The following is a 56,487-nucleotide window of genomic DNA, read 5'->3' as shown; positions in this document are numbered from 1 at the left end:
CAGCAGGGTAGGCGGCGGCAACATGGTAACGTCTGGCCGGTACAGCGCCGCAACCCGGCGAGCAGCTGTGGTATCAGGCATGAAGTGATACGGATTGGGCCCGGCGTTTTGGAGGAACAGCGAGTTCATCACGTTCCAGGGAACATTCACGGCCGCGTGATTGGCAAACAGTTGCGGCGCGAAGTATACGTCGCTTTGATTTATCGGAATCTGCTGCACGCCGCCCCGCAGCGGCACGATCAGCAGCAGCATATATAATAGGCCAATCAATGCGGCTCGTCCCCGGCCAACGTGCGGGGGTAGGGGAGCCAGTCGGCCTACCACTCCTTTATATAGGAGCCAGCCCACCATGAGTAGGGCTGCGAATAAGGTCGTCAGTAACAGCAGAGGAGCCGAAGCGGCAGAAGCTGCCATCTCGCCGGGGGTGTCTATATATTGTAGCGGCGTGGCATCAAGCCGAAACCCCCAGGCTTTATATAAGGCCAGATCGGCTACCGATAAGAATGATACGACGACACCCGCCACCGCCGAGAAGCCACGCACAAGGCGCTCCTGCGGAAAGGCAGGTCCTAATAGGCTGCCCAGCGTGAGCAGCGCAAAGGGTAGGAGACACACATACGCCGTGGCTGAGGCATCCAGCCGCAAGCCATAGCCAAAAACCTGGGCAATGGTGCTTAGCGATAGCGAAGTAGTGTCACTCCACTGATAAAGCAGAAAAAGAACCTTGGCAACAACGAAAAAAAGTAGCCAGAACAGAAAGTAACGGGGCTGAAATGCAAAACGGGTAGTATTCACAGCGCAAAAGTAGCGCGCCGAGCGTTGGATGCTTACTACAATAGAAAAGTATGGGCTGTGCTAAGCCTCAAAAGCGAGCTATTGTATTTGCTGGCAATAGCTTGAAGGAAAAATAATGGGAGCCTTTAGAAAATATTTTGCTCAGTGAAATAACCGCAAACGTTTCCGGATATATATAAGAGAAAGCATATGTTGAGTACCACTTTATATTTCAAACGTTTTAGTTGGTAGGTGGGGTGTTTTTTATGGTGCCTGTGGAAATAAGTAAGGATTTTTCTGAAAAAGGGGTGAAAAAATAAGGGGGTATAGGTTTGGTATTTAGAAAAATGCTGCTTTACCTTTGCTAACACCACCCGTCATCAGCCAAACGTATCCTGTTTAACTTCTTACATGGCCATTCTTCGTTTCAAAGCTCTTGAATTAGCTGACACGCGTCAGCCGCTGCCGGTCTTCACTTCCGCCGAGCGCCGTTCCGATAACTTCGGTAAAAACGTCTTTAATCTGGATGCGATGCGGGCAAACATGCCCGGCGAGTATTTCAAGAAGCTTCAGAATGCCATCAAGCAGGGTGCCGCCGTGGAGCGTTCCGTGGCCGATGCGGTAGCAGCGGCTATGAAGACCTGGGCTATGGCCAAGGGTGCTACGCACTACACGCACTGGTTTCAGCCACTCACGGGTTCCACTGCCGAGAAGCACGACTCGTTTTTCGATCTGAACTCCGACGGGCGGCCCATTGAGAATTTCAAAGGCTCGGCGCTGGTACAGCAGGAGCCCGATGCTTCGTCGTTCCCCAACGGCGGCATCCGCAATACCTTCGAGGCCCGCGGCTATACCGCTTGGGACCCTACCTCGCCTGCCTTCATCATCGAAACAGCTGGTGCCAAAACGCTTTGCATTCCCACGATTTTCGTGGCCTACACCGGTGAAGCACTCGACTATAAGGCCCCGCTGCTGAAGTCGCTGGCTGCCCTGGAAAAAGCCGCCGTTGACGTTTGCCAATATTTTGACAAGGATGTGCAGCGCGTAAACACCACGCTGGGCATCGAGCAGGAGTATTTCCTGGTAGACAAGGCGCTGTTCAACGCCCGCCCCGACCTGGTGCTGACCGGCCGCACGCTGTTCGGCCACGCGCCGGCCAAGGGCCAGCAGCTTGAAGACCACTACTTTGGCTCTATCCCGAGCCGGGTGCACGCCTTCATGCTGGACTTTGAGGAGGAAGCCAACAAGCTGGGTATTCCGTTGCGTACCCGTCACAACGAGGTAGCCCCCAACCAGTTTGAGTGCGCGCCTACCTTCGAAGATGCGAACCTCGCCGTCGACCACAACCAGCTCCTGATGGACATCATGGATCGGGTGGCCGAGAAGCACGATCTGAAAGTGCTCCTGCACGAGAAGCCATTTGCTGGTGTAAACGGCTCGGGCAAGCACAACAACTGGGCAATGAGCACCGATACGGGCGTTAACCTGCTCGCACCTGGTCGCAAGCCCAAAGAAAACCTGCAATTCCTGACGTTCTTCGTCAACGTAATTAAGGCTGTACACACCCACGGTGCACTGCTGCGTGCCAGCATCGCCTCGGCCAGCAACGACCACCGCCTGGGTGCCAACGAAGCCCCGCCGGCCATCATGTCGGTATTCGTAGGCTCGATGCTGGACTCGGTGCTCGACGAATTAGAGCGTACGGCCAAAGTGCCACTCGATAAAGGCGACAACATCTACCTGAAACTGGGCATCGACAAGATTCCGGCTATCCTACTCGATAACACCGACCGGAACCGTACGTCGCCCTTCGCCTTCACCGGCAACAAGTTTGAGCTGCGGGCGGTGGGGTCTTCGGCCAACTGCTCGTCGGCCATGACTACCCTAAACGCCGTAGTAGCCGATCAGCTGATCGAGTTCAAGAAATCAGTGGATGAACTGATTGAGCAAGGTAAAAAGAAGGAAGTTGCTATCGTAGACGTACTGCGCGACTACGTGATTTCCTCTAAAGCCATCCGTTTCGAAGGCAACGGTTACTCGCAGGAGTGGGAAGATGAAGCCGCTCGCCGCGGTCTGCCCAACGTGCGCACCACGCCCCAGGCGCTGGACGCCCTGGTAACCGCCGACGCCGAAGCACTGTTTGCCCGCCACGGTATCTTCTCGACGGTAGAGCTGCACGCCCGCCACGAGATTCTGTTGGAGGAGTACATCAAGAAGATTCAGATTGAAGGCCGTACGATGGGTGACCTGGCCATCAACCACATCATCCCGACGGCCGTAGCCTACCAAACCAAGCTCATCGAGAACGTGCGCGGCCTGCGCGAACTGGGCCTCGACGACGAGCACTCGCAGGTGACGGTAGACACCATTAAAGCTATTTCGCGCCACATCAGCACTATCAAAACTGAGGTGGATGCGATGACTAACAGCCGCAAAGTAGCCAACAAGCTGGAAGATACGCACGCACGGGCTATTGCCTACTGCGATACAGTGAAAGCACATTTCGACACCATCCGCCGCTCTACCGATAAGCTAGAGCTGATGGTGGCCGATGAGGACTGGCCGCTGGTGAAGTACCGCGAACTTTTGTTCCGGCACTAATATCAGCAGCACAGAACCAAACCGAAGTTGGGTGGGAATTTTCTTCGGTTTTGGTTTCGAAAAGGGCGTTCCGGGTGGGGCGCCTTTTTTTTTGACCCTGCTATAGGGGATTACACAAAAAAGCCTCATACGTAACGCATGAGGCTTTTTTGTTAACTACGTAAAACTGTGTAAAGTGAGCGATAACACAATTCTGCCCCAAAATCTGCCCCAAAATTAGGCCACCCGACGCGCCGTTTTGCGGTACGCTTCGATCAGCTCCTGCTCGTCAATGCCCAGGTAGCGGTTGAAGCTGCGCTCGGTTTGGTGCCCGGTGGCCAGCATCACCTGCGCCTTGGGCACGCCCTGGTAAATTTTTAGGGTGGCGAAGGTCTTGCGGCCGATGCGGCTGGTGAGCTTGACCCGCTTGAGGCCCGAGAGCCGCTGCAGGTGGGGGAGGTAGCGCTCCAGCTGCCGCACGTAGGGTAGGCACGTGGCCAGGTCCTGGTCGGCATAGCTCTCCACGAGGGAAACGGGCTTGAACACGTCGTCGTCGAAGTAGGGGATGACGCAGAGCACGCCGGTCTTGCTGGCGCGGATACGCGCTACCTCACCGGCCAGGTGCTCGGGGGCCAGGCGGTCGGCGTCTCCCAGGCGCAGCCCGAAGTAGCAGCACTGGAGTAACTTGTCGCGGGTATGCTGCAGGCGCTCTAGGTGCTGGGCATGCGTGAGTAGGTTGCGGCCGCCGCGGTGGTCAGCCGACGCGCGCGGGCGCTCAACCAGGTGCAGGTCTACGTAAGCGTGCACGGCGGGCGTATCCAGGTCCAGCGCGGCCAGCGTCAGCAGCTCGCGCTGGGTGAGAGCGTCGACGCCCTGGTAATTCTCGGGCGACTCAAACTTACGGTAGCGCCGGTTGACGGTAATATCCTGATCCTCGGCCCAGCTCAGAAAGGACTTGAGGCGCTTGATGTGGTCGCCGAAGGTGTTGATGCTGTGGCCCCGCACGTCGAGCACGTAGTCCCGAAACGCGGCGTAGAAGGCCGGCGACATGTCGGCAAACGTGAGCGGGGTGCCCTGGTGCGCGGCCAGGCGTTGCAGTTCGTTGCGGGTGCGGCGCAGGGCCGTTACGGTCTTCTTATTCAGCCGCCGCCCACTGGCCAGAGAAATCTTGCGGGCCTGATGCTCCAGCCACTCGTCCATGGTAGCTAGAAATTCGGGTGCCTGCGGGGCCAGTGGGGGCAAACCGGGGCCTCCCTCCGGCTCGGCGTCGATGCCTGCGGCCAGCAGGGCGTAGCGCCGCAGGATTTCCGCCTTCATCTCGGGCGGTGTGAGCTGCCGGCCGCGGGCCAGCGCGTCCTGATAGGCGCCCTTGCCGGCTTTGGTCCAGTTTTCCAGTACCAGGTTGCGCTGGGTAGCGTAGGCGTTGGGCTTATCCTTTACTTCCTGTTTCTTCTCGTTCCAGTGGGCCTGATGGCACTTCTCACTGGAGGCTAGGCGCAGGCGGTGGCCATTCCAGCAGAAGACTACTCGAATAGAGGCAATGCCATTTTTACCTATTGCGTCGCGCCGAAATTCACGAGTAACTACCATAGCAGGCAAGTATAAGCAGAAGCGCCCGCTACTGTATAATCAGTGCACCATGATACAGGTAAACGAGTACCATTTCTGCGTACTTTCTATATGTGAAATGCCTTACCTTGCTTATAGTTTCATTACTACATTAAGCATTCGTATTTCTCATGCCAGAATATAATTTTGAAAGGCTAAGCGATAAGGAGTTTGAACGATTAGCAACAGCGCTTTGCGCAGAATATATTATTCCAGGTCTTCGGATATATGGTTCCGGTACGGATGGTGGTCGGGAAGCCATCTATGAGGGCAAAATGAATTATCCGTCTGTTGCTTCGCCATGGGATGGGTATCTTGTGGTGCAGTGCAAGCAGAAGCAGTCACGTGGCGCGACGCCAAAAGAGGAGGGGCAATGGGCACTATCTCAGTTGAATGCTGAGATGGAGAAATACAAAACTGCGAAAAAGACTAGGCGTATTCCTGACTACCTACTCTTCATTACAAACGCGCAACTATCAGCACAATTAAAGACGGGCGGCAAGGATAAGTTTGCTAAACAACTCGATATCTGGGCACAGGAACTTGGTATTAAAGGCGTTGATTTCTGGGACCGGGATAAGCTCAGTAATTTGCTTGATAGCCAGCAGAAAATAGCTCAGCGCTTTGGTATGCTACATGATGGTGACCTGCTACACTATGCTGCACAGGCTGCACTGGCAGACCGGGACGAGATAGAAACGACCCTCTCTATGTTCTTACAAGAAGAACTACGAGCAGATCAGTACGTGAACCTAGCGCAGGCAGGGCACACGAATGATGATCGTACACCTCTAGCAAGGGTTTTTGTTGATTTGCACGCCGTTAACCAAAATGATCGAGGACGCAGTTTCTTTGTCGTTAATACAGTTCAAAGTGAGTCTGATCGACCTATTTATCCGACACTTCTTGAACAAGAGCGGCGTGCTATTGAAGAAGAACAACGTAGAATAGAAGAGGCACAAGATGCAGTTAGCGAGACTAAATACGCCATTGATGAAAATGATTTATCGGAAGACGATGACATAGAAGATACAGAAGTTCTAAGCCCAGAAGAAATAGCGGAACTCGAAGAGATGCAGTCACATCTACCTGAGTTTCCTGTTTGGCGTGATAGTTCTCGCTTTGTTATAATTGGTGGGCCAGGTCAAGGCAAGAGTACTCTTGCCCAACAATTAGCACAAAGGCATAGAGCCGCTTTGCTTAGAGCAAATGCTACTAGGAAAATTGATGTAGAAACAGAGCGAATTCTTCGAATTATTGAGGATGCTGCTACTGAGTCAGGTATAGGTCTTCCTAATCATCCACGCTGGCCTTTCCGGGTAATTTTAGAACAGTTCGCAGACAAGCTAGCTACTGGTGAAGTGACTTCTGTACTAGAGTACATCTCGTTTTTGGTTCGCAGAAGAACAAAAAGAGAATTCACTCGGCGAGATGCAGAACAGCTATTAGCTACTACTCCCTGGTTTGTCGCGTTTGATGGATTGGATGAAGTACCAGCAGTAAGCAATCGATTAGATGTTTTAGATGCTGTTAGAAGATTCTTATTAGAAGCACAGGATAAAGATGCTGATCTATTAGTAATAGCGACAACTCGACCACAAGGATATGAGGGCGACTTCGGAGAGTCACGATTTAATCATCTTATCCTAAGAACATTCTCTAGAGAGGAGGCATTAGCTTACGCTAAAAAGTTTGTAGAAACTAAGTACGCTAACGAGCAAGACCGGCAAGAGCGTATTATGCATCGCCTTGAAACGGCTGCACAGGAAGAAGCTATTGTGCGTTTGATGCAAACACCTTTACAGGTGACAATCATGTCTGCATTAGTTGATTTGGTTGGGAATCCCCCACGCGAGCGTTATGTTTTATTTAATCGCTATTACGAAATTATTTACCAACGCGAGCAGGAAAGAGGATTAAAATTATCTGATGTTTTAGCCCGATATAGATCGGGAATTGAGATTTTACACGACCGTATTGGTCTCTTGCTACAGATAGAAGCGGAGTCCGTTGGTAAGTCTCAGAGTAGAATAACTCGTGCCCGTTTGGAGTCGCTGGTTCACAACTATCTTGTGACAGAAGAGTTGGAAGGGGAGGCGTTAATGAGAACAAAGGCAGATTTCATGGATGTGGCGCTGCATCGTCTTGTGTTCATAGTACCATTAGAGGATGAGCGATATGGCTTTGAAGTCCGTTCATTACAAGAGTTTTCTGCTGCACGTGCTTTAATGAGGGGGGAGTATTCTGTTATTAAAAATCGTCTACGTCGTATTGCAACAATACCATACTGGCGTAATACAATGTTATTTGCAGTAGGAAGGGCATTCGCTGAGCAAAATGAACCATTGTGTGATATGATAACACACTTATGCTGGGAATTAAATGATGATACAGAAAATATATTATTTTACCGTACACTAGCAGGTTCGCGTTTAGCAGCTGATATTCTTGAAGATGGCGTAGTAGAGTGGAGACCTCGTTACAGGCGATTATTCTACGAAACATTACTTCGACTTTTACATCTTCCTCAATTACAATCAGCAACTCGGCTAGCCAAGCTTTATACAGTAAATGATGAGAATAGATATAATGAAGCTGTATATGCTACGACTAGTAACAGTATAGGTGTTCCCTATGGAGTACTTATCACTTTAGGAGTTTTAGTGCATAGAGGAAGAGGGCCTGCTTGGTCTAAGCAATTATTTCAAAGATTTTGGCCTACTGACTTAGAGGATGAACAAGCAATTCTCGAACAAGTATACAAGTGGTTATCATGGGATGACTGGACAATTGAAAGAATCACACAGGTAGCACGCGTGAGTGATATAGATTGGGTTATACAAAATTTAGATAAAAATTATACTCCTATTAAATGGATTCGTGATGCACAGATCATTAATCAAATGAGAACAGCAGATATACTATTTTCAGGTAAAAAACCAATACTTGCATATCAAATGAAATCCATGTTTGTTAAGGAAGAAGTATTGGACCGTATACAGAAAGCAGATCCAATACACCCTAGCTGGTTATTGCTGACGGCGGGCCGTAATTTTTTACTCAATCCTACGCCTGAGTCACTCGCTGAAATTATAGAAATAACAGCCGAAAAAGGCCACCTATTAGAAACTAGTAATTTGCCTTGGCAATTAGCTAGTGTGCTTAGCGGCTCAGACACTACAGAAGAATTGTTGCATCATGCTCAACGAGCGCGTAAAGGGGAACTAGGCACAGTTAAGGATTGGAAAGAGGCCGAAAGTAGATTAGAAAGTAAAGGGTTCACCATTGATGATCTATGTGCTATTTCTGATGCGGAGTGGCCATTTACGGCAGATATAGCTCGTGTAGGTATGCAACCAACAGGTAACTTTAGATTGTTCGATAGAGTTGATCCTGGTAACGAAACCCTTCTTTTATTATTAGAAGCATTTAATAAAATGACTTCTAATCGTTATAAGCATTCTATAGCTGGAAATATATTTTTTATAGCTGGCTACACTTACGAGTCAGATATTACCTTGAGGATACCTTTGGATACAATCAAAATATTGTCTATAAATACTAATTGGTATGTACATATAAACTATATACTAAGCATGATCGATTTAGATATAGACTATATAGCCGAGGTAGAAACTCTAGATATAATAGGAAGTCGGATTAGTACGCTTGATAATTTTGAAGATGTACTAAAGCCAATTAGTCATAAACGTCAGGCAGTAGCTGAGAATTTAGTGCCTATCCTTGGTAAAAAGAAAGTTCGAGAAGGTATATTAAGATTTATAGCCTCATTAGTAGTAACTGGCGCAGAGGTAGATATACCTCTTATTGATGTAGATACATTATCTACGTCAGGTCGTGTAGCGTACGCTGCTATCAACTTATATAGTAACAACCCTAAGTTAAATATTGATAGCTTATCACAGCTAGTATTGGATGTGTGGACATACAAAAACCCACAGACAGGATTGGAAGATATGCCACGAATAATGCATAGTTTGCTAGAAACAGCTCCTTTGTCTGGATATGTCATAGAAGTACTTGAAAAAATATATCCGAGCAATATTATAGGTATGAAGATGAAAGCGAAGCTTATGGATGCATTTATAACTCAATTTCAATATCATAATAGTGCTTTAAATAATCCAGCGTTCGAAAAAGAATTATCAATGTCTTGGCTTTTTGAATTAAATAATTAGGAATACTTTTTCAAAAAAAGCTCGCACTAACAATAGTGCGAGCTTTTTTTGAAAAAGTATTTATTAAGGTTATGAAAAAAATGATCAATATATTTGCATTCTATTCTTCATTTGAATCTAACTTACTAAAGCCAGGTCTCCCTTTCTCTACAATAGCTTCAAAAAATAAGTATCGTAAATATTCTTTAGCATCTATATTTTTTTCAGGTACAACAAGATTCAATTTATTTACGAGTCGTAGAAGCTCCTCGATATTTTCTATGGTTTCAGGTAACTTGCTTTGTAATTCTGACTTGTATTTTCCTAAGGTGCTTACATTTTGTAGTGCATCTATTTTATTCGAAATTAGTATTCTTATCATTTCTAAACTTTTTAAATCTGGCGCTACTGATAAATCTGAATAAATTAGTTTCTCTACTCTTTCAACTGCTTCCACGATATCCATTTTGGATAATGCCTTTTTTGGAGTTTCGTTATGTTTAATTGAGCTAATTAGATACTTGAGCCTATTTGGTCTTGGTGTAAGATATATGTCATTAGTTGTGCTTGAGTCATCAGCAGCTTCATCTTCATCAAACTCGTCTTCATATTCCAAAAAATCATCAATTATTTCATCATCATCATTATTATTATTATTGTCTGTATCATTCTCTTTATTATCATATACAATAGCGCATACACCAGAGTATTTTACGGCTCCTTTTCTTATTTCACTATTCCTTAATTCGATTATGAATTTAACATCACCGAGAGGAGTGTGTTCTAACTTACCAATTTTCTCAAAAAAGACTCTAATCTTAGATTCAGTGTGTTCAGCCTTGCTTAAGATATATTCATCGCCAGTGCTAATAGAAAGGCGGTGAATAGCAACTAAAATTGCAAAAACAGAAAGTTTGATATTGTAATCCTTGTATCTATCGGTCGATGTTATCGCTCTATAATAATATTTATTAGTTTCTAAATTTTTTATTATACGATATTTAAATTCGTGCTGATCCTTCTCTGTGTAACTAGCGTTGTATATAGATCTGACCTCCTCTAAGTCAGTATATACCATGTCAATGCGCGAATGTGTAATCAGTTTTTTTGCATACTTACTCATGCTACCTGTTTTCTCCAGGAAGTCAGATTGAGCGTCATATGCAGGAGAAGCAATGAATAAGCCTCTACTGCTTTCAGTATCATCAAACTTTATATCTATATCTTCCTCATGGTATTCACTAGTTCTATCTGGCCGCTCAAATACTAGGTTTTCGTAACGACATCTTAAATCAAATTTTTCATATAAACTATCTGTCATAAGTACAGAATTTACCAACGATGTTGCCCCAGGAATAGCTATAAAAGCACCATCTAGATCTTCTACTTTTAAGGCAGCTAAAATATCTTCTTTATACTCACTGTCTTCAAGTAATACCAACGCATCTGAGATATTTATTCCAGTGTCTTCTGTTGGAATGGTTTTAAAAGAAAGCTTTTTAGGTTTTGGCTTGAAATCACTCATATCCTAACTATGTAATAATGGGTTAGAGGCGAAGGACGTGTCGCCCCATCACGCTGAGAACCGGAATTCAAATAGAAGAATCATCTATACTGTACTGTACAGCTCTCAAAGTACTAAGTAAGAGAGAAATTGGATATGTACTAGTATGACGACTTAATAAGTTAGCGGGATATTTCTATTTTATGAATTTTAATTAGGCCGATTATGCCCACCCCGCAGCAATACCAGCATTTCTTCTTTCGCGGCAACCAGGGCTTGTGCTAACTCTAGCTGCTGGCGGAGGCTGGCCACCTCGGCGCGGGCTACGTCGCGCTCGGCTTTGTAGCCGTCGCGCTCCTTCTCGCAATCTGCGATGCTGTAATTGTTCTGGGTCGCTTTGCCACCGGCAATATTCACGGCGTTCTTTTTCCCAGAAACGCTGGTCTGAGTAGGTGGTGCAGCGCCATCGTCTTTGAACGGTTCACCCTCTCCAAGCAGTAACCATGTTGGATTGACGCGGCTAAAATGACGCAGTATACTTTCTAGGTAGTCAGAATTAGGTTTAGTGCCCTTTGCAAGGTAATTGCGTGTATTAGTATCACTTACACCTAACGTTGCACTGAAAGCCCTAATGCTTAAACCTAGGTTTTCGATAAGAAAATTTAGTCGCTGATTTATAGTCTCTTGCGTCATATTTGTCGCATTCATGCGAATTATCTGCAAATAATGCGCGCCATATTATTCGCACTGTCGTATGTTTGTGCAGTGTACAGTACCAAACGATTGCAAGAAAGCAATTCGTGGGTGAATTGTGCCAAACACGAACATGACTGAGCGTCAGAAATACCTGCGGCTGCTGTCCATTGTCATTGAGGACTTGCCCACCAGCGCCATAGATACGGCCGTGCGGGCGGGCTACGAGGCCCCTACCTCCATGCTGGCCAATGTGCGCATCGGGCGAGTGATGAACCTAGAGCACCTGGTGGCGCTCGTCCGCTATGGCCTACCCGAGTATCAAATTCCTGAGGAACTGCTGCCGGCTACCCCGGCCCGCCTCGGCGCGCCCATGGTGTTCGACCTGTAAGCATCTCTCTTCTCGGTAGCCCGCCTACCCCAAATACCTTTTCCACACACAGTATGCACCTCAATACCGACCCCCAGGCGCCGGCCAAACGCCCTTGCCTACGCGATTTGGCTACCCTCACCGCCACGCTGCTACCCCCGGCGCTGGTGATGCTCGCCCCGCTGCCCGAGCTAGAGCGCCGCTGCCGCGAAATCGACACCACCCACCCGCAGTACCGCGAGGAAACGCCCCTAGTGCTGGCCTACGAGCATCGCCGGCGCGGCCAGCTCAGTGGTCAATTGCGCGTGGCCCACCGTCAGGAAGATGTTGCTTAACCCTTTACCCCATAAGACGATGCCCGAGAACATGACCCGCGCCGAGCACCTACAATGGGCCAAGGACCGCGCCCTGGCCTACCTCGAACCCCCGAAGCCCCGCCACCCGTCGCAGGTGGGGGCATACATCAAGGAGAAGTATCGGATCAGCCGTGCGCCGGTGAATGCCGACCAACTCCGCGACGCCTGGGCCAGCTTCGTGAGCGACCTGGGCAAGCATCCCGAAACGGCCAACCACCGGGCCATTGAGCTGGGTATGGTAGAGGCCCTAATGGGCGGTATGAGCACGGCGGACAAGGTGCGCCATTTCATTAACGGCACCAACTAGCCCACGCCATGGCCCCGAAACCGCTATTTCCGCCCGTTTCGCTCACCGATGCCCGCACCGGCAAGCGCCTGCGCATCCAGCAGTTGCCGGTAGGCGCGGCCCTGGTGCCCGCCCCGCAGCCTATCCTGGGCTATACCTACCAGCGCGGCCACCTCACCGTGTACGTGAACGGCCCCATGCCCCCGGAGCTGCGCACTGCTCACCAGGAAGGTACTACCGACCAGGAGGTACTGCTGGTGGAGCGGCTGCCCGCCGGCATCCAAGAAATTGATTGGACCGACTGCCGGCGCGAGTTCCGCCTGCTCTTACCCGACGCCGCCTAATGGAAGCGCTGCCCGGCCCCCGCGACCTCGGCCCCTCGGTAGGCAAACTCCTGCGCAAGCTGGGCTTTCAGGTGTGGGAGCAGCCCACCTCCGTGCCCAGCCTCTCGCTGGTAACGGGCACCTGGACGGGCCTCACGGGCGAGCAGTTCAGCTTCCAGTACGCTCACCATCACCCCGCCGGCGGCCCCGTGGCCTGGGCCGCGTGCAGCATGGGCGTGCTCGCGCCCGGTGCCCACCAGCCCGCCGTGTGCTTTACCAATACCCAGGTGCGCCGCCTGCGCGAAGTGCGCCTGCTGCTGCTCGGCAACGACCTGTTTGCCGCCGCCCGCCAGCGCCGGGCGGCCGCCATCTCTTGTGTTCCCGCTTCACCCGCTCAGCTATGACCCGCGACGAATTAGCCACTGTAGGATACATCAACGACTGCTTCCAGGCCGTACTGGCCCGCCTCGACCAGCCCGGCGCCGGTGCCGCGAGCCCGGCCGGTGGGCCGCCCCAGCTCTTGAGCATCGAGCAGGTAGCGCAGGAGTGCGGCGTGCACCGCGCCACGGTGCAGCGCTGGATCAAGCAGGGCAAGCCCGGCCGCCACGGCGACACCGTGAAGCTGCGCGCCTACTACTTCTCCTCGGCCGAGCCGCGCATTCCCTGGCCCGCGCTGGCCGCCTTCGGCCAGGGCCTCGACTTCGACTTAACCACGCTCGACCGCGGCGCCCCCAACATGCGCCTGGCGGGCTGATACTGCCAGTTTTACCCCTCAAATACCTTTTCCACTGATGCTTTACGACACGCTCACCCCCGACCAGCTCATGGCTCTCACCAGCGAGCAACTCCGCGCCATCATCCGCCAGATTGGCCAGCGCATGAACCAGCTCCACGACCAGGCGCAGCAACGGCTGCCCGACGAGCAGCGCGAGCTGCTCTCGGCCGAGTGGCGCAGCATTGCGCAGGTGCGCAAGCTGCTCTACGCCCGCCTGCAGGAGCTGGGCGAGGACGCCTTCCTGGCCCAAGCCGCCTAACGCCATGCCTACCCGCGCCATCCCCATTTACGTCGCCGACGCCAAGCTGCCCGAGTTTGCCCCCTTCGTCCGGCTGCTGGCCGAAAACCTGGAGTACCCCGTGCGCCTACTGGGCCTCTCGGAGTTGCCCGTACCTGCCCCCAAACGGCCCCAGCCGGGGCCACCGTCTGCTTCCCATGCCACTCACTAGCCACGTCTATGCCGCCAACGAACTCGAAGACCTCCACTGGCCTGGGCCGCGTCGGCAGCACGCTCGTGCTGCTCACACTCGCGCTGCTGGCCCTGCGCCTGCTCGGCGTGCCACCGTTCCAGTACTGGAGCTGGTGGCGCCTCACGGCTCCGTTGTGGGTGCCCTTTGTCAGCCTATTAGGGTTAGGGACGCTTATCGGATTCTCCCGGCTACGGCGGCCTGACGTGGACTAAGGATGGCGACTATCTACTCTACCCGACCTGAGCGCGGTCCGCCCGCGCCGAGCCCTGGGGCGCGATTCCGCCCGGCCTAGCCGGTGCGCGCCCTTGGGGCCACCACACAACCACTACACCTATACTTCCTGCCTGAATAGGGTGCTGCTTTTTACTCGTGGAAAAGGTATTTGACAGCTGCCGGCTTCGGTGCCGGCCAGGAAGCGGAGGGTCTGCAACCGTGCACGCCCGGCCGGGGTAGGGCCGCGAGTAGGGAATACCCGCCCACCGCGCCCGCCCGGCCACCTTTTCGCTTTCCGCCCAAAGCCCACCGTTCCTTTGCAAGTATCCCTGCAACTATTGCCCCTCGGCGCCTGCCTGCTGCGCTGGCACCACAAAGTCGACGCGCTCTGGCACCAGACGCCGCGCGTCACCTACACCCGCACCATCACCCAGGGCCCGCGCGCGGGTACTGAGGAAACGATCTGCCGCCGCGGCCAGCGCCTGGTGGTGGATGGGGCCAAGGCCACCGGCGAGGTGCTGCTCAAGTGGTACCGCAAGCGCGTGGAGCGCGCCCTCTACTCGTCCTTCCTGTTCGATACCATCGTGACCGATGAGGGCGTAGTGATGCCCTCCATTCTGGTGGACGCGCGTCTGCTCATGCAGCAGCGCAGCCTCACCGAGCGCACCATGCGCAACCACCTGGCCCAATTGTTGAAAATCGGCTTTATCCAGCGCAAGAAGTGGCACGGCCGCAAGCGGCAATTCGAGCTGTGGATAAACCCCGACTTTATTCTACAAACGGATAAAAAGGCGGTGGAAAAGCCCGTAGAGGCTGATTCTGGCGTATATCCAATTGGTGAGGTAATATCCACAAATGGTATAAAATTTCCGCCTAGAGAGCTTCCTGAACTTCAGAAAGATCTGAAATCTGAAATCGGGCAATGTGCAGAAATAGTAACGCCCGACCTCTCCGAAAAACCCTTTCAGGAAGCGGAGGGCCGCAACCAGGGCGTGGCGGCCCGGCAGGCGGCGAAAGCTGAAGCTGGGGGGCACGGCGCGGCCGCGGCGGCTCCGACGCCGCCCGCTCCGACGCCGCCCGCACAGACTGAAAAACAGGCCCAGTACGAGGCCTACGTCGTGTCGGCCTGGCTGCTGGCTAAGGCGCTGCTCTACCCCGAGCACCACTTCACCCCGCACCAGGAGCAGTTGGCGCTGGCGGCCATCCGCACCGGCGTCTACCGCGACTTCCACGACCCTAGCTTCGACTTTGCCCGCTACCACCAGGGCGTACTGCGCCGCCTGGAGCTGGTGGAAAAGCACTTCCAGAAGCACGCCGGCCGCTACTACGCCCCCATGCCCTGGGCCGAAATCGTGAAGGGTAGGGGCTATTTCGACTGGGAAAACGAGAAGGGCTTCCGCGGCACGATGAAGTGGCTGCTGGCCGACCAGCGCGCCGAGCACCTGGCCAAAGTCAACCGCACCATCCGCCAGGCCCTGGGCCAGCTCAAGCTGCGCCGCAAGCTGGATCGGGGCGAGAAAACCACTCGCAAGCCCGCCAAGCACATCCTGGCCACCACGCTCACGGCCCTCTACCAGCACCACGCTCAGGCCATCGAGCAGCTCGGCGGCCTGCCGGCCCTCAACAAGTTCAACCTGCAGGTGCAGACCCTGCTCAAGCGCAAGTAGCTCACCCCCAAAACCTTTTCCACATGCAACCGACCGTTTCTGCCAGTTCCCCCGGCGCGCCCGGCTACGCCACGCTCAAGTACAAGTCGCTAACCAAGGCCCGCGTCTACTTCGCCACGCCCGCGCCCGGCACACCCGGCCAGTGCGACTACTACAGCTTCGATACCAGCGGCCGCTACGAGGTGCAAGACCCGCGCGACTACGGCCTGCGCGGCCTAATGAAGATGATCGACAAGATGGGGGCGAAGGTGGCCCGCGCCATCATCTACGACAACCAGGCCCCCGGCCGGCCCGAAATCCTGCGCAAGGAGCGCGGCAGCTGGAACGGATGAGGCTGCGCGAGGGCGACATCATCCGCACCAGCTACGGCACCGGGCCCTACCGCATCCGCCAGCTTACGGCCGAGGGCCGGCGCCTGCACCTGGTGTGCGAGGATCTGCGGCCGGGCGTCGGCCGGGCCACGGCCTACCTCAACGACTTCGAGCAGCAGCCGGATGGCACCTGGCAACGCGTAGGCTCCACAGACCAACTATTTTTCATCGAGCGCCCGGCCCCGCGGCCCGGCACGCAGTTCGACCTATTCGAGCAATGACTGAGCTAGACGCTGAAACCACCTCGTGGGTCAGGTTCTACACGAGCTTCTTCACCGAGTACGCACTCCGCAACGACCTACAGCAGATGCAGGAGCGCACCCGCTGGTTCTCCTACGGCCGTGAGCAGGAGCGGGAGCCCCGCATGGTGGCCGCGCAGCACATCCTGGAAAACCTCCATGTCTACACGCTACCGATCCCAAGGCCATGATGGAGGCCATGAACCTGCGCCACCTCGACCAGAGAATTGATGTTGAGCGGTATGAGGCGCTGGCGCTGAAACAGTCGCTGGAGCACTACCTCTACCACCTGGCGCAGCAAAGCAGCGCGCGCGGTCTGAGCACCGACGAGGCCCTGCGCCTCAAGCCGGCCACCCGCCTGCTCACGCGCCTAGGCAAGATGTTTACCGGCACCTGGCCCAGGTATGGGATGAAACGCTGCTTCCAGCACAGGCCGCGCACGTGGCAGTTGGAGTTCGATGAGCTGCTACTGCTGCGCACGCTCTATTTGGCCGGTGAATTGCCTGACGAGGGTCCGGGCAGTGCCCAGCGCCTGGCGCTCTGGAACCTGCTGGGCAAAATCGACCAGAAGGCGCAACGTCTCACCTCTTATTTCTCCCTATGATATGATTCTCTACGATACGCAAGTTGTTAAAGGACAGTTTGAAACCATGAGCGCCTTCGATCTGCGTGGCCTGCGCAGCAGTCGGCAGGAGGATGAGCTGCTATGTCGCCTGATTGATCGGGAGCTGGAATTTCGGGCCGATGTCTGCTCGGGTATACTCGATACGGAGTCGATGCAGGAGTACCTGGCCAGAGGCTGATCGGCAGCCAGGGGCCTACCGCGCAGGGGCAAGGACAGAGGTTTGGTATAGCTTTGGTAATTAGCTATATTGTAGAGTATATGATTCCTGTATAATTTCGAGAGCTAGTGCCGCTACCCTTACCCAGTCAATACCCCTTGGCGGTCCCCAGCGCCCGTCCTTTCCCGCTTTTCGCTACCTGGCTAGGTTTGAATCTTTCAAAGACAGACCGATGCTAAAGACACTGGATTTTCCCGTTAAGCCCCACGTGCGCAAGTACCTGCTATTGCACCTGGGCGTGGAGCCCTACGTGCTGAGCCCCAGCGGGCGCTTCGGCAAGATTCTGTTTCACTTGCTACGCCGCCAGGTGAAGGGCAAGCTCTGGCACGCGGGCAGCCGCGAGGGCTGCACCCAGACGCTGCAGGTGGACCTGCGCAACTTCCCCGTGCACCAGTACGGGCTGACGGAGCTGACCGACTACTCCATCTTCCAGTTCAACGACTTCGTGGACGAGACCCTGAAGGAGGAGCTCTACACCTGGATCCGCAACTTCGTGAACCGGCGCACCACCATCCGCGAGGTCATCCTCGACTTCATGGCCGGCTACGACCTGCTGGAGGAGGACATCCAGTTCGAGACTCTGCGCAAGGCCGTGCAGCGCAACGTGAACGTGAAGGAGCTGAAAAATAAGCGCCCGAAATCGGTAGGAAAAATGTCCCGCGAAAAGGTGGTTTTGTCCCAGGAATCGGTGGATTTGTCTCACAAACCGGTGGGTTTGTCCCGCTACGCCGACGTACTGGCTTTGCGTCAGCAACTTATGCAGACGCCGCTCACGCTCTTCGCGCGCTAAATGGCCTTCGCATTCGACCCTTTCGGCCCGCGCAACCTCTACAACGCGGCAGCCGGCGAAGACAACCTCGGTGGCCTGGCCGCGGTGTGGTACACGCCGGCCAGCAACTTCCGCAGCTGGCCTACCCTGGGTGAGTTGCGCATCGCCGCGCTCGATCTGGTGGAGGGCGCCGCCTGGTACCAGCTGCTGAGCACGCGCGGCTCATTGAGCTACGACCAGAAGCCGAAGACCCTGGCCCGGCAGGGCACCGTGCAGACCCAGAAGCTGGCGGGCGCCATTCCGCGCCACGCGGCCGAACTCGCCGCGGGCCTGGAGCCGCTGCCCGCCGGCCAGTACGTGGCGCTCTACCGCGACCTGAACGGCCAGGTGCAGCTAGTGGGCACGCCCACCGAGCCCCTGGAGCTGAGCTACGCGTACTCGGCCGGCACGGAATCCCGCCGCAATGGCTACGACTGGACGCTGCAGGGCGAGACGGTGCGTGTGGCGCGGCCCTACCTGGGCTCCTGGCTCGTATCGGAGCGCGGGCTGGAGCTGGGCGAGTTGCAAGGCACGGGCGACGGGTCGGTGCAGCTGCGCACAGTAGGGGGACAGTTGCTGGCCACGGTGCCAGCCGGCAAGTCCATTATCCTCAAATCGGGCTTTAAGCTCGGCTACGAGATAGTCTAGTCCTTTTTATAGGGTGGGGGAGCGGGCAGCTTTGCGGAAGTTATGGCAAAGCTTACCCTACCTGCTTATAAGCTGAAGTGGCAGACGCGCTTCCGCGACAACGATAACTTCGAGATTGGCGAAGCGGATCTGCGCGAATTCGCGCTTGATACGGCCGACACGTTCGGCCTGGCCGATACCGCCTGGAACTACCGCGGCGCGTTTGTGGTGCTCACGGCGCCCGACACGGTGCTTGTGGCCAAGGGGGACGTGTTCACCTACGGGCGCGGGCTCTGGCAGGCACTAGAGGCTGGCAGCGTAAGTGCCGCACCGGTGGCTGGCTCGCAGTGGCGGCAGCTGCTGGCGTTTCCCGAGCAGGGCTACCAGGACGGCGGCGTGTTCGTGCCTGACACCGCACAAGCTGTGAAGAAGGACTGGGTGTACACCTACGGCGTGCAGCGCTGGCAAGCGCAAAAGGATATGACGGCCAACGCCGCCCCGGTGCAGGGCGCGAACTGGCAGAAAGTGTTCGACGCGACCCCCCTGCCGGCCAGTGTGACCGTGCCCATGCTGGCGGCCGACACCGTCCGCCGGCTGCTGCCGGCGGCGAACGGCGTGCTGGCCTGGTACAACAGCGCCCCACTCGGGTTTTACTCCTCGCTCTCGCAGGCCGCCGACAACGTCGGTCCCGGTAGCAACGGCAAGGTAATGCTCTACCAAGTGTACGGCCGGCTCGGCTCCAGCACCACGCAGCAATACGTTTCGCACTCGGCCACCATCCACCTGATGCCCGGCGCGGTGCTGACGTGTAGCTTCCTGCCCTTGTTCTACGGGCAAGAATCGGAGAGCACGTTGCGCAAAATTCGGCTGACAGGAGAAGGAGAACTAGTAGGTGATCTGTGGAACAACGGGTGTAGCCAGGGCTTGCACCTGGAAGTCGAGTGCGCGAAGTGGACGGGGCAACTCCGGCATACCGGCTACTTCAGCGCAAGTCGTACAAATTATTGGTTTCGCGGCGTGCGCATCAACACGCCCGCCGGGCTCGTGAGCTTTGTCGTGGCGTATCAGTACAGCGGCTTTTACGCGTTGCCGGCCTTTATTTGGCTCGACACGTGTATTCTGACCAATCCTGACCGTGATATTTCGCTTTTTAAAGGCACGCAGTCGGACGGCGCCGGCGCCAACCCCGGCGACACGCAGACGCAAAACATTGTCCGGCTCACGAACACGACGCTCTATAAAGCAGCCGGCGCGCAACTCATCAACCAAGCCCAGGGCGGGGCTACTCTGGAGCAAGATGCGGCCGGTGGCGGTGGCCCAGCGCCCGACCTGAGCAACTACGTCACGCTCACGCAGCTGGAAACGGTACGTAGCACGCTCACGAGCGGCCCCGTCGTAACGGGTTCCTATACACTTCAGCTGGCGGATAAAGGCAGTGTCGTCACGGTAAATTCGAGCAGCGCATGCAGCGTCGTGCTACCCGAAGACGCGGTGGCGTTTCCGGTCGGTACGATCCTGGAAGTGTCGCAGGAAGGCGTCGGGCAAGTATCCATCAGTGGCGTAGCGGGCGTCACTGTGACCGGCTACCCCGGCGTAAAAACGGCCGGGCAGTACGCCATTGTCGGACTGCGCAAGATGGCGGCTAATGCATGGCGCGTAACGGGAGGAGTTGCATAATGGCCGCCGGACACGCACACCGCCGCCCGCTTACCCGTTGGCTGGCCTCCACGCCGCCCGTTGAGCCCGAGCAACCGGCCCAGCCGCTATATCCCTTCCATAACTTGGTACTCCACGTCGATACCAGCATCGGCGCGGCCGGGGTAACGCTCAACGGCAACGGTCAGGTTACCGCCTGGAAAAACCAGGTAGCCGGCGGGGCTCACTTTGTGCCCGATGCCCCACTGGACTACTACCCCGATGGTAGCACCTACGCCGTGGACTGCCGAAAAGGCACCCTACTCGCCACCCTACCCCAAACCTACGCCTCGCCAGCAACCATTTTCCTGTTGCTGAAGGTGCTGCCTAATACCCCTTACTCGGAGTACCAGTTACCCATCGAGCTGAGCAATACCGCCAATGCCGACGTGCTGCGCGGTTTTGTGAAGCAAAGTACCAACGTGCTCGTCTACGACGGCAACAGCTATATGGACCTAAGCGGCCAGTACCCAATCAACAGCTATTGCATCGTTAGCTATACCACGTCCGGCGACGGTGAATATTATACGGGCGGCTTTAACATTAGGAGCCCTGGTATTTCCGGGGGCGGCTACGGCGGGTTTTATTACAACCGCAGCTTCAACCGCATTGCGTGCGCCGTCGGGAATTACCTACTCAAACTCTACCTAGTCTATAACAGACGCTTAACCGAACAAGAAACCGCCGAGGTGGTGGCTACCATGCAACAACGTTTTACCCTCTTTCAGTAAACCCAATGCCCGTAAAACAAATAAATCGGCCCTTTATTGAGGTGCCCGTAAGTGACCGAATCATTGGCGGAACCGTCGTCAAGCAGGTGGCGCGCTACGTGAAAATGACGGACGAGCAGCTACCCAACGGCGAAGTACTGGTAGTCATTGAGTTGAAGGTGTTTTTGTTCTCGGTGGATCCGCACGACCCTACCCAATGCGGCCCGGCGCTGACGGGTCCCGGCTTCGCCTCCTACCCGCGTTTCCTGCACGCCAATAACCAGACGATTGTCGATGGGGAAACGGGCGCCATCCAGGCCATCCGTACCGGCCAGACGGAAGCAGAATGGGCTGAGGTAGTAGCTTCTTTCAGTGAAACAGAGATGTTTCAAGGGGATTTCTTCTTAGAAATGCGCGACAAGCGCAGCGTAGAAATTGGCCCGATGATTCGCCAACACATCCGGGCCGCTGACCTGCTGATGAAAAAGTTTACGGTATTTGAGTGATGCTCGGCCCTGGCTTCATCATTGGTGCCGTGGTCCTGCTCGTGGCCATAGTAGCCGGCGCGGTCTGGAACGCCCGTGCTAAGTAGCACCTGCCGCCTGCTCTATAGAGTGGGCGGCTTTTTTGTGTCCTTTTTGCCGATTCCCGCCGCCGGCAGCTTTGCATCACTATTTACCCAAGGTGATGCGAATCAATACCCTTCTATCTGCTATTCTGCATGGTGCGTTCCTCATGGAAGGAGCGGCCATGCAGACCTTTAATGCCCTGGCCGTGCAGGTGCTGACCGGTCAGCTCCAGGCCTCCAGCTTCGGCGAGGAGGAAAAAAAGGAGCCTGTAGCGGCCTGCTATGCCCTCACGCCGCACGCCGCGGGCCTAGGCATTGTCGGCTACGGTGCCCTCAGTGAGGTGCCCGCCGGCTCGGTGGCCATCCACACGATTGCCGGCGTGATGCTACCCGAGGACTCATGGTTCACCGGGATGGGTACGCGCACTATCGGCCAGCGCATCCAGGCGGCCGACGCGCACGAGAACATCATCGGCCACGTGGGCGTGTGGCGCACGCCCGGCGGCTCCACGAGTGGCCTGGAGTCGTTTGCCAGCATCATTGCCGGCACGCAGAAGCCCTTCGTGAGCTACGCGGAGCAGATGTGCTCGGCCGGTTACTGGGCCGGTTCCAGTGCCAACGGTGGCATCGTCGTGGGCGGCCGCACAGCCATGATCGGCAGCATCGGCACCAAGATCGAGTTCCTGGATTTCAGCGGCTTCTACGAGAAGCTGGGCATCAAGCAGATCGGCGCGAATGCCACTGCCTCGACCAACAAGAATGCCGCTTTCGATCAGCTGATAGCCGGCAACGCCAAACCCATCCAGCAGGAGCTGCTGGACCCGCTCAACGAGGTGTTTCTGAGCACCGTGCGCGCCAACCGCGACGGCAAACTCGCCGCCAAGCAAGAGAAAGAACTGCTTTCTGGCATGGTCTATATCGGCCAGGCCAACGTCGACAACGGCCTGGGCGACGTGCTCGGTACGCTCGACGACGCCGTGAACCTGGTGGCGCAGCTGGCTGAGCAGGCCGGTGACGCCAGTGCCAGTTCGGCCCAATCTGCCACCATTTCAAACTCTAATACCGTGTCGCTTTTCGCTAAGAAAAACTCGGTGACGCTGGGCGCAGCCATGTTCGCCCTCGTTGCCCAAGCAACCGTGACGGCCGCCGCCGCCGCCGCTGCAAATGAAGAACTGGTTGCTGCCGGCATCACCGGCGCCGCCCTCATCACCGAGGCGCAGGAGCAGGCCTACGAGGCCACTGCACAGGAGCTGACTACTGCGCAGGCAGCTCTACAAACAGCCAACCAAGAGCTGACCACGGCACAAGCTGCGCTGAAGGTGCATACCGACGCCCTAGCTGCCGCCGGTGTGGCTGACGTGGCTGCCCTGGTAAAGCAGCGCGACGAGTTCGAGGCCAAGGCCAAGGAGTACGGTGCCATGGATGGTGACACGTCCACGACGGCCGTGCGCAAGAACGGCACCAGCGACGTGGAGACGCCCGACGCCGATGCCAGCCAGAAGCTGATCGACGAGCTGCCCCACAACCAGGCCCTCGACAACAACCCGCTGTTCGCTGCCCGCCAGTAGGCGCGCCAGGCCTCCGCTACAAACGAGTTCAACTACCTCATTTTCACACCTGTATTGCAATGACTATTGCCAATATCATTACCGAGTTCGGGGCGTACTACCTCAACAACGGTCAGAACGCTACTCGCTTAGTGCAGCTGCTGTTCCGCCCGGCCGTGACGTCGCTGCTCTTCACGCCCCGCGTGACCGACGACACCATCTACCAGGCCTCGCAAACGCGCCTGGGCCGCATTTTGCAGCCCTTCCACAAGAACTGGACGCCGCTGGGCGCCTTGGAGGCGCTGCCCATCGTCATTAAGAACTTCCGCCTGAAGGCCGACCTAGAAGAGACGCCGGACGATCTGGAGGCCACGTGGCTGGGTTTCCTGGCTGGTGACGGCCTGGACCGCAAGACCTGGCCCTTCGTGCGCTGGTTCATTGAGGTGCACGCGCTGCCCCAGATCCAGGAAGATTACGAGCTGAACGAAATCTACCTGGGTGTGCGCGCCGAGCCTAACGGCACGACCCCCGGCGCTGCCGGCACAGCCGTAGACGGTATCCGCAAGCAGATCAACGACTTTGCTGGCTCGGGCCGCACGGAGCCGATGATCCTGGGTGCTATCCCAACCGACCCCAAGGCGTTCTGCGAGTACGTGGAGTCGATGGCCCACCAGACGGTGAAGCGCTACCGCAACGTGCCCATGTTCCTAAACATGAACGAGGACCTGGCCCTGCGTTACGCCATCGGCCGCGACGCCAAGTACAACCTCACCACGACCTACACGCAGGGCGCGCCTACCCCGGATGCCGCCAACCTGCTCACGACGGCCGTGCCGATCCAGCACGCTCGCCAGCGCGTGATTGGCCTGCCCTCCATGGGCGACTCGACCAAGATCTGGATGTCGCCCGCCGACAACATGATCCGTCTGGAGAAGAAGACCCAGAACGCGGGGCAGTTCCAGATCGAGAGCGTGGACCGCAAGCTGAAGCTCTTCACCGACTTCCGCAAGGGCACGGGCTTCCTGATGCCAGAGGCCATCTTCACCAACGACCAGGACATCGACTAAGCGTCTACTTGCTGCACCGCCGGCTCCTCGCTAGTAGGGGAGCCGGCTTGCTGTAACATCCTATCATTCATCTTCAAAGCCTTGCAAACGTGGCTGCTACTACCAACAAAGAAGTTAAAAAGGAGGACGTGGTCCTCACACCAGAACAGGAAATTGCTGCCCTAAAGGCTAAGCTGGCCGAAAAAGACGAGCAAATCGCTACGCAGGATGGCATTATTGCCGACCAGACGGAAGCGCTAAAAGCCGCCGAGGCGCAAGGCGCCGGCGCGCTGCCGGTCGTTACCTGCGACGGCAAACAGTACAAGGTGCTGGCCCGCAAGTTCACCCTGGACGGGGAGACGGTGAAAGCCGAGACACTGAAGACCGAAGCCGGCAAGGCCATCGTGGCAAAGCTGATCGAGACAGGCTCGGGCATCCTGAAGCTAGTCAAGTAGGCTGGCCAGGTACTTCAATTAATTCACTAACAGTCTTATCTATCTTACTACTATGGATTTGAGCAATTTGACGAGCCTAGGCGGCCTAGAGGGTGCCGATAACACCCCCGGCTTGCTCAATTACGTACTCTGGGCGCCGATCAGCTGGTTCGCCACCATCTCAAGAGCACCTAAGTACGACCCGACGGCCGCACCGGGCACATCGGCCATCATCGCTACCAAGCACACGTTTAAGCCAGGTTTCGGCTTTATTCGCATTTACCTCACGCTGGACAGCAACGAGTTGAAGGGCAGCGTCGTGGGTGAGCGGGATGGTCGTGGCCAGAAGATCGAGCTGGAAGGTTTTCACCCCGGCAACAAGGCTGCCGCTTTGGAATTCTTCAACATCGTGAAGAACATCGATGGCATCATGCTCGTGCCCGATGCCGATGGTACCTACGTGCAGGTAGGCGCTGATGGGCTGCCCGTAGAATTGGCCCCGGCCTACAACTCAGGTAAAATCTCCGGTGGCCGTCGTGGCATCACGGTGAAAGCCGAGTGCTACGCAGCCGGTATCAAACTCTACAGCGCCGACGTGGAGATGAAGCCGGGTGATCAGAGCCCAACGCAGACGCCTACTACCTAAGATGACCCAGCAATCCTTTCCCCAGCTCCGGCCGGAGGTAGCAGCAAAATACGAGGCGACCATTGTCCCCACCCGGATCGAGATCCAACGGCTGCGGCGTACAATCGATTTATGCACGTTGACGCTGGCCGAGGCCGACGAGCTGGTGAAAGATCCTCAGTTCACCTACCTGGTCGCGAAAAAAGCACGTAAGCGCATCGGCACGGCAAAAGCCGCAACAGCATCCAATTCGTAGGAACCGAATTGGTGAACCGAGGGAAAGGCCTCAGCCGCTTGGCTGAGGCTTTTTTGCGTCCTTTTTCACCGAGGTAGGCGGTGGCAGTTTTGGGATGTGAAACACAGAATCGCCCCCACCAAACTTGCCATCGTGCAAACGCTCACCGGCCATAAAGTCCGGATCCTGAAGACAGACCTAATGCGCGAAAACGTGCAGGTAAAAAGCCTGGTCACTGGCCTGCCTTTCTGGACCACCCCCGACCAGTTGCGGCCCCTATAATGCGATCGGACGTGCAGGCTTGGCTGGCCAACTACGCCGACTACGCCGCCGGCGCCGCGCTGTATGCCGCCCATGGTACGAGCCCGGTGTACCGGCAGCTCTTCGCCCGCGGCGAGACGAGCTACAGCCGGCAGCTGCTCGTGCGTGAGCTGACGGCGCTGGCCACGCGCGAGGAAAGTGTAGTGCCTAAGTCTCCTACTCCTAAAATCGTGCTGCCTGCACTGGAAACTCCTATTTCAGTATCCGAAGCACAAGAGTCGCCTACCCCTAAAGTCCCAGCGTCTGGGGAACACGCGCGCAAAGTGCTCCAGCAACTGAAAGCTCTGCGCGACGAGCGCAGCCACCTGCACGCGCAGCTCACAGCGCCGCGCCTAGCCAGGAAGGACCGGCTGCAGCTGGCCCTGCGCATCCTCGCTATCGGCGACGAGGTGTTGGCTGCTGAGCAGCGCCTGGCTTACGTGCAGCAGCATGGCCACGAGCCGCCCGGCCCGGTGGCCACGGCCGACGTGACCGATGCCGGCGAACTGCGCCGCCGCCTCGATAACCTAGTGGCCCTGCGCAGCAAGGTGCGCAAGCGGCTCGACCGCGCGGCCGAGTTGCCGCAGCTGGAGGCCGATATCCAATTGATCCGCGAAAAACTAAATCCTACTAAAACGTGTCAGAATTAGCACCTCTATCCTGGACTACGCAGCAACGCCGCGTGCGTGAGCTGGTACCACTTGACTATAATCCCCGGATCCTGACGGATGAAGGGCGCGAACGACTCACCCGCAGTATTCGCAAATTTAACCTGGCTGAGATACCCGCCATCAACCTCGATAACGCCGTGCTGGCCGGCCACCAACGCCTGGCCGTGCTCATTGACCTGGGTAGGGGCGAGGAACTAATCGACGTGCGTGTGCCGAATCGGCAGCTCACCAAGGAGGAACTCGACGAGTACAACGTCACCAGCAACGTCGGAGCCGGCCAGTGGGACTACCAGAGCCTGCTGGATAACTTCAGCCACCTCAACCTCGACTCCATCCTGGATACGGCCGCGCTGGAGCAGCTCACGGCGCACGCGGCTATCATACTGCCGCCGGCCGAGGAGCAGGCGTTCGACCCGGCGCCGCCGGCTACGCCCATCACCGTGCTCGGCGACGTGTACGAGTTTCAGAGTGTCGGCCGCGGCCTGGTGCACCGCCTGGTGTGCGGCTCGAGCACGGAGGTCGACGTGGTGGATACGCTGCTGCAGGGAAAGCTGGCGCAGCTGGTGGTAACGGATCCGCCCTACAACGTCGACTACCAGGGCAAGACCAAGCAGGCGCTCAAGATCCAGAACGATAAGATGGACGGCAATGCCTTCTATCAGTTTCTGTACGACTTCTATACCAACGCCTATGCCCACATGGCGCCCGGTGCGCCCATTTACGTATTTCATGCGGATAGCGAAGGCGCCAACTTCCGCCTAGCCCTGAAGGACGCGCAGATCAAATTGGCGCAGTGCCTGGTGTGGGTGAAGCAGGCATTCGTGATGGGTAGGCAAGACTTCCACTGGCAGCACGAGCCGATTTTGTACGGCTGGAAGGAAGGCGCAGCGCACAGCTGGTACTCCGATCGCAAGCAGACCACGGTGCTCAAATTCGACCGTCCTGGGCGCAATGCGGACCACCCGACCATGAAGCCCCTCGACATCCTGGAATACCTGCTGGAGTGCTCCAGCAAGCAGGACGACGTGGTGTTCGATGGCTTTGGTGGCTCCGGCTCGTTGCTGATTGCCTGCGAGAAGCTACAGCGCGGCTGCCACGCGGTCGAACTGGATCCGGCCTATGCCGACGTGCACGTGCGGCGCTACGTGCAGTTTATGCGCGATAACCAGCGCCGCTTTACCATCACCCGCAACGGGGAGGAACTCTCCGAGGCCCAGCTCGACGCGTATGTCAACGCAGTTGGTGCCTAAAGACTTACCTGGTGCGCAGGACGTGATTCTGCACAAGTCGACGGCTGTGGAGCGCATCTACGCGGCCAGCATCCAGGAGGCCAACGGGGAGGGCCCTGGACTGAAGGCGCTGTCGCCGGCCGACCAGCTGGTCAACCAGCAGATCGAGGCGGCCTACGCGCTGCTCTCGAACTACCACACCTTCGACCAGGCGTGGCCGTTGCTGGCCAAGCAGTTCGATATCAGCCGCGCCACGTGCTACCGGCGCCTGGCCGACGCGCAGAACCTGATGGGCGACCTGAAGAAAGTGCGTAAGGAAGGCCGCAAAGCCATCCTGATGGAATTTGCGCGCAAGATCCTGCAGTTGGCCCTCACCCAGCGCCCACCCGATACGCGCGCTGCTCTCGCGGCGATGAAGTTCGAAGCCAACGTAGCCGGCCTGTTGCGGGCCGACTCGGGCCAGGAGGAGGCCGCTGGCGTGGGTGGAGGCAACACCAGCTACGTGATCAATCTGACGGTAGAGGGCCGCAAACCGCGCACCATCAACCTAATGGACCCGGATAGCATCCAGGATGCCGATTACGAGCTGATCCAGAGTGCCGTGCAGCAGAGCGTGTTCGGCGGCGACCAGATGGCCAAGATGATCGAGGAGCGGCGCGAGGAAGGAGGCACCGATGGTAATCGTTGATCAGATCAAGCTCAAGTTCAACCAGCCGCAGCTGCGCTACGTCACGGCCAAGGGCAAGAAGGAGGGCGTCAGCATCTGGGGGAGGGGTACGGGCAAGTCGACGATTATCGCGTGGGACATCCACGAAATCGTGCAGACGATGCCCCGCTCGTGCTGGGTGATTGTGGGCAGCACTTACAAGCAGGTGCTCACACGTACGTTGCCCTCAACGATTGCCGGCCTGGAGGCCCTGGGCTACAAACTGGACCGGGATTTCTACGTTGGCCGGCGCCCACCACCCTCGAAGCTCTTTGACCGGCCCATCCAGGGGCCGCTGAGCTACGACCACTTCATCATTTTCAAGAACGGCACCGGGTTTCACCTGGTGTCGCTCGATGCGGGTGGTTCGGCCTCACGTGGCCTGAACGTGGACGGCTTTATCGGTGACGAGGCCCTGCTGTTCAACAAAGAGAAGCTCGATGCTGACTTGTCGGCTACGAACCGCGGAAATGGCCAGTATTTCGGTAAAAACCCGAAGCACCACGGCGTTTTCCTGTTTTCGTCGATGCCCTGGGGCGACCAGGGGCGCTGGCTGCTGGACAAGAGCAAATACTACGAAAACGACGGTATTGACCTCACGGATCGGCAAAACGAGCTGATTGCGGCGCAGGTGCGCTTTATCGACGCCGAAACCGACGAGGAGCGCCTGCACATCTGGCGCGAGCAGGTGGTGCAGCTGATGCTGGACATCCGCTACTACCCCAGTGCGGCCACAAAGGGTAGTTTCTACTCGGAGGCCAACGCCTTCGACAACATCCAGAACCTGGGCCTGCAGTACCTGCTGGATCAGCGCCGCTTCATGACCGACTTCACGTTCATGATTGAAATCATGAACCGGCGGCCAACTACGGTGGAGGGTGGGTTCTACCCCAAACTCAACCAGGCCCGCCACGTGGTAGCGGCGGATGCGGACGACTATATCCTGGGGTTGGAGTACAACCTGAAGAAGTTAGCGGCCGCCGGTGGACCGCAGAAACTAGGCGACCAGGACTTGTCTGATAGCCGGGGTGACGGCGACTGCCGCAGCCACCTGCCCCTGGTAGGGGCCGTGGACTGGGGGGGTAAGATCTCGGTGCTCACGGTTGGGCAGAAGCACGACGACGTGCGCGAGTACCGCATCCTGAAGGGCATGTACGTCAAGCACCCGAAGATGGTAAGCGACCTGGCGCACGCCTTCTGTGACTACTATCAATATCACCTACGCAAGGAGCTGATCTTTTTGGAGGATGCCGAGTGGGGTAACAACCGCAACCCGAATAGCCCCTGGACGCTGAACGAGACGTTTATCAAGGTGCTACAATCACGTGGTTGGCGCGTGAGTAGGGCCAACCTGGGACGCGTACCTGGTCATCCTACCCGCTACCTGGTCGCGCAGGAGATCCTGGAGGAGAAGGACCCACGGCGCTACCGTATGCGCTTCAACAAGGTCAACACCAAGGATGTGGTGCAGGCCATGCTGCTGGCCCCAGTGGGGCAGGACACCAAGGGCAACATCAGTAAGATCAAGAAGAGTGAGCGCAACGAGAGCTTCCCGCAAGAGCACGCGACGCACTTCACGGATACGGTGGATCTACACATGCTCTACATCGGTACCGAGGTGCTGCTCACGACGCCTGACTTCAGTAGCATTGTCATCACGTCGCGTTAGCAACCTATCAATAGCACAACAACCTGATAGGTTCTGATAGCCCCGACCCCCAACGGTCGGGGCTTTTTCGTGTCCCCACCTGGCAGATATCACCGAAGTCGCCCCTGGCAGCTGCCGACCGAGATTAGTGCAAGCCGGGGTGTTCTGCTAGACTTCTGAGACTGCAAACGCTCCAGACACGGCAAAAACAGCGTTTCCAGCGCGTGCGGACATATTGGGTTGAGACTGGCTTTTTATCTTTTTTGGGGGGCACGCGGTCGTTTTCGTGTCCTTTTCCTGCTCTGGCGCCCGCGGCAGTTTTGCACCATGCAAACCGTCCCGATTCGCCTCAAAGATGCGCTTGACCTGCTGGATAGTGGGACGCCGATGGCCGTGCGCTTTGTCAAGTGTAACCGGCGCCAGCGCACCGGCGGCGACTTCGGCGAGCTGCCGGCCGCGCGCCTGGGCCGCAAGAAGTCGGCTGTGCTGCGCTTGCCTACTGCCGCGGAGGAAACCGAAGCCGACCGCGCCGATTGCGCGGCCGACGGCCTGGTGCCAGTGCCCAAGGACCCGCAGCACTGGCGCCATGCCACCCGCAACCTAGTCGATACCCGCACCGGCAACCTGGTGAAGGTGCACATCTATCTGCTCGTGTTCGTCGCGGGCCGCAAAGTGATTATCTAAATATGCAACGCGTAGTATTTACCTCGGCCGGGAACATGGCCTATATGCCCCGCACGGGCGGATTCGTGCGGCTCAACGGCGCGCTAGGCGCCGCGGCCTGCCCTGCCGGCGCCGCGGCTGAAAAGCCGGCCGGCGTGGAGTCGACGACGCCCATCGAAAAGGGCCAGAACGGCGATGTCGCGCTTTGGGGCGACGCCAACGACTTCCCGCAGCAGGTTATAAAATCTATTAATTCCAACACCATCCTGCCGGCGGTCCTGGACTGGAAAACACGGGCCGTATATGGCGGGGGTGTGGTGTACGGCCGCGTGACGGACTACGACAAGGACGGCAACGAGCAGTTTGAGCGCGTGCGCCTGCCGGAAGTGGAGGCGTTTTTTCGCCGCAGCAACATCAAGCGCTACGCTTTCGAGTCGCTGCAGAACATCTTCACCTTTGCCAACGGCTTTCCCGAGCTGATTCTCTCTCGCGACAGGAGCCGTATCACCAGCCTTTCCACGCCCGATACGGCGTTTTGCCGCTTCTCGGTGCCAACGCTGAAAATGCCGGTGCCCGAGTGGTGCTACGTCTCGGCCAACTGGCCCGATGCCCAGCCCGGCGACGGCTACACGACCCGCGTGCCGGTGCTCGACCCCTACGGCGACGCCGTGGAGGCCCTACGCGCCGATAAGCGCGGCTTCAAATACATCTACCCGCTGGCGCTGCCCTCGCCGGGCCAGTCGCTCTACCAGCTGGCCGCCTGGAACAGCATCCGCAAGTCGGGCTGGCTGGACGTGGCGCAGGCCATTCCCGAGTTCAAGGCGGCCATGTTCAGGAATCAGCTCACGATCAAGTACCTGATCGAGGCGGACGTGCGCTACTGGCAGTGGAAGTACCCCGACTGGGATACGCTGCAACAGGACCAGCGCCGCACGATTATCGACGACGAACTGGCTGCCTTCGAAGACACTATGGCCGGCAACGCCGGGGCGGGCAAGACGGTGATGTCCGTCACGATTCCGGATCCGCAGACCGGGCAGCAGATCTCGGTGTTCAAAATCACCGCCATCGACGACAAGATTCGGTCGGGTCTGCACATCGAGGACTCACAGGAGGCGGGTAGTCACATCTACACGGCCCTGTCAGTCGATCCAACGCTGATCGGCATCTCGCCCGGTAAGGGCATGGGCGCCGGCTCGGGCTCCGACAAGCGCGTGGCCTTCAACACTTTCATCTCGACTCACCGCTTCCATCAAGACCTGGTGCTGGAAGTACTCTACCTGGTGCGCGACTACAACGGCTGGCCGGCCGACCTCGAATTCCGCTTTCTCAATCCGCTGGTGCAGACGCTCGATGCGTCCTCACCGGTGAAAACCTCTACTGGCAATGCCGCAGAAAAAGCCCCTGCTGACGACGACAGCACAGCTGAATAACTACGTCACGCTCGACACCAACGAAAGGGAGCTGCCGGCGCCCCTCGTTACGGAGCTGCTGCGGCTGGAAGCCCAGCTGCTGCGGCCGTTGCTCGGTGGCCCGCTGTTGGACTGGCTGCGCGACCAAGCCGACGCCGACCCGGCGCTCGACGAGGCCGACTCGCTGGCCGGCGAGCTACTGCGCCTGGTGCACGCGCCGCTGGCGCGCATCGGCCTTGCGGGCGTGCTCGACGAGTTGCAGGTGACGGTGAGCAACACTGGCATCCACATCATGCCGGGTAGTGGCACGCACAAAACCGCTTTCCAGTGGCAGGTGGTGCGCCTGGACCGCACGCTCAGCCGCAAGGGCTACCTCGACGTGAACGTGCTGGTGCAGTGGTTGGAGGACAACTACCAAGCGTCCGAGGAGCTGAAGGAATGGGCAGACTCGGCGCATGGCCAGCAGCACCGGCAGCAGCTTATTACCAGCGCGCCGGAGGTCAGCAGCCTGGTGGACATTCAGGACTCGTGGCGCACGTTTCGTGCCCTCTGGCCGGTGATGCAGCGTCAATCCACCTTTGTGCTCCAGAACGCGCTGGGCCAACTCTACTGGGCCGAGTTGCACGAGCAGGTGCGCAGGCGCACCGTCACGCCAGAAAACGAGCAGATCCTGCGCGACTACGTGCGCCCGGCCCTGGCGCACCTGACGCTGGCGCGTGCCGTGCCCGAGGGCCTGCTGGCGCTGACCAGCGACGGCCTGGTCCTGGCGCAGGAACAGGAGCAGCCGGCGCGCCCCGACGTGGGGCTTGCCCAGCTACTGGCCATGCGCGCCCGCGACGCCGAGCAGACAGCCAACGTGTACCTGCTGCAACTGTGCCAGCACCTGAACGCGCAGGCTTCGGCTACTCACTACGCGACCTACTATCACTCGCCGGCCTACGTGAGCCCGGCTACTCCCAAGAATCCCATTAACACTACTCAATCGCGGGTATACCGCTTTATCTAATGCGTATTCTGCTCGATGCTGCCGGCGCCGTGGCGACCAAGGGTAGCAAGCTCGAAGTATCCCTGCTGGCTGGCATTACGGCTCTGCCGTTCGTGCCGCTGGTTGAAAAGTACCTATTCAAGGACTGGCAGTTCCTGGGCTTTCTGTCGGTGCTGATCATGGTCGACACGTTCACGGCCGTGAGCTATGCCTGGCACGTGGGCACGCTCAGCAGCCGCGCGTTTTCGCGCCTGTTCAAGAAGCTGCTGATCTACATGGGCCTGCTGATCATGGCCCACGTGATGACCAGCTTTACGGTCAACGGTCAGCCCAACTTCCTGTTTCAGCACTTCAACTGGCTGATTTTTATCTCCATCATGGTCCGCGAGGCCCTTTCCATTGTGGAGAATATTGGCGCCATGGAGCCCGGTCTGGTGCCGCCCTGGGTGCGCAAGCGCCTGGCTATGCTCAACGAGTCCGGCCCTAGCCTAAGCGCTGTTTTTACACCCGACCCATCGGCGCCTGCCGCTGCACCATCCCCTTCGTCACCACCTACTGACCCCGTATGAAAACCGGAGCTAAGGGCCTCGCCCTGATTAAAGTAAAAGAAGAGTTCCGCGCCACGTGGTACACCTGCCCCACGGGCTACCCCACCATCGGCTACGGCCACGTGATCCAGAAAGGGGAGGAGCGCTACTACAACGCAAGCCTGACTGAACCGGAGGCCGCCGCCCTGTTGGCGAAGGACCTGGCCCGTTACGAAAAGGCCGTGCTGCGCGGTACGGAAGCCGCGACGCTCACCCAGAACCAGTTCGATGCCTGTGTGTGCCTGTGCTACAACATCGGCGAGGCGGGCTTCGAAGGCTCAACCGTGGCCCGCTATATCAACGCCCGCGTCAGCGAAGTGAAAATTCGCGAGGCCTGGTCCCGCTGGAACAAGGGGACCGTGAAAGGGAAAAAGGTCGTGCTCAACGGCCTGGTAACGCGTCGCAAACAGGAGGCCGACCTCTTTTTTAGCAAGTAGGGCCATGCAACAGCGAGAAAAACGTGAGTTCGTCTTTGATTGCGTGGTGGTGCTGTGCACCTGGCTGCTGGGCCTTGCCCTGGGCTACGCGCTGAGCAGTTGTGCCACCATCCGGCCCGAGCCGGTCGCGCCACTGCTGGCCACGACGCCACTGGTGGCCACCGACTCACTGGTCGCGCCCGAGGTCAACTTCCGTCGGCCGGATTACGCCCGTAGCCTGCCTACCCGGCGCGGCGACGTCATCGACGCGGCACCGGTGGCTAGCACCAGGGGCAGCGTGCTAGGGGCGCTGTACGCTGTATTTGGTGGTAAGGTGAAGGATAAGAGCCGCAACACCTACCAGACTACCATCTACAACGCGCCGGCCAAGGTCAAGGACAGCAACGTGGCCACCGACTCGGGCACGGTGACGGATAATCGGAAAGCTGCCAAGAAGCAGGACGAGAAACCGAAGATCGATCAGAGCACCAACCAGGGCCTGGCCAGTGGGCACATCGTGGCTGGCGTTGTCGTGGTTTTGGTAATAGCCGCGCTGGGCTTCTTTTTCTTCCGGCGGAAATAGATACCTTCGTCCCGCGAACATTCTGAATACCCTAAAACCGGACACCTTGGCCGCAGAAAACGGCTGGGGAGTAGAGCGGGAGTGTGACCCGTATTTCTAAGGTGTCCGGTTTGGGTACTTCAGATGTTCGCAGCGATTTCCCCGGCTTGCCGCTGCTGATATGGCCAATAAAACCCCAAAAGCCCCCATCGGCTTCGGCCGTAAACCTGACCCAGACCCCAACGGCACCGGCGACGGTTTCCGGCTACACAGTGGCGACGTAGACAACGAGCAGGAGGAAAATGAGGAGCAGGGCCCACCTCCGCGGCAGCCCAAAGCTACCCCTGTTTTTGTAGGTGATATCGAGGCCCACGCGATTTTGGGGGCATATAGTTTGTTCCCGTTAACGCCCTTAAGCAATCTGGAGTATCAGCTGATCCAGGTAGTAGCAGGCCTGGAGAGGGAACTAGAGAAGTACAACCAGGAGTTATAGGGACGTGCCTTGTGCACCGTACGCCCTTTATTGCAGGAAGCCCCGACCTTATGGTCGGGGCTTTTTCGTGTCCTTTTTCACCGAAGTAGCCAGCGGCAGTTTTGCCGCATGGAAACCCTACAACTCGGTTCGAAACGCTACCAGGTGGCCAGTACCTGGAACCAGCTCAAGCGGCCCCAGCTGCTGCATGTGGTGCGCGTGCTCTATGGCCCCCAGTCGCACTGGCCGCTGAAGCTGCGGCTGCTCAGCGCCCTAAGTGGTGCGCATTTCCACGACTTACTAAGCCTGCCCGCCGTGCAGGCCGTGCAGCTCTACCCGCTTACCGACTTTCTGTTCGACGAGGACCAGTACCTCACCGAGCAGCTGTTGCCCGAAGTGCGCGTGCCCATCCAGTACATTAAGCAGTGGCGCGCGCGCTGGGTAGGCCCGCGCAGCAGCTTCCGCAACCTTCTGTTTGGTGAGTTCATCTTCGCCGACACTTACTTCCGTCTCTACGCCACGCGCCAGTCGGCCGAGGCGCTGGACCTGTTGGTGGCCACGCTTTACCGCCCGCTGGTACCAGGCATGAGCCCCAGCCACCCGCAGTGGCAGGGCGACCGGCGTGAACCCTTCAACGAGCACCGCACCGAGTACTACGCCAAGCATCTGCGCCACTTGCCCGACGCCGAGAAGCTGGCCATCCTCACCTGGTACCGCGGCTGCCGGCAGCAGCTGGAGCGCGAGTTCCCGGAGGTGTTTGAAGCGGCCGAGGGCATCACCTCCAACCAACAGGCCGGCGACTGGGGCCGCGTACTGCGCAAGCTCTCTGGTGGCGCCTTCGGCCCGCTGGACCAAACCGCCCGGCAGCACGCCCGCACGGTGCTAGCCGAGATGCAGGACATGGCCCGCGACTATCAGAAGGCCCTCAAAAACGCGAAATCCTAATGCGTACCTCCGACTACAACGCCCTGTTTCGGGGCCTGGCCATGCGCCACAAACTCATCCAGCACACCGAGGCCGCGCCGCGCTTCTGCCGCATCGTCGTCAGCATCGACCCCTACCAGAAAATCGTCGATATGTCGGAGCTGATGAGTAAGGTCATCGGCCGCACGATCAAGCCCGGTCCTGGCCAGCAGGTGCTCGTGGTGGAGTCTTTCCACACCCAGTACCGCGAGGCGGGCGACAACCGGACTCGCCTGCGCAGTGGCGCCTTCATGGTGCTGCAGCAAGTCACCGCCGGCGACCACGACGCCATCGAGCAGGTGCTGGACCGCACCGAGCAAACTGGCGAGGAGCTGCTGGCAGCCATCCTAGCCGACCCGAAGTACCAAGTCAAGAACCGTTTTGATCCGAGCAGCATCACCTCCGACGAGCTGGGCCCGCTGGGCAACGGCACCTGGTACGGCACCCGCTTCGACTTCGACTTTATTACCCCCGCTGCGGCCGCGCTGCACCACAACCCGGCGACCTTTCTTCCCTAACATATGCTGATCGAACTTCTGGTTGTCTGGACCTTCACCGAGCGGTGGCAGGACCCAGTAGACGACCGCATTTCCGAGGACCGATTCAATGCGGATCTATGGGCCTTCAACACCGATACCCGACAGGTAGACTATAAACCGTATCCGCTGGGGGGCTATTACAACCAGTGGACGGGAGAGGGTACGCGGGATGAGCGGCCCGTCGACTACAGCCGACCGACGGATGAAGAATTCTTCTCCTATGTCGAGGGGGCCACGCGCTATGGCTACTACCACGACGGCAACGGTGGCTTTACGATCGTGACCTCGGGGCTCGTGGTTGACTACTTCGTCGTGCTGGCCACGTGCTTCGGTAGTAGCACCGGCCAGATTACGGTGGCTCCCAGCGGTACGGCTGGCCCCTATACGTATCAGTGGGCGGATGGACCGACTACCCAGAACCGCGGCTTGGTGAAGGCCGGCCAGTACACGGTGACCGTGACGGACGTGCCCACGGGCGTGCGGGCAACCCAGCAGATTATGGTGGGCCAGAACCCGCGCATCGAAGTACTCGTGCGCAAGACCGACAACAACGTGGTGCTGGAGGTGAGCGGCGGCATGCCGCCGTACACCTACGCCTGGGACGACGGCAGTGCTGCGGCCGCGCGCGAAAGCCTGGAACCGGGCATCTACCAGTGCGTCATTACCGATGCAGTCGGCTGCTCCCAGACCGTAGAGGTCACCATCGAAGGCTACCGTTTCTACTGGAGCGGCAACCCCATCACGCTCAGCCTCGACGCGGGCCAGGACTACCGTGACGACCCCGGCACCAAGCCTGACCTCACCTTTCTGGTGGAAGTGTGGCTGGAGGAGGTATACGGCAGCGAGGCGTTCGTGCAGATCGGCACCGTGCTCGAGCAGCCCGCCGACCGCGACGGCCGCACCGTGTTCCAGGTGGAGGAGTTACTTGATGCCTACCTCGACTACCACGTGCCGGCGGTAGGGCAAGCCGCTATCACCCAGGCCACGCCGTTGTTTCGCCGTTTCTACCTCAAATACGCCGAAAACTATGGCGAGCCGGTGGTGCGCGATGCGACCACGGTGCTGACGCAGAACTTCGTGCTACGCGGCGGCCTGAGCCGCTACGAGGCCGTGACGCGCACCTACCAGGACAGCTACCGCCCGCTGGTGCGCCCATTTTTGACGTGGCAGCCCAACGACAAGGCCGTCTACCAGGACCAACCGGAGTTTCTCTACTACCTGGTCGACTCCAGTGTGACCGATTTCGAGTGGCGCCTGCGCGTGCGCTACGACGACGACTCCACCCAGGAGCGCACCGTGGCCACGCAGGAAGCGGTGCAGCGCTTCGAGGTGTACTGCCTGCCCGCCGGCTTCGCGCAGTTGGGCCTGGCCGACTCGGAGGAGCGCCACGTCGTCGGCTGGGACCTGTGGGTGAGTAGCACTGCCGGTGCGGCCCAGACCGAAACGCGCCGCTACCAGCTTGACCGGCGCCCGGTGCGCCAGTGCCGCTACTTGGTGCACGCTAACTCACTGGGCGGTATGGACACGGTGGCCATGGTAGGCGAGGGCCAGCTCGACGCGGAGGTCGCGGGTGAGGAAGTGGAACGCTCGCCAGTGCCGTTCCCGGACCCACTGCTGGGCGACCAGCTGGTGCTCGACCGCACCCTGCGCCCGGTGCTCAAGCTGGCCGGCGGCGTGTGCGACAACTCCCGCGAATGGCTGGCCACGCTGCAGGAGTTGCTGCTCTCGCGGCGCGTACTGCTGCTTACTGGCCCGCGCTGGCAGCCCGTCACGGTGAAAGCCCAGACCACGACCATCCGCAAGGACGGCGAGAACGTGCAGACGCTAGATATCATCCTGCAGTTGCCGCGGGAGCGATTTTACACCCCGCGCCTGGGGGCTGCGGCCGTCACGCGCCAAGACCTGCTACTGCCATGATGGGCCTGAAAACCGCCCTGGGCTGGCTGGACTTGCAGCCAGGCACCGTGGGCATCGAAATCAGCAATCCGTTTTTCCAGTACGACGCCGTGCCGGGCGTGACCACCTACCCGTTCCCCTTGCCCATGACGCCGGGCAACCTGCGCCGGCTGAACTTCCCGCACGTGCGCGCTGCCCAGGGCGAGCAGCCCGCGCCCGAGTCGGTGGAGTTCTACGTCGACGGCCAGCTCTGGCGCGTGGGCAGCCTGCTCTACCAGGAGCACCAGCCCGACAAGCAGGTGCTGCTGTACAAGTTCGCCGCCGGCGCCGACGATCTGCAGGCGCGCATCGACGGTGTGACGCTGGCCTCGCTCGACCTGGGCACGGCGCCCCTGCGGCAGGACGCGCAGCCGGAGTATAGTCTGCAAATGATCAGCAATCCGGACTTCTACGACGGCAAGAAGCTCGGCTACACGGGCCTGCTCAACACGGGCAACGGCAGCGTGCTCAGCCCGCAGCCACGCCTAGTGCCGCTGCTGCGGCGCGTGCTGGGCACCGTGGGCTACTCAGTGGCCGGGGAGTGGCTCACGCGCCCGGCGGTGCAGCAGCTGAGTGTCTACTCCGACCGGGCCGCCGAGGACGCGGCCGGCAACCGCCTGGCCGAAATTGCCCTCAACCAGTTCGTGCCGGCCAGTACGGGCGTGGGGGAACTGCTGGTGGGGGTGCAGACGCTGTTTGCGCTGGGCTTCGACTTTGACACGGTGCGCCGGCAGCTGCGCATCGTGCCCCTGCGTGAGGTAGCCGAGGACGACGCCTACCTGGTGCGCGAGCCAGGCGTGCTCACCCGCGCCGTGCCTAGCCTGTACCAGGGCTATACGCTGGAGATGGGGCTGGAGTCAGACGATGCGGTCAATAAGATGCTCGACACCAGTTGGGCAAAGCTCGTGGTGGGGGCCGGTAAGGATAGTATCAAAACGACGGCCGGAGCGCTGCATACGCGCAACGGCATCCCTACGGTGCACGTGCGGGGTGCCTCGCCCGCGTGGGACCTGGGTAACGAGTCGCGGTGTGGCCTGCGCTTCCTGTTTGACCGCTTCGACCAGCTCGTCGGTGAGTTGGTGCTGCGCTGGGCCGGGCCGCAGGGCCTGTACGAGCAGTGCCACAAGCCCTGGCTGGAGTTGCTGGCGCGCGCCGGCACGGAGGAGCGCACCATGCCCTTCCGCGTGGCCGACCTGCTGGCGCTGAACCCGGCCCGCAAGGAGATGGTCGGCCCGCGCAAATATCTCTGGGAGAAGGTTTCCGTGACCGTGAGTACGAGCACGCGCCTGCAATCTGCCCGCTTCACCTATCGCCACGTCCGCCGATGAGCACGTCTACCGACCAAGTACAACTGGCCACCCAGTGGCTCGACATCACCGTCGAGCGGTTTGTGGCCAACATTCGCCGCCTGAAAGTGGTCGACACCGGCGCATTGGCGGCCAGCTTTCAGCAGCAGGTGATTGGTGCAGCCGACGGCGACGTGCTGAAAATGCGCCTGAGCTACGCCGTGTGGGGCATGTTCCAGGATATGGGCGTGGGTAGGGGCATGGGCGCCGGCGTCCGGAAAGGCGACGACGGCTACGACCGGATCCGCAACAGCCGGGGGAAGCTCAAGCGCCACACGCGCAAGGCCCGCGCCTGGTACTCGAAGGAGGCCTATGCCCAGACCAAGCGCCTGTCGGAGCTGATGCTGGAGCTAAAAGGCCAGGTGCTGCTCACCACTATCACGGCCATGCCGACCCAAACCAATATTAACTTATAAGTAAAATCGACGTGGCAGTAGATAAGGAAAAGCGGGAGTTAGAGATTATCCTCAACGCCCAGCAGGCCAACGCCAGTATTAAGGAGATGGGCGCCGGCGTAGCCCTGATGAAGAATCAGTTGGAGAAGATGGCCGCGGACGACCCGCGCCGGGCGCAACTACAAAAGGATTTTCAGGAACTCAGTAAACGGGTAGGGGAAGCGCGGGCCGAGAACCGCACCTACCAGAAGTCGGTGGAGGAACTGGCCGAGGAGGAGCGCAAGCTGAACGAGCAGAATCAGCAGGTGATTCTGAACGGGAAGAAAGTCTCGGCCTCGTTCAACGAGATGGACCAGGCCGCGAAGCTGCTGGAAGCGCAGTTGAAGGACCTGTCAGCCGATGACCCTGGCCGCAAGAAGATGGTGCAGGACTACCAGGACCTGCAGCAGCGCATCGGGCTGGTGAAAACCGAGCTAGGCGAAACGGCCGAGAAGGGCTTCACCATGAAGGATGCGCTCATGTTTGCCGGCGTGGATCTAGGCTTGAGTGCGGCCGTCGACATCGTGAAGGAATTTGGGGCCGAAATCGCCCAGACGGTGAAGGAGTTCGGGGAGCTGCGCAGCAACGTCAACGGCCTAACGGGTGCCACCGGGGAGGAGTTGGACCAACTTACCACCGGCGTGGCGGGCCTGGCCAAGTCGTTCAACAAAGAGTACGACGAGATTTTGGTAGCCAGCAACGCGCTGAGCAAGCAGATGGGCATCTCCCAAAAGGAGGCGCTGGACTTGATCGAAAAGGGCTTCGTTTCCGGTGCCGACGTCAACGGCGAGTTCCTAGACCAGTTGAAGGAATATCCCGCGCAGTTCAAGGCGGCTGGGCTATCCGCATCAGAGTTTGTGGCCGTGATAAGCAAATCCCAAACGGACGGCGTGTTCTCCGACAAAGGCGCCGACCTGGTGAAAGAGTTCGGGCTCCGGATCCGCGAGCAAACCTCGGCTACCAAGGATGCGATGTTCGCAGCCTTTGGTCCTGAGTTCACCGAAACGCTGCTCGATGGGGTAAACAAAGGCACGATCTCCACCACGGAAGCGCTACAGCGCATCTCCAAGGAGATGGATACCACCAAGCTCACGGCGGCGCAGGCCCAGACCGTTATTGCTGACGTGTTCGGCGGGCCGGGTGAAGATGCCGGCCTGGACTACATCAAGTCGTTGCAGAACGTAGGCACCGGTATCGACGAGCTGATTGACAAGACCAACCCCTACATCCAGCGCCAGCAGGCCCTGATCGACTCCAACAAGGAGCTGGCCGGCGTGCAGAATGACCTGGCCAAGGAGTTCGAGGGCGGCAGCTCCATTATGGACCGCCTGAGCAATCAGGCCATGACGGTGCTCTACTCCATGGTGCTGAGCCTGGTGGCCGTGTTCAAGGAAATATTCTCGCCCCTGCAGGATGTGTGGAACGCGTTCCTGGAACTGGGTGAGTCGCTGGGCATCTTCTCCAAAGAAGGCATCACAGCCCGCGATATCGGCGAGGCCATTGGCGCCGTGTTTCGCGCCCTGCTGACTCCGACCCGCTTCCTAATATCGGCGCTGGCGGAAGGAGCAAAGTGGTTTATTGATTGGGCTAAGAACTCCGAGGTGGCGCGCGTGGCCATCCTGGCGTTGACGTTCCCGATCCGGGCGTTCTTTGAGTTGCTGACCAACGGGCCGGCCTATTTCGCGGGCTTCACGGCCGCCGCCGAAACAGCCTTTACGCGTATCGGCAGTGCGATTAAGATGGCCCTACGGGGCGATTTTGACGGTGCGAAAGCGGAGTTCGGCAAGTTAGGTGGTGATGCGGCCGCGTCGTTCCAGAAAGCGTTCAGCGATGCCATGAGCAAGAAGTCGCCCGACGCACCGACCGCGGCGCCGGCGGCGCCAGGGGAGGAGCCTACCCTACGCGCTGCTGGGGGCGACGGCACCACCCAGAAGGAGCGCGACGACGCGGCTAAGGCTGCCGAAGCGGCAGCCAAAAAGCGGCAGCAGGAGCGCGACAAGGCGGATAAGGATCGACTGGATGCCACGAAGCGCTGGGTAGCCGAGGAGGGTGAGTTGCTGAAGGGCCGCGACGCGTTGCTCGACCAACTCGACCGCCAAAGCATGACCGACCAGGAAGCTCGGCGCCAGGCGCAGCGCGACAAACTCTTTGCCGATGCTGACGCCCGCGTGGCTAAGCTCACTGGCACCGAACTGGACTACACCGAGCAGGTGAAAGGTATCGTCGAGGCCCGCAACCTGGCCCTGCGCGAGCTGGCCGATAAGTTCGAGGAAGAGGATGAGAAGAAACGGCAGGATGCCCTGGCAGAGCAGCTGGCGATGAATGCGGCAGAAGAAGAAGTGAAGATGGCAGAAGAAGAAGTGAAGCTGGCCAACGGGGTGCTTAACGAGCAAACCTTTCAGGATGCCATTTACGCGGTGAAGAAAGCCGCGGCTGAGCGTGAGCTGGCGTTGCTGCAGGAGAAAGGTGGTGTGGAGTCGGCCGAGTATGCTAAGGCCAGTGCCGCCAAACTGAAGGAGGAGGCCGCCTATATCACCAAGAAGAAGGCCCTCGACAACGAACTGGTCAAGTTTGAGATGCTAGTAGGCGCTGCCAAGAAGCTGCTCACTACCGAGGAAGTAGCCTTCCTGGGTGAAGCATTCGGTAAGAAGAGTGGTATCTACAAAGCGGCCATTGCGGCGCAGAAGGCGGTGGCCATTGCCGAAATCGGTATCGGGCTGAGCAAGCAGTTTGCGGCCAACGCCGAGGCCGGCGCCAAGATTTCGGCGCTGTTCCCACCGGCGTCCATTGGGTTGGGTACCGCCTACACGATTGGGGCAAACGTGGCCTCGACCGTTAGCGCAGGCGTGGCCACGGCCAAGGTGCTGGGCTTCCGCACCGGTGGCGCCACCGGTGCTGCTGGTATGGGCAAAGAAGTTGGGCTGCAGGTAGGCAGCAACGGCAAGCTAGTCGACTCCGATGGTTTCGCCGTGGCCGGCGTCGTGCACGAGAACGAGTACGTCATTCCAGCCTGGCTGCGGCAGGATCCGCAAGTGATCCAGATGGAGCAGTACCTGGAGGCCCGCCGGATGCGCGGCTATCTGGGTGGCGGTGCTACCTCCGGCGACGTGGTGCCGGCAGCGCCGGGCGCCGTAGTAGGAGGGGAGAGCCAACTCGTGCAGCTGCTCACTGAGTTGGTGACGGTGCAGCGCCAGCAGAATGATCGGATGGATACCTGGGCGCGTGATTTGAAGGTGATCCAGAGCCTATACGAGTTCGACCAGGAGTATGGTACCTATAAGAAGGTGAATAATGAAAGCGGTATCCGTTGATCAATCATTTAAGTTACTAACATGCAAATAGAGCAACTCCCCAATCGACGCATCACGGTCAAGTATGATGGGTTCACTGCTACGTGGGTTCAACCACGTGATCAAAGTTTACTGCCGAGCAGTATCGGGCAAATGATTAGAGATTCAGCAAAAGGCGACTGTTTCGCCATAGCAGAACGGATGTACCTCCGCTGGCATCATAAACTTAGGGTGTATTGAGTGTTCAGAAAAGAGTTCTTGCTATAGCCTATTGAATAGGCTATAGCGCACATGCAACCTATCCGTTGCGTTAGGACTCTCAGTGCTATAATCCTTACCATCGTGTAATTATGAAGAACACACTCCTATTTTCCCTGTTACTGGCGACGCTAGGCGCTTGTCAAAAAGAAGAGGAAGAGATGGTGCCGAGCACCGCCTACCCTCAAACGTGGCAACTGGTTAAATCCACCTCTAGTTGGACGAATACGGTTCAAACAGGCGCGGCCCTGCCCTGGCAGGAGACGTATGTGTTCCAGGCCGATAGTACCTTCATCAAAACGCGCCAACAAGAGGGGAAACGTGCGGTTGCCCACGGTACGTTCTCCGTGCGCACCTCCGCGAGTGGACCGTACACTATCCTCACGTACAACGCAGCCAACGATCTCATGGGCACTTGTACCCCAACCGAGTTCAAGGAATACCTTGTCTTCAAACCAAACGATGTACTGGTCAATACGTGGGAGGCCTGTGATGGTCCCCGCCTCGAGTATCAGCAAGTCGCGCAGCAAGACCGATAGGAGCGCGCCTAGTTGCATCATGCTATGATGTGTTGCCAAGAACGTCGCGCCCATGAGCGTTCGAAATAGAGTTCTTTTCTGAACGGTTTGCCGAGTAGCGTAGAAGCCCCAAGAGCGCAGGTTCTTGGGGCTTCTTTATGATAGCTATTCTGAACGCTAGTGTATGTCTACGACATTGATGTCGGAGACATACTGAATTTTGATGCGAAATATTCTGTAGGCAAACCCCTCCATTATTCGGTCGAATTTTGGAGGAGTTTTCCGACCCCTCTCACGCCCCCGAAAACGCGGTTTTTCGGGGGCATTTTTTATACCGATTATTGGAGGGGGTTCTCGTAGCTTTACAAGCTACTTACTTATATAACCAACCTTAAATTTTAACCATGTTAGTGTACAAGATATTGATGCCTGGCACATCTCTAATAGGGGAAAGCGACACAAGTATTTCCCGTTTGCTGCAATCATTAGAGACTACTTTCTTAGAGGCAAATGTTGCCATGAATCTTTTTAAAAAGCATCAAGAGACGTATTCTACTGGTGCTTATACTATTGAGCAATCAGATAAATTTTGGCAAAGGTTAGAGGAGGTTTATCCGTCATTTCAAAGGCTGGGACAAGAGAAAGGATTAGGGGGAGATAAAATTGACTTAAATGTCCGCGAGTATGTTCAGCAAGAACAATGGGATCATGGGATAGCACCCAGACAATTTATAAGTAGTGAAATACGTATTTACGCAAATGCCTTTTTGTTCGCGTTTGATTCTTTTTATAAAGCCCTAAAAATTTTACTGGAGTGTTCGGCTCGTAAGAATGAATTAGCGAAGCCTGTAGCTGCATTAGAAACAGCCTTTCCGGATATAGTGGCTATTAGGAATTCTGCGCATCACATGGAGGATAGGGTACGAGGTTTACATGGAATACATACTAAAAAGAGCATTCCATTGGTAGAGACACTATTAGATGATAATCTTATCAGTGTTAAAGGTGTAACAGTGGCAGCAGTAATTGGAACGAAGTACGGTAACACACTTACAGATGGGCGGCTTGCAATGATAGATGTATCTGAAGCAAGTATGCAGAAGTTACAGTCTATTTATCAAGAAGTCATTAATTGCTTTGAGTGGAGTGGTACTGCGTACATAGTTCCTAGAATTTGATGAACATTATGAACGCAGCCATATACGCCCGTGTGAGCACCCGCGACAAAGGCCAGGATACCGAGAACCAGCTGCGTGAGCTACGGGGCTTCGCAGAGCGGCTGGGCTACTCCGTCTATAAAGAGTACACCGATCAGGAGTCAGGCGCCAAAGCCGACCGACCGGCCTTTAAGCAACTCTTTCAGGATGCCCACCAGCGCAGATTCGATGTGGTGCTGTTCTGGGCTTTGGATCGCTTCAGTAGGGAAGGGGTAGCCGAGACGCTGGGCTACTTACAAAACCTATCTGTTTCGGGCGTGCAGTTCAAGAGCTTCACCGAGCAGTACCTCGATAGCACTGGCATTTTCAAGGATGCCATCATTAGCATCTTGGCTACCATTGCTAAGCAGGAGCGGGTGCGCCTGAGCGAGCGGACCAAGGCAGGGCTGGCGAAGACGGTGGCGAAGGGCACTGTACTTGGGGCGCCAACGAAAAGCACGGATGTTATTGAACAGGTGCGGGCGTTAAAGGCTACCGGTATATCGAATCAAGCTATTGCCAAGGCCATGCAGATTTCCCCTAGTACAGTAGCAAAATACACTTCGAAGTAACTATTCATTCGCACAAGGTCCTAACTATGCTTGACCGGTTTGTTCTCCTAGTAATAACCATTGCTTCAATGCTTTTTAATAATTCCTTGGTCGCGCAAGGAGTAATTAAAAAAGACTTGAGAAAGGATTTTGGGGCCCGAGGAGATGGAAAGACAAATGATCAGGTCGCTTTTGAAAAAGCAGCCCATTTTTTCAATACTCTTTACAAAGACCCAAAACAGGCAGCCACTAAATCGGTGCTGTATATCCCGAAAGGAATCTACATAGTAGGTAAGCAGGATTCTATTAACACCTGTACTTCTTGCTTTGACGACGCGAACGGTAAGAGCCAGAATATCTTCTACTTGAATGGTATTGACCTGCTTAATTTCAAGAAGTGCCGTAACCTGACAATTATAGGGCAAGACAGCGCGACAACGGAAATACGTTACGCCGCGGGCTTAAAATATGGCTCTTTTGATCCAAAGACGGGTAAGCCGTACAAAACGCCTCCGGGGTACTTCACGGACTATACTTACGCAGCTAAGGGTGGTACGTGCATAACACTGCAGGAATGCGAGAACGTAACGGTCGCCAATCTCACGGTGAATGGCAATAGCAAGAATCTAATCGTAGGTGGCGCTTGGGGAGATACGGGCATCCAGTTGGCTTTCGATGGCCTCTTTGTCAGTAATTCCAAGAATATCAACGTCAGTAACGTATCCATGCACCATCTGGGCAGAGACGGCATGCAAGTGTTAAATCACCTGTCTAAAACGATAGAAAGTGCTGACATAGAAAACATCGTAGTTAAAAACTCCTCTTTTAACTACAATGGTCGGCAAGGCTTGTCTCTAACGGGCGTAAATGGTTTTAAGGCTTACAATTCTAGTTTCAATCAAACGGGTCGTGTACGGAACGCATCAACGGGCAGGTACTTATATTCTAATCCTGGTGCCGGAGTCGATCTGGAGCCGCAAGATGGCTTCGTGCTGAACGTAGAGTTCGTGAATTGCCAGATGATTAATAACAGCGGCCAAGGCATGGTATCCGATAAGCCGGAGGGCAATCATCCCAATACCACCAAAAATATCCGTGTTACAGGCTCTACGCTGTGGGGAGTAACTAATTGCAGTGCCTGGATCACGCAGCCGGGCTTCTCGTTTAAATCCTGTAAAATTTATGGCTCCTTTTTCCATGGCTGCGATGCGGCCAGGGAAGAGGATGCTACCACGTTTGAGCAGTGCGTATTTGAGGACAAGGCCTACGGCAACCGTCTAGTGGCTGACACAGTGCATATATTGTCGGTAGAGCACATGCGTAAAATGAGATTTACCGCTTGTCGCTTTATCAGTCATCGCACTCCTTTTCTGCGCATCGTGCCGATCTCACAGGAAATGAAAGACTTGCCCGTCTTTCGGGAGTGTGAGTTCGTGTACGACAACTCACAACAGCCCACAACAGACGCTAGTATCTTAGCAGGAGGCGTCTTTAGAGGAAATACGCTGTTCAAAGATGCTGCGAAACACAAAGGAAACGCGAGGAAATTATTCTACTGGGGAGATAGTATCCGTGTAACTACAACAACCCTGGACGCGTCAGCCACGATGCAACTTCAGGCGCAAAACACGAGCTACATCGCACAGGGGAATTTTACGATGGGTAAAGCAACGAGTGTTACCGTTGGCAACGCAAACCAGCTGACTTTTGCTTCGCCTACGCGCAGTAAAGCGGAATTGCATATTGGTCCGACCGCCCGGATGGTAGTAAAGTCAGGCGGTGCCCTGGAAATTCTGCCAGGGATGAACGTAGTAATAGAAGGTAATTTAATGGTAGAGGATGGGGCGTATGTGTACATTGATCCCCAAGCAGTCGTAAAGACGATTGGAACGGGAACAGTGCGTATTTCACCGAAAGCTACAAAGACAAAGCATCCTGATTTCATTGAAAAATGACGTTCATAATAGGCTTTCAAACTAGCTTATTAAGGGTCTGGAAGACTGTAAACTGCCCCATGATTTGCCCCATTCTTCTTAAAAAGTACCTTTTAAGGCCGTAAATGCAGTATTATAGAGTCCGGGTGGGGCGCCTTTTTTTTGACCCTGCTACAAGGGGATTATATAAAAACGCCTCATACGTTTCGTATGAGGCGTTTTCGTTTGCGGCGAGTAGCAGCGTAAAACAACTTATAACACGGTTACGCCACCCATTACGCCACCCTTTTTGGGGTGTTTACGCCACCCAGTGGGACTCCATCAGGCCACCCGGTGGGCAGTCTTGCGGTAGGCTTGTACCAGCTCCTGCTCGTCGATGCCCAGGTAGCGGTTGAAGCTCTTCTCGGTGGTGTGGCCGGTGGCCAGCATCACCTGCGCCTTGGGAATGCTCTGGTAGATATTCAGGGTAGCGAAGGTCTTGCGGCCTAGGCGCATGGAGAGCGGGATGCGCATGGGCCTGCCAGGTGCTGCACGTGGGGCAGATAGTCGTAGATCTCGCGCACGTAGGGTAGGCAGGTGGCCAGACCCAGCGGGGCGTACTGCTCGATGAGGGCTACAGGTCGGAACACGTCGTCGTCGAAGTAGGGGATGACGCAGAGCACGCCGGTCTTGTTGGCGTGGATGCGGACCACTTCGCCGGCCAGGTGCTCGGGGGTCAGGCGGTTGGCGTCGCCCAGGCCCAGGTAGCAGCAGAGCAGCACCTTGTCGCGCACGTGCTGCAGGCGCTGGTGGTGCTCGTCGAGGGTGACGATGGGGCGGCCGCCGGGCAGCTCGCGCTCGGCCTGCTCAAAGTGCTTGGCCACGTAGGCGCGCACCTGGAGCGTCGAGAGGTCCACGGCGGCCAGGCGCAGCAGCTCGTTCTCGGTGAGGGCATCCACGCCGCGGTAGCGCTCGGGCGCCTCGAAGGCCTGGTAGCGGCGGTTGACGGGAATGTACTGCCGCTCGCTCCAGTGCAGAAAGGCCTTCAGGCGCTTCACGTGCGCGCTCAGAGTTTGATACTGTGCCCGCGCGTGGTGAGCACGTAGCGCTGAAATTTGGCGTAGAACTCGTGGTTCATGCCCGCGAAGGTGAGCGGGTAGCGCGCCTGCTCGCTGAACTCTTCCAGCTCGCGGCGCGTGCGCAGCAGGGCGCTGATGGTCTTCTTTTCCAACGGCTTGCCACTGCGCAGCGAGACTTTGCTCTGCTGGTGCTCGATCCACTGCTGCATGGTGGTGAGCAGATCAGGGGCCGGTGGGTCGAGTAGGGGGAGGCCGGGGGCGTCGGGCTGCTTGTCCGTGTCGCCGGCCAGCAGCAGGTAGCGCCGGCGAATCTCGGCTTCCATTTGCGGAGCGGTGAGGCGCTGGCCGCGCACGGCCGCGTCGCGGTGAGCGTTGTGGGCGGCCTCGGTCCAGTGCTGGAGCACCAGGTTGCGCTGCTCGGCGTAGGCGCCGGGCTTATCGCGCACCAACGAGGTTTTGGGGTTCCAGTGCTCGGGCTGGTACCGCTCGCCCGAGGATAGGCGCAGGCGCTTGCCTTCCCAATAAAAGGTAAGCTGAATAGGAGCGAGGCCCTTTTTGTTGAGTTTATCCTTTCGTAACTCGCGGGTAACTTCCATGGGGGCAAGTATAAGCAGAAGCGGCCTCTACTTATAAAACACGAGCCTTCCTATAGCAGTGGGCAACAGATTGTGCGCAATTCTGCACATACAAAAAGAAGCATATGTTACCTTCGTACGCCTCGTTGTGTATGCTCCCCCTACTATGTCTGATTTATCTGCGTCGGCTCTGCCAAACGATAGTGTTCACCTAGAAGGCTTATCACGTGTGCTGATGGAAACAGCACAAACCGGTGTTATGCTGCTGCGCCCCTGCTACGCTGCAGATAGCGAAACCATTGTTGACTTTGCATATGTAGCACTCAATTCGTTGGCACGACAGCAGTTACGCCTACCTGAGCACCCGCGTGAGTCATTGCTGACGCTTTTTCCTGCGACTAAAGAGGAGGGCGTGTTTAAGTTCTACTGCGAGGCCTTTCTCTCGGGCGAGGTCACGCGTTGGCAACATATATACCAGCACGACGGGCTGGATGGCTATTTCATGCTCGTTGCACAGCGCTACGAGCAGGTGTTGGTCGTCAACTTTACCGATAACAATGACCGGCCCCGCACGGCCGTAGAAGATGCCCTGCGTGAAAGTCAGATTCGGGAAAAGGCCGCCCGTGCCGAGGCAGAGCGTCAACGCGGCGAGCTGGAGCGCGTGTTTGAACAAGCCCCAATAGCCATTGCCGTGTACCGGGGACCGAATTATATCATTGAGCTGGCCAATTCTACGGTGGCCCGGCTCTGGGGGCGCACTCAGGACCAGCTCCTCGGCAAGGGCTTATTTGAAGCCTTGCCGGAGGTAGCCGGTATGGGCTATGAAGAGCTACTCGACGGCGTGATGGCGACCGGTGTGCCCCACGTGGCCCGCGCCATGGAAGCGCAGCACGATCGGAACGGTCAACGGGAGACCGTGTACTGGGACTTTGTGTACGTACCCATGTACGCCGCCGATGGTAGCATCAATGGGGCGATGGTGGTAGCCAATGAAGTGACGCAGCAGGTGCGCGCGCGTCAGCAGGTCGAACAGCTCAACTACGAGTTAGAAGCCCGCGTGGGGGAGCGCACGCGTCAGCTGACGGAGCAACAGGCGCTCCTAAGCCAGATTCTGAGCAATGTGCCGGCCTACATCGCGACCCTCACGGGCCCGGAGCACCGCTTCACGTTCTTCAACGAGCTATTCCACCAGCTTTCCGCCGGCCGCGTCGAGCTGAATTTGCGTGTGGAAGAGGTGTTGCCCGAAGCAGTAAAGCAGGGGTTTATCAGCATACTGGATCAAGTATACGCTACTGGTATGCCCTACATTGGGCAGGAAGTGCCCATCTATCTCTATAACGCAGCTACTGGGCAGCAAGAGTTGCAGTATCTGAACTTCGTCTACGAACCGCTCACGGACAAGCAGGGGAGTACGGTAAGCATCTTGGTATTTGCCGTGGATGTGACGGAGCAAATGCTCGCGCGCCAGCAAACGGAAGCAGCGCAGGAACGGGTACAGCAACTCAACGAAGAGCTAGCAGCCATCAACGAGGAACTGCAGGCCACGAATGAAGAACTGCTCGGGTCGAATACGCAACTGCAGCACATCAACACGGATCTGGACACGTTTGTCTACGCGGCCTCGCACGATTTGAAATCGCCCATTGCCAACATTGAGGGGCTAATCGACGCTCTGCGGGAGTATTTGCCCACCGAAGCGCAGGAGCCCATGGTGCCGCGTCTGGTCGGCATGATAGACAATTCCATCGCGCGCTTCCAAAAGACCGTAGAGCACCTAACGGAGGTGTCGCGGCTGCAAGCTACTCGGCAGCTACAGCCGCCGGAGACGCTGCACCTGGCTAGTATTCTGGAAGAGGTTCGTCTGGACTTGCTGCCGCTACTGGAAAGCAGCCACGCCGACCTTCACATTGCGGTAGAAGACTGCCCCAGCATTCATTTCCCGGTGAAGAGTATGCGCAGTGTGTTCTTCAACCTGCTGAGCAATGCCGTGAAGTACCGTGCTCCCGACCGCGAGCTACGCGTGCAGGTGCGCGCCCAGTGCCTGCCGACGCGCCTGGTAGTCGAAGTGCAAGACAATGGGTTGGGCCTAAGCGAAGCGCAGCAAGCCCAGTTGTTTACCATGTTCAGGCGCCTGCACACGCACGTGGAGGGCTCGGGCGTAGGCCTTTATTTAATTAAGCGAACAGTCGAAAACGCAGGCGGTACCATCACGGTGCACAGCCAGCTCGGCGTTGGCTCAACCTTTACGGTGACGTTGCCGCGCCGCGCGTAACGTTGCCACTCTGTACCCATGGAAAAACTTCCGCATATTCTGCTCGTTGATGACGACGATACCACCAATTTCATCCACGAGACGCTGCTCACCAAGTTGCAGGTAAGCCACGATATCCGCGTGGCCACGAGCGGGGAGCAGGCACTTGAGCTTCTTACCCAGCAGCCGCCTTACGTACCCACCTTGCTACTGCTCGACTTGGCAATGCCGGGGATGGGGGGCATTGCGTTTTTGGAAGCCTACCAGCGTCTGCCGCAAGCGCAGCAGAACGCCACCAAAGTTATCGTGCTCACCACGTCGATGGATTCGCGCGATTTAGAGCGCATCGATGAGTTACCGATTGCCGGACTCGCTAGCAAACCCCTTAACCGCGAGAAGATTGATACGTTGCTGCGGCTTCATTTTCAGCGGCAGCTGCCAGCGGAGTAGCTAGGGTTTAGCAGCAGGTGTGCGCAGGTCAAATAAAGAAGCGGGACCCCTTGCCTTACCAATAAAAAGTGAGTTGGTAAAATGAAGTGACCTCTTCCTGTACGCTTCCCCAAACCGAGCGCCAGTTGTGAGTAGAGAAAGATGTAACTTTCCCTACCTGACGACTGAGAAATGAAAAAAGGACGATTCAGCGAGGCCCAGATTGTGGCCATTCTTCAACAGCAAGCCAGTGGGCAGACGGTGGCCCAGATTGCGCGCGAGCATGGCTTGAGCGAGGCCACGTTTTATGCCTAGAAAAGCAAATACGCCGGGGCCAGCGTCGCCGAGCTCACCCGGCTCAAGCACCTGGAAGAGGAGAATCGTAAGCTCAAGCAGATGTTCGCCGACCTAAGCCTAGAGAATCAGGCCATTAAGAAGATCCTGCGAAAAAAGTAAGTAGCCCTGCGGCGCGGCGCCAGGCAGCGCAGGGCTTAGTAAGGAAGGGCTGGAGCCAGCGCCGGGCGTGTGCCCTGGTGGGGCTGGCGCACGGCAGCTATCATCCCGTGGCGCAGGGGCGAAACGATGCGCCCGTGCAGCAGGCCCTGCGGGCGTTAAGTGGGCGGCATCCGGGCTGGGGGTTCTGGAAACTGCACCACCGCTTGCGCAAAAATGGACTGCTAATCAACCATAAACGCACGTTACGCATCTATCGGGCCCTGGCCCTTAACCTGCCTCGGCGCCTGAAAAATCGCGTGCCCGCCCGCGTCAAGCAGCCCCTAGTGGTGCCCGAGGCCGCCAACGAGTGCTGGTCACTCGACTTTACGAGCGACGTGTTGACCGACGGCCGCCGGTTCCGCACGCTCAACGTGCTCGACGACTACAACCGCGAACTGCTGGGCGTGGAAATCGACTTCTCTTTGCCTGCTAGTCGCGTCGTGCAGGTACTCACGCGCTTAGTCGAGTGCTATGGTCGCCCCCTGCAGCTGCGCACCGACAACGGCCCTGAATTTATCAGCGCCAAGCTGAGTGAGTGGTGTGAGCAGCAGGGCATTTCCCTGCACTGGATTCAGCCCGGTAAGCCGACGCAGAATGCCTACATCGAACGCTTCAACGGCTCGTTCCGCCGCGAACTGCTCGACGCCCACCTGTTCCGCTCGCTGGCCCACGTGCGCCAGCTGGTGGACGAGTGGCGGCACGACTATAACACCCAACGGCCCCACCAGGCCTTGAATTTTATGACCCCACTCGAATTTAAACAAGCCGCTTAACCTCTGCCTACCACTGGCTTATCGAAGAGGGAAGCGTACAATTAGTTTTAATTAGAATTATTTATGCCCGCCGCGCAGCAACCTCAGCATCGGCGGCTTCTTATTACTTATTCGCTGGCACAGATTGCTTCTCCTTCTTACTTACCAAGAGGCTAAGGAGTATGAGCAAGCCCGCTAGCGTTTGTAGAAAATGCTGCGAGAGGAAATCAAAGGTTTTGAGCCCAGTATCAAACCAACTGGCTTGAGTGCCATAGGAGATAATATTTATTAATACTAAGCCATACAGTACCAAGAATAAGGTTTTGGCTGGCCGCAGCCCTTTCCGTATGTAGTAGTATATCAATAGCAGGAAAGGTGTAATAAGGTATAGCTGGAGGTAATCCTTTGTTTGTAGGTCACTGGCGAAATAGCCTGTATGACGTAAGAAACCCATGAGTACACTAAGTCCAAAAGTGAGGAAAAGCGCATTGGATGCCCAGATATCGTATTTACGTGATTGAGTAGCTTCCATAACTGTAAAGGTTAATTCGACTGGTTATGCTTGCCCCACGGCAACCCCAGCACCGTAGGAGGCAGCGCGGTAGGCTTTGAATAGGAACCAGAGCGTACCAAGATTTAGGGCTAGGAAAGAAAGTATGCGCATAATAGTGAAAGGGCTGCTATGAAGCAGATTAGGCAATCCATACAGGCAAAAAATACTCATGCCCGCTGCATTTAATAGCACCAGTACCTTCGCCCACATTTTGCCTGCCCGAAGCTTTATTCCTACTACGATTAGAAAACCCAGAAAAAGAGCCAGCGCAATGATGACGAATAGGGGAGCTGGGATTTTGCCTACTGGATTGAGGAATAGATAGATTACAGGAATCATGTATAAGGTTAAGCTAACCAGATACAAGTAAGAGGCTATTGCGTTGTTGCGGCGAACAGTTGCGTTCATAGTTCTCTAATTCAGTCGATTATGCCCGCCGCGCAGCAACTCCCGTATCGGGGGATTCTTAAGGCTACACGTTAGCGTGTATACTCGCCTCCAGTAACTAAGCGAAAAGGGCCAGTGGACGACGAGCGAATTTCTTCCTGTTCTATTTGCAGGGTATTGCTTGTTAGCTTCACGATAGTGAAAGGCCAGAAGCGGTAGCTGCTTGTTAGCGGAAGATCAATCGTAAGCGTCTGATCCTGGCGAGTATAATGTGCCGTGTAGGGTGTAGCTTCAATGGAAGTAGTAGAGAAGCGTAGTAAACCGAAAAGGCTTTTTGATAGAGTGAGACTGTCCTTCGTCAGCGTCAGCGTTTCGTCAGCTACGGCAGGAGGAATAGTTGATTCGTTGGTAAGGGTGCCATTCGTATTATAAGTGCGGGAGTAAGCCCGTTGCAGCTTCCAGGTGCCTTCTAGGGTAGGCTCGGGCTCTGGGTTGTCTTTGGAGCAGGCGGTGGTGAGCAGCACGAGGCTCAGCAGTAGCAGGGAGAGAATGCGCAACATAGTAATAAGATTAAGTGAGTAAATTAATTCGGTCGGTTATGCCCACCGCGCAGCAACACCAGCATCGGCGGCTTCTTGGGGCTACGCGTTAGCGCGTGTATATACCCCCGGTGGCAAAGCGTGTAGGCCCTCCAACATAAGATGTAACTATTGGTGAGGACTGTTCTATCTCTAGGCTATTGCCATCTAGCTCTAGAATGGTGAAGTAGATGTTGCTCGTTGATAAATCAATAGTAAGCGTTTGGTCTTGCCGAGTATATGGTGCCGTGTAGGATATAGTTTTGAGAGGATTGGCCCATGCTCTTTCTTGGCCGAACAGGCTTCTGGAAAATCCGATACTGTCACGCTTCAGCGTGAGCGTTTCGTCGGTAAAGGTGGGCGGAATGTCGAAATCTTTGGCAATTGTGCCATCCGCATTATAGTAACGATAGTAAGCCCGTTGCAGCTTCCAAGTGCCTTCGAGGGTAGGCTCGGGTTGTGGGTCATCCTTGGAGCAGGCGGTGGTGAGCAGTACGAGGCTCAGGAGTAGGAGGGAGAGAATGCGCAGCATAGAGATAAGGTTGAGTAAGTGATGCAGGCTGGTTTTTGACTCTGTGACGTGTGCTTATTGTATACGCGCGTAACGCTCCGTCGAAATTGAATAAGTAACGCCTTTAGGGTTATATATATAGGGCGAAAACATCTCCTTTCTTCTATAGCGGATTTTCAGAGAGGTAGCAGTCAGCTCTACCACCGTAATGCGGGTATAGAATTCTATGGTAGGCGTAGCTACGAGCAAACTATCCTGCTGTGTAAATTGAAAGGGGCTCCTGCCATATATAGGCCAGCCCGTTTTGTAGAAGAATTGAAGCGTGTTGCCCTTAACAGCCAGATATCAAGTAGTGAGCGTATCCTTATCCTGTATGTTGTGTAATTCAATAGGGTAAGCTAGCGTGCCAATGCTGTCATACATAGCGTAGGTCTGGCTTCTTAATAGCTACCGGCCTTGCAGCGTGGGTGCGGGTTCGGGGTCTTCTTCTTTGTTCTTGGAATCGGAGCAAGCGGTAGTGAATAGCACAAGGCTAAGCAGTAGGGCAGAGAGAAGACGTAGCATAGGAATAAGATCAAGCAGATGAGTAGATTAATTTGGTCGATTATGCCCGCCGCGCAGAAGCACTAGCATCGGCTGCTTCTTGGGCAAATAGTTAGTAGTGGGATGGTCCAGTAAAAACGGACAGTGCGCTAAGATAGGCTGATTTGAAAGTCGCGTTCGAATTGATGGGGCGAGC

The 56,487-nt window shown here is 56.9% G+C and carries 62 protein-coding genes and 1 pseudogene (1 of these 63 only partly in view); 52 read left to right on the top strand and 11 right to left on the bottom strand.

From position 1 onward, the window contains the following. A protein-coding gene (locus J4D97_RS23860) for an LTA synthase family protein (protein ID WP_208307307.1) crosses the window boundary here: on the bottom strand, positions 1-795 show its 5' end (the start). 1,062 nt of this gene lie to the left of the window's left edge; only the first 795 of its 1,857 coding nucleotides appear in the window; its start codon is at positions 793-795; its stop codon lies beyond the left edge, outside the window. 390 nt (positions 796-1,185) lie between these two features. Between J4D97_RS23860 and J4D97_RS09035 the strand changes: the two genes are divergently transcribed. Further along, positions 1,186-3,375 carry a glutamine synthetase III gene (locus tag J4D97_RS09035; RefSeq protein ID WP_208307306.1) on the top strand — a complete coding sequence of 730 codons (2,190 nt, stop codon included), beginning with the start codon at positions 1,186-1,188 and terminating at the stop codon, positions 3,373-3,375. Positions 3,376-3,591: 216 nt separating this feature from the next. Here J4D97_RS09035 and J4D97_RS09030 read toward each other — a convergent pair whose 3' ends face one another. After that, on the bottom strand, positions 3,592-4,944 hold the full coding sequence (locus J4D97_RS09030) for a phage integrase SAM-like domain-containing protein (protein ID WP_208307305.1): 1,353 nt from the start codon (positions 4,942-4,944) through the stop codon (positions 3,592-3,594). A gap of 149 nt (positions 4,945-5,093) precedes the next feature. Here J4D97_RS09030 and J4D97_RS09025 point away from each other — a divergent pair, with 149 nt between their 5' ends. Further along, positions 5,094-9,161 carry an NACHT domain-containing protein gene (locus tag J4D97_RS09025; protein ID WP_208307304.1) on the top strand — a complete coding sequence of 1,356 codons (4,068 nt, stop codon included), beginning with the start codon at positions 5,094-5,096 and terminating at the stop codon, positions 9,159-9,161. A gap of 100 nt (positions 9,162-9,261) precedes the next feature. Here J4D97_RS09025 and J4D97_RS09020 read toward each other — a convergent pair whose 3' ends face one another. After that, positions 9,262-10,665 (bottom strand): hypothetical protein, encoded by a 1,404-nt coding sequence (locus tag J4D97_RS09020; protein ID WP_208307303.1) that lies wholly within the window; start codon positions 10,663-10,665, stop codon positions 9,262-9,264. 189 nt (positions 10,666-10,854) lie between these two features. Beyond that, entirely contained in the window at positions 10,855-11,352 is a 498-nt protein-coding gene (locus J4D97_RS09015) for a helix-turn-helix domain-containing protein (protein WP_208307302.1), read from the bottom strand. A gap of 118 nt (positions 11,353-11,470) precedes the next feature. Between J4D97_RS09015 and J4D97_RS09010 the strand changes: the two genes are divergently transcribed. The 47 genes from J4D97_RS09010 to J4D97_RS08780 all read left to right on the top strand — a co-directional run bounded on the left by J4D97_RS09010 (position 11,471) and on the right by J4D97_RS08780 (position 48,180). After that, the gene (locus J4D97_RS09010) at positions 11,471-11,728 is read left to right on the top strand and encodes a hypothetical protein (protein WP_208307301.1); all 258 of its coding nucleotides are present in this window, start codon (positions 11,471-11,473) and stop codon (positions 11,726-11,728) included. A 53-nt stretch (positions 11,729-11,781) separates the two neighbouring features. After that, positions 11,782-12,042 (top strand): hypothetical protein, encoded by a 261-nt coding sequence (locus J4D97_RS09005; protein ID WP_208307300.1) that lies wholly within the window; start codon positions 11,782-11,784, stop codon positions 12,040-12,042. A gap of 19 nt (positions 12,043-12,061) precedes the next feature. Next, entirely contained in the window at positions 12,062-12,370 is a 309-nt protein-coding gene (locus tag J4D97_RS09000) for a hypothetical protein (RefSeq protein ID WP_208307299.1), read from the top strand. Positions 12,371-12,378: 8 nt separating this feature from the next. After that, a complete protein-coding gene (locus tag J4D97_RS08995) occupies positions 12,379-12,693 on the top strand; it encodes a hypothetical protein (RefSeq protein ID WP_208307298.1) in 315 nt (104 codons plus the stop codon). Then, positions 12,693-13,076: a hypothetical protein gene (locus tag J4D97_RS08990; RefSeq protein WP_208307297.1), complete on the top strand. Its 384-nt coding sequence runs from the start codon at positions 12,693-12,695 to the stop codon at positions 13,074-13,076. The genes J4D97_RS08995 and J4D97_RS08990 overlap by 1 nt, the downstream gene beginning before the upstream one ends. Continuing rightward, on the top strand, positions 13,073-13,426 hold the full coding sequence (locus J4D97_RS08985; protein ID WP_208307296.1) for a helix-turn-helix domain-containing protein: 354 nt from the start codon (positions 13,073-13,075) through the stop codon (positions 13,424-13,426). Before J4D97_RS08990 ends, J4D97_RS08985 begins: the two co-directional genes overlap by 4 nt. A 37-nt stretch (positions 13,427-13,463) precedes the next feature. Further along, positions 13,464-13,706: a hypothetical protein gene (locus J4D97_RS08980; protein ID WP_208307295.1), complete on the top strand. Its 243-nt coding sequence runs from the start codon at positions 13,464-13,466 to the stop codon at positions 13,704-13,706. 4 nt (positions 13,707-13,710) lie between these two features. Next, positions 13,711-13,896 carry a hypothetical protein gene (locus J4D97_RS08975; protein WP_208307294.1) on the top strand — a complete coding sequence of 62 codons (186 nt, stop codon included), beginning with the start codon at positions 13,711-13,713 and terminating at the stop codon, positions 13,894-13,896. A gap of 65 nt (positions 13,897-13,961) precedes the next feature. Further along, on the top strand, positions 13,962-14,129 hold the full coding sequence (locus tag J4D97_RS08970; protein ID WP_208307293.1) for a hypothetical protein: 168 nt from the start codon (positions 13,962-13,964) through the stop codon (positions 14,127-14,129). Positions 14,130-14,447: 318 nt separating this feature from the next. Continuing rightward, positions 14,448-15,797 (top strand): hypothetical protein, encoded by a 1,350-nt coding sequence (locus tag J4D97_RS08965; RefSeq protein ID WP_208307292.1) that lies wholly within the window; start codon positions 14,448-14,450, stop codon positions 15,795-15,797. Between the two features lie 23 nt (positions 15,798-15,820). Beyond that, positions 15,821-16,129 carry a hypothetical protein gene (locus tag J4D97_RS08960; protein ID WP_208307291.1) on the top strand — a complete coding sequence of 103 codons (309 nt, stop codon included), beginning with the start codon at positions 15,821-15,823 and terminating at the stop codon, positions 16,127-16,129. After that, positions 16,126-16,389, top strand: a complete 264-nt coding sequence (locus tag J4D97_RS08955; RefSeq protein WP_208307290.1) for a hypothetical protein — start codon at positions 16,126-16,128, stop codon at positions 16,387-16,389. Before J4D97_RS08960 ends, J4D97_RS08955 begins: the two co-directional genes overlap by 4 nt. Further along, on the top strand, positions 16,386-16,598 hold the full coding sequence (locus tag J4D97_RS08950) for a hypothetical protein (RefSeq protein ID WP_185283804.1): 213 nt from the start codon (positions 16,386-16,388) through the stop codon (positions 16,596-16,598). Before J4D97_RS08955 ends, J4D97_RS08950 begins: the two co-directional genes overlap by 4 nt. Beyond that, positions 16,595-17,011: a hypothetical protein gene (locus J4D97_RS08945; RefSeq protein ID WP_208307289.1), complete on the top strand. Its 417-nt coding sequence runs from the start codon at positions 16,595-16,597 to the stop codon at positions 17,009-17,011. The genes J4D97_RS08950 and J4D97_RS08945 overlap by 4 nt, the downstream gene beginning before the upstream one ends. Before the next feature lies 1 nt (position 17,012). Then, positions 17,013-17,210, top strand: coding sequence for a hypothetical protein (locus J4D97_RS08940; protein WP_208307288.1), 198 nt, complete (start codon positions 17,013-17,015; stop codon positions 17,208-17,210). Between the two features lie 211 nt (positions 17,211-17,421). Next, on the top strand, positions 17,422-18,039 hold the full coding sequence (locus J4D97_RS08935; protein WP_208307287.1) for a hypothetical protein: 618 nt from the start codon (positions 17,422-17,424) through the stop codon (positions 18,037-18,039). Beyond that, on the top strand, positions 18,040-18,705 hold the full coding sequence (locus J4D97_RS08930) for a hypothetical protein (RefSeq protein WP_208307286.1): 666 nt from the start codon (positions 18,040-18,042) through the stop codon (positions 18,703-18,705). A gap of 42 nt (positions 18,706-18,747) precedes the next feature. Further along, positions 18,748-20,361, top strand: a complete 1,614-nt coding sequence (locus J4D97_RS08925) for a hypothetical protein (RefSeq protein ID WP_208307285.1) — start codon at positions 18,748-18,750, stop codon at positions 20,359-20,361. Next, a complete protein-coding gene (locus J4D97_RS08920) occupies positions 20,361-21,110 on the top strand; it encodes a hypothetical protein (RefSeq protein WP_208307284.1) in 750 nt (249 codons plus the stop codon). Before J4D97_RS08925 ends, J4D97_RS08920 begins: the two co-directional genes overlap by 1 nt. A gap of 5 nt (positions 21,111-21,115) precedes the next feature. Further along, a complete protein-coding gene (locus J4D97_RS08915; RefSeq protein ID WP_208307283.1) occupies positions 21,116-21,595 on the top strand; it encodes a hypothetical protein in 480 nt (159 codons plus the stop codon). Between the two features lie 181 nt (positions 21,596-21,776). Continuing rightward, positions 21,777-23,225 carry a S49 family peptidase gene (locus J4D97_RS08910; RefSeq protein WP_208307282.1) on the top strand — a complete coding sequence of 483 codons (1,449 nt, stop codon included), beginning with the start codon at positions 21,777-21,779 and terminating at the stop codon, positions 23,223-23,225. Between the two features lie 59 nt (positions 23,226-23,284). Further along, the gene (locus J4D97_RS08905) at positions 23,285-24,271 is read left to right on the top strand and encodes a hypothetical protein (protein WP_208307281.1); all 987 of its coding nucleotides are present in this window, start codon (positions 23,285-23,287) and stop codon (positions 24,269-24,271) included. Between the two features lie 89 nt (positions 24,272-24,360). After that, on the top strand, positions 24,361-24,705 hold the full coding sequence (locus J4D97_RS08900) for a hypothetical protein (RefSeq protein WP_208307280.1): 345 nt from the start codon (positions 24,361-24,363) through the stop codon (positions 24,703-24,705). Positions 24,706-24,757: 52 nt separating this feature from the next. Next, positions 24,758-25,330: a hypothetical protein gene (locus tag J4D97_RS08895; protein ID WP_208307279.1), complete on the top strand. Its 573-nt coding sequence runs from the start codon at positions 24,758-24,760 to the stop codon at positions 25,328-25,330. A gap of 1 nt (position 25,331) precedes the next feature. Further along, positions 25,332-25,565, top strand: coding sequence for a hypothetical protein (locus J4D97_RS08890; RefSeq protein WP_208307278.1), 234 nt, complete (start codon positions 25,332-25,334; stop codon positions 25,563-25,565). 96 nt (positions 25,566-25,661) lie between these two features. After that, complete coding sequence (locus J4D97_RS08885; protein ID WP_208307277.1) at positions 25,662-25,826, top strand: hypothetical protein; 165 nt, start codon at positions 25,662-25,664, stop codon at positions 25,824-25,826. After that, a complete protein-coding gene (locus J4D97_RS08880) occupies positions 25,826-26,494 on the top strand; it encodes a hypothetical protein (RefSeq protein ID WP_208307276.1) in 669 nt (222 codons plus the stop codon). The genes J4D97_RS08885 and J4D97_RS08880 overlap by 1 nt, the downstream gene beginning before the upstream one ends. Beyond that, entirely contained in the window at positions 26,482-27,765 is a 1,284-nt protein-coding gene (locus J4D97_RS23855) for a DNA methyltransferase (RefSeq protein WP_208307275.1), read from the top strand. Before J4D97_RS08880 ends, J4D97_RS23855 begins: the two co-directional genes overlap by 13 nt. Then, positions 27,743-28,432: a hypothetical protein gene (locus J4D97_RS08870; protein WP_208307274.1), complete on the top strand. Its 690-nt coding sequence runs from the start codon at positions 27,743-27,745 to the stop codon at positions 28,430-28,432. The genes J4D97_RS23855 and J4D97_RS08870 overlap by 23 nt, the downstream gene beginning before the upstream one ends. After that, positions 28,419-30,119 carry a hypothetical protein gene (locus J4D97_RS08865; RefSeq protein WP_208307273.1) on the top strand — a complete coding sequence of 567 codons (1,701 nt, stop codon included), beginning with the start codon at positions 28,419-28,421 and terminating at the stop codon, positions 30,117-30,119. Before J4D97_RS08870 ends, J4D97_RS08865 begins: the two co-directional genes overlap by 14 nt. Before the next feature lie 306 nt (positions 30,120-30,425). Beyond that, entirely contained in the window at positions 30,426-30,782 is a 357-nt protein-coding gene (locus J4D97_RS08860; protein WP_208307272.1) for a hypothetical protein, read from the top strand. A 35-nt stretch (positions 30,783-30,817) separates the two neighbouring features. Further along, positions 30,818-32,194, top strand: a complete 1,377-nt coding sequence (locus tag J4D97_RS08855; protein ID WP_208307271.1) for a hypothetical protein — start codon at positions 30,818-30,820, stop codon at positions 32,192-32,194. Further along, positions 32,148-33,179 carry a DUF6712 family protein gene (locus tag J4D97_RS08850; protein WP_208307270.1) on the top strand — a complete coding sequence of 344 codons (1,032 nt, stop codon included), beginning with the start codon at positions 32,148-32,150 and terminating at the stop codon, positions 33,177-33,179. The genes J4D97_RS08855 and J4D97_RS08850 overlap by 47 nt, the downstream gene beginning before the upstream one ends. Further along, positions 33,179-33,727, top strand: coding sequence for a phage holin family protein (locus tag J4D97_RS08845; RefSeq protein ID WP_208307269.1), 549 nt, complete (start codon positions 33,179-33,181; stop codon positions 33,725-33,727). Before J4D97_RS08850 ends, J4D97_RS08845 begins: the two co-directional genes overlap by 1 nt. Continuing rightward, positions 33,724-34,182 carry a lysozyme gene (locus J4D97_RS08840; protein ID WP_208307268.1) on the top strand — a complete coding sequence of 153 codons (459 nt, stop codon included), beginning with the start codon at positions 33,724-33,726 and terminating at the stop codon, positions 34,180-34,182. The genes J4D97_RS08845 and J4D97_RS08840 overlap by 4 nt, the downstream gene beginning before the upstream one ends. 4 nt (positions 34,183-34,186) lie before the next feature. Beyond that, the gene (locus tag J4D97_RS08835; RefSeq protein WP_208307267.1) at positions 34,187-34,744 is read left to right on the top strand and encodes a hypothetical protein; all 558 of its coding nucleotides are present in this window, start codon (positions 34,187-34,189) and stop codon (positions 34,742-34,744) included. Positions 34,745-34,904: 160 nt separating this feature from the next. Further along, positions 34,905-35,216, top strand: coding sequence for a hypothetical protein (locus tag J4D97_RS08830; RefSeq protein ID WP_208307266.1), 312 nt, complete (start codon positions 34,905-34,907; stop codon positions 35,214-35,216). A gap of 108 nt (positions 35,217-35,324) precedes the next feature. Next, the gene (locus tag J4D97_RS08825; protein WP_208307265.1) at positions 35,325-36,140 is read left to right on the top strand and encodes a hypothetical protein; all 816 of its coding nucleotides are present in this window, start codon (positions 35,325-35,327) and stop codon (positions 36,138-36,140) included. Then, positions 36,140-36,676: a hypothetical protein gene (locus J4D97_RS08820; RefSeq protein WP_208307264.1), complete on the top strand. Its 537-nt coding sequence runs from the start codon at positions 36,140-36,142 to the stop codon at positions 36,674-36,676. Before J4D97_RS08825 ends, J4D97_RS08820 begins: the two co-directional genes overlap by 1 nt. Before the next feature lie 3 nt (positions 36,677-36,679). After that, positions 36,680-38,614: a SprB repeat-containing protein gene (locus tag J4D97_RS08815; protein ID WP_208307263.1), complete on the top strand. Its 1,935-nt coding sequence runs from the start codon at positions 36,680-36,682 to the stop codon at positions 38,612-38,614. Next, positions 38,611-39,960, top strand: coding sequence for a hypothetical protein (locus J4D97_RS08810; protein ID WP_208307262.1), 1,350 nt, complete (start codon positions 38,611-38,613; stop codon positions 39,958-39,960). The genes J4D97_RS08815 and J4D97_RS08810 overlap by 4 nt, the downstream gene beginning before the upstream one ends. Continuing rightward, the gene (locus J4D97_RS08805; RefSeq protein WP_208307261.1) at positions 39,957-40,394 is read left to right on the top strand and encodes a hypothetical protein; all 438 of its coding nucleotides are present in this window, start codon (positions 39,957-39,959) and stop codon (positions 40,392-40,394) included. Before J4D97_RS08810 ends, J4D97_RS08805 begins: the two co-directional genes overlap by 4 nt. Before the next feature lie 11 nt (positions 40,395-40,405). Further along, on the top strand, positions 40,406-43,723 hold the full coding sequence (locus tag J4D97_RS08800) for a phage tail tape measure protein (RefSeq protein ID WP_208307260.1): 3,318 nt from the start codon (positions 40,406-40,408) through the stop codon (positions 43,721-43,723). 329 nt (positions 43,724-44,052) lie between these two features. Beyond that, a complete protein-coding gene (locus J4D97_RS08795; protein ID WP_208307259.1) occupies positions 44,053-44,499 on the top strand; it encodes a hypothetical protein in 447 nt (148 codons plus the stop codon). Between the two features lie 404 nt (positions 44,500-44,903). Beyond that, entirely contained in the window at positions 44,904-45,656 is a 753-nt protein-coding gene (locus J4D97_RS08790) for a hypothetical protein (RefSeq protein ID WP_208307258.1), read from the top strand. Between the two features lie 8 nt (positions 45,657-45,664). Then, a complete protein-coding gene (locus J4D97_RS08785; RefSeq protein ID WP_208307257.1) occupies positions 45,665-46,246 on the top strand; it encodes a recombinase family protein in 582 nt (193 codons plus the stop codon). 26 nt (positions 46,247-46,272) lie between these two features. Beyond that, entirely contained in the window at positions 46,273-48,180 is a 1,908-nt protein-coding gene (locus tag J4D97_RS08780) for a glycosyl hydrolase family 28-related protein (protein WP_208307256.1), read from the top strand. A 300-nt stretch (positions 48,181-48,480) separates the two neighbouring features. Here the strand turns inward: J4D97_RS08780 and J4D97_RS08775 are convergent, their stop codons facing one another. The 3 genes from J4D97_RS08775 to J4D97_RS08765 are packed head-to-tail and all read right to left on the bottom strand — an operon-like array spanning position 48,481 to position 49,813. Next, the gene (locus J4D97_RS08775) at positions 48,481-48,672 is read right to left on the bottom strand and encodes a hypothetical protein (RefSeq protein ID WP_208307255.1); all 192 of its coding nucleotides are present in this window, start codon (positions 48,670-48,672) and stop codon (positions 48,481-48,483) included. Continuing rightward, positions 48,645-49,196: a hypothetical protein gene (locus tag J4D97_RS08770; protein ID WP_208307254.1), complete on the bottom strand. Its 552-nt coding sequence runs from the start codon at positions 49,194-49,196 to the stop codon at positions 48,645-48,647. The genes J4D97_RS08775 and J4D97_RS08770 overlap by 28 nt, the downstream gene beginning before the upstream one ends. An 8-nt stretch (positions 49,197-49,204) precedes the next feature. Next, a complete protein-coding gene (locus J4D97_RS08765) occupies positions 49,205-49,813 on the bottom strand; it encodes an Arm DNA-binding domain-containing protein (protein WP_208307253.1) in 609 nt (202 codons plus the stop codon). Positions 49,814-50,027: 214 nt separating this feature from the next. Between J4D97_RS08765 and J4D97_RS08760 the strand changes: the two genes are divergently transcribed. From J4D97_RS08760 to J4D97_RS08750, 3 genes and pseudogenes are all read left to right on the top strand, one after another. Then, the gene (locus J4D97_RS08760) at positions 50,028-52,064 is read left to right on the top strand and encodes a sensor histidine kinase (protein WP_208307252.1); all 2,037 of its coding nucleotides are present in this window, start codon (positions 50,028-50,030) and stop codon (positions 52,062-52,064) included. An 18-nt stretch (positions 52,065-52,082) separates the two neighbouring features. Then, positions 52,083-52,493 carry a response regulator gene (locus tag J4D97_RS08755; protein WP_208307251.1) on the top strand — a complete coding sequence of 137 codons (411 nt, stop codon included), beginning with the start codon at positions 52,083-52,085 and terminating at the stop codon, positions 52,491-52,493. 171 nt (positions 52,494-52,664) lie between these two features. Further along, positions 52,665-53,740, top strand: a pseudogene (locus tag J4D97_RS08750) (IS3 family transposase). A 103-nt stretch (positions 53,741-53,843) separates the two neighbouring features. Here the strand turns inward: J4D97_RS08750 and J4D97_RS08745 are convergent. The 4 genes from J4D97_RS08745 to J4D97_RS08730 form a co-directional block, all read right to left on the bottom strand. Further along, complete coding sequence (locus J4D97_RS08745) at positions 53,844-54,251, bottom strand: hypothetical protein (protein WP_208307250.1); 408 nt, start codon at positions 54,249-54,251, stop codon at positions 53,844-53,846. Between the two features lie 24 nt (positions 54,252-54,275). Further along, the gene (locus J4D97_RS08740; protein WP_208307249.1) at positions 54,276-54,680 is read right to left on the bottom strand and encodes a hypothetical protein; all 405 of its coding nucleotides are present in this window, start codon (positions 54,678-54,680) and stop codon (positions 54,276-54,278) included. A gap of 71 nt (positions 54,681-54,751) precedes the next feature. Continuing rightward, the gene (locus J4D97_RS08735) at positions 54,752-55,219 is read right to left on the bottom strand and encodes a hypothetical protein (protein ID WP_208307248.1); all 468 of its coding nucleotides are present in this window, start codon (positions 55,217-55,219) and stop codon (positions 54,752-54,754) included. Positions 55,220-55,307: 88 nt separating this feature from the next. Then, positions 55,308-55,769 carry a lipocalin family protein gene (locus J4D97_RS08730; protein WP_208307247.1) on the bottom strand — a complete coding sequence of 154 codons (462 nt, stop codon included), beginning with the start codon at positions 55,767-55,769 and terminating at the stop codon, positions 55,308-55,310. Between the last annotated feature and the right edge of the window lie 718 nt (positions 55,770-56,487).

Origin of the sequence: Hymenobacter defluvii, assembly GCF_017589435.1 — a bacterium.
GTDB classification, from domain to species: domain Bacteria; phylum Bacteroidota; class Bacteroidia; order Cytophagales; family Hymenobacteraceae; genus Hymenobacter; species Hymenobacter profundi.
This window is presented reverse-complemented; position numbering and strand designations above follow the sequence as displayed.

Coding starts and splice junctions, on each gene's coding strand:
- J4D97_RS08740 (WP_208307249.1), bottom strand. CDS start 54,680: ATGAACGCAACTGTTCGCCGCAACAACGCAATAGCCTCTTACTTGTAT.
- J4D97_RS08935 (WP_208307287.1), top strand. CDS start 17,422: ATGCTAAAGACACTGGATTTTCCCGTTAAGCCCCACGTGCGCAAGTAC.
- J4D97_RS08950 (WP_185283804.1), top strand. CDS start 16,386: ATGACTGAGCTAGACGCTGAAACCACCTCGTGGGTCAGGTTCTACACG.
- J4D97_RS09025 (WP_208307304.1), top strand. CDS start 5,094: ATGCCAGAATATAATTTTGAAAGGCTAAGCGATAAGGAGTTTGAACGA.
- J4D97_RS09015 (WP_208307302.1), bottom strand. CDS start 11,352: ATGAATGCGACAAATATGACGCAAGAGACTATAAATCAGCGACTAAAT.
- J4D97_RS08850 (WP_208307270.1), top strand. CDS start 32,148: ATGCCGCAGAAAAAGCCCCTGCTGACGACGACAGCACAGCTGAATAAC.
- J4D97_RS09020 (WP_208307303.1), bottom strand. CDS start 10,665: ATGAGTGATTTCAAGCCAAAACCTAAAAAGCTTTCTTTTAAAACCATT.
- J4D97_RS08945 (WP_208307289.1), top strand. CDS start 16,595: ATGATGGAGGCCATGAACCTGCGCCACCTCGACCAGAGAATTGATGTT.
- J4D97_RS08960 (WP_208307291.1), top strand. CDS start 15,821: ATGCAACCGACCGTTTCTGCCAGTTCCCCCGGCGCGCCCGGCTACGCC.
- J4D97_RS08895 (WP_208307279.1), top strand. CDS start 24,758: ATGGATTTGAGCAATTTGACGAGCCTAGGCGGCCTAGAGGGTGCCGAT.
- J4D97_RS08980 (WP_208307295.1), top strand. CDS start 13,464: ATGCTTTACGACACGCTCACCCCCGACCAGCTCATGGCTCTCACCAGC.
- J4D97_RS08830 (WP_208307266.1), top strand. CDS start 34,905: ATGGCCAATAAAACCCCAAAAGCCCCCATCGGCTTCGGCCGTAAACCT.
- J4D97_RS08840 (WP_208307268.1), top strand. CDS start 33,724: ATGAAAACCGGAGCTAAGGGCCTCGCCCTGATTAAAGTAAAAGAAGAG.
- J4D97_RS08915 (WP_208307283.1), top strand. CDS start 21,116: ATGCCCGTAAAACAAATAAATCGGCCCTTTATTGAGGTGCCCGTAAGT.
- J4D97_RS09010 (WP_208307301.1), top strand. CDS start 11,471: ATGACTGAGCGTCAGAAATACCTGCGGCTGCTGTCCATTGTCATTGAG.
- J4D97_RS09035 (WP_208307306.1), top strand. CDS start 1,186: ATGGCCATTCTTCGTTTCAAAGCTCTTGAATTAGCTGACACGCGTCAG.
- J4D97_RS08760 (WP_208307252.1), top strand. CDS start 50,028: ATGGAAACAGCACAAACCGGTGTTATGCTGCTGCGCCCCTGCTACGCT.
- J4D97_RS08810 (WP_208307262.1), top strand. CDS start 38,611: ATGATGGGCCTGAAAACCGCCCTGGGCTGGCTGGACTTGCAGCCAGGC.
- J4D97_RS08870 (WP_208307274.1), top strand. CDS start 27,743: ATGTCAACGCAGTTGGTGCCTAAAGACTTACCTGGTGCGCAGGACGTG.
- J4D97_RS08805 (WP_208307261.1), top strand. CDS start 39,957: ATGAGCACGTCTACCGACCAAGTACAACTGGCCACCCAGTGGCTCGAC.
- J4D97_RS08755 (WP_208307251.1), top strand. CDS start 52,083: ATGGAAAAACTTCCGCATATTCTGCTCGTTGATGACGACGATACCACC.
- J4D97_RS08835 (WP_208307267.1), top strand. CDS start 34,187: ATGCAACAGCGAGAAAAACGTGAGTTCGTCTTTGATTGCGTGGTGGTG.
- J4D97_RS08780 (WP_208307256.1), top strand. CDS start 46,273: ATGCTTGACCGGTTTGTTCTCCTAGTAATAACCATTGCTTCAATGCTT.
- J4D97_RS08930 (WP_208307286.1), top strand. CDS start 18,040: ATGGCCTTCGCATTCGACCCTTTCGGCCCGCGCAACCTCTACAACGCG.
- J4D97_RS09005 (WP_208307300.1), top strand. CDS start 11,782: ATGCACCTCAATACCGACCCCCAGGCGCCGGCCAAACGCCCTTGCCTA.
- J4D97_RS08795 (WP_208307259.1), top strand. CDS start 44,053: ATGAAGAACACACTCCTATTTTCCCTGTTACTGGCGACGCTAGGCGCT.
- J4D97_RS08845 (WP_208307269.1), top strand. CDS start 33,179: ATGCGTATTCTGCTCGATGCTGCCGGCGCCGTGGCGACCAAGGGTAGC.
- J4D97_RS08890 (WP_208307278.1), top strand. CDS start 25,332: ATGACCCAGCAATCCTTTCCCCAGCTCCGGCCGGAGGTAGCAGCAAAA.
- J4D97_RS08790 (WP_208307258.1), top strand. CDS start 44,904: ATGCCTGGCACATCTCTAATAGGGGAAAGCGACACAAGTATTTCCCGT.
- J4D97_RS08940 (WP_208307288.1), top strand. CDS start 17,013: ATGATTCTCTACGATACGCAAGTTGTTAAAGGACAGTTTGAAACCATG.
- J4D97_RS08820 (WP_208307264.1), top strand. CDS start 36,140: ATGCGTACCTCCGACTACAACGCCCTGTTTCGGGGCCTGGCCATGCGC.
- J4D97_RS08745 (WP_208307250.1), bottom strand. CDS start 54,251: ATGGAAGCTACTCAATCACGTAAATACGATATCTGGGCATCCAATGCG.
- J4D97_RS08880 (WP_208307276.1), top strand. CDS start 25,826: ATGCGATCGGACGTGCAGGCTTGGCTGGCCAACTACGCCGACTACGCC.
- J4D97_RS08825 (WP_208307265.1), top strand. CDS start 35,325: ATGGAAACCCTACAACTCGGTTCGAAACGCTACCAGGTGGCCAGTACC.
- J4D97_RS09030 (WP_208307305.1), bottom strand. CDS start 4,944: ATGGTAGTTACTCGTGAATTTCGGCGCGACGCAATAGGTAAAAATGGC.
- J4D97_RS09000 (WP_208307299.1), top strand. CDS start 12,062: ATGCCCGAGAACATGACCCGCGCCGAGCACCTACAATGGGCCAAGGAC.
- J4D97_RS08785 (WP_208307257.1), top strand. CDS start 45,665: ATGAACGCAGCCATATACGCCCGTGTGAGCACCCGCGACAAAGGCCAG.
- J4D97_RS08920 (WP_208307284.1), top strand. CDS start 20,361: ATGGCCGCCGGACACGCACACCGCCGCCCGCTTACCCGTTGGCTGGCC.
- J4D97_RS08815 (WP_208307263.1), top strand. CDS start 36,680: ATGCTGATCGAACTTCTGGTTGTCTGGACCTTCACCGAGCGGTGGCAG.
- J4D97_RS08995 (WP_208307298.1), top strand. CDS start 12,379: ATGGCCCCGAAACCGCTATTTCCGCCCGTTTCGCTCACCGATGCCCGC.
- J4D97_RS08955 (WP_208307290.1), top strand. CDS start 16,126: ATGAGGCTGCGCGAGGGCGACATCATCCGCACCAGCTACGGCACCGGG.
- J4D97_RS08990 (WP_208307297.1), top strand. CDS start 12,693: ATGGAAGCGCTGCCCGGCCCCCGCGACCTCGGCCCCTCGGTAGGCAAA.
- J4D97_RS08865 (WP_208307273.1), top strand. CDS start 28,419: ATGGTAATCGTTGATCAGATCAAGCTCAAGTTCAACCAGCCGCAGCTG.
- J4D97_RS08735 (WP_208307248.1), bottom strand. CDS start 55,219: ATGTTGCGCATTCTCTCCCTGCTACTGCTGAGCCTCGTGCTGCTCACC.
- J4D97_RS08925 (WP_208307285.1), top strand. CDS start 18,748: ATGGCAAAGCTTACCCTACCTGCTTATAAGCTGAAGTGGCAGACGCGC.
- J4D97_RS08860 (WP_208307272.1), top strand. CDS start 30,426: ATGCAAACCGTCCCGATTCGCCTCAAAGATGCGCTTGACCTGCTGGAT.
- J4D97_RS08775 (WP_208307255.1), bottom strand. CDS start 48,672: ATGCGCATCCCGCTCTCCATGCGCCTAGGCCGCAAGACCTTCGCTACC.
- J4D97_RS08905 (WP_208307281.1), top strand. CDS start 23,285: ATGACTATTGCCAATATCATTACCGAGTTCGGGGCGTACTACCTCAAC.
- J4D97_RS08985 (WP_208307296.1), top strand. CDS start 13,073: ATGACCCGCGACGAATTAGCCACTGTAGGATACATCAACGACTGCTTC.
- J4D97_RS08765 (WP_208307253.1), bottom strand. CDS start 49,813: ATGGAAGTTACCCGCGAGTTACGAAAGGATAAACTCAACAAAAAGGGC.
- J4D97_RS08975 (WP_208307294.1), top strand. CDS start 13,711: ATGCCTACCCGCGCCATCCCCATTTACGTCGCCGACGCCAAGCTGCCC.
- J4D97_RS08730 (WP_208307247.1), bottom strand. CDS start 55,769: ATGCTGCGCATTCTCTCCCTCCTACTCCTGAGCCTCGTACTGCTCACC.
- J4D97_RS08910 (WP_208307282.1), top strand. CDS start 21,777: ATGCGAATCAATACCCTTCTATCTGCTATTCTGCATGGTGCGTTCCTC.
- J4D97_RS08855 (WP_208307271.1), top strand. CDS start 30,818: ATGGCCTATATGCCCCGCACGGGCGGATTCGTGCGGCTCAACGGCGCG.